The organism is Amphritea sp. 1_MG-2023 (assembly GCF_030547545.1).
GTDB lineage: Bacteria > Pseudomonadota > Gammaproteobacteria > Pseudomonadales > Balneatricaceae > Amphritea.
Genome location: NZ_JAUOQE010000011.1, coordinates 57,672 through 110,435, shown reverse-complemented (window position 1 = coordinate 110,435; position 52,764 = coordinate 57,672). Strand labels below are relative to the sequence as shown.

The 52,764-nt window shown below is 47.6% G+C and carries 48 protein-coding genes and 1 pseudogene (1 of these 49 cut by a window edge); 19 read left to right on the top strand and 30 right to left on the bottom strand.

The window, feature by feature from the left end; translation table 11 throughout:
* Nucleotides 1–224: 224 nt before the first annotated feature.
* Together Q4488_RS08330 and Q4488_RS08325 are read right to left on the bottom strand one after the other, a co-directional pair.
* The gene (locus tag Q4488_RS08330; RefSeq protein ID WP_303580016.1) at nucleotides 225–875 is read right to left on the bottom strand and encodes a TetR/AcrR family transcriptional regulator; all 651 of its coding nucleotides are present in this window, start codon (nucleotides 873–875) and stop codon (nucleotides 225–227) included.
* 113 nt (nucleotides 876–988) lie between these two features.
* Nucleotides 989–2,272 (bottom strand): FAD-binding oxidoreductase, encoded by a 1,284-nt coding sequence (locus Q4488_RS08325; protein ID WP_303580015.1) that lies wholly within the window; start codon nucleotides 2,270–2,272, stop codon nucleotides 989–991.
* A 373-nt stretch (nucleotides 2,273–2,645) separates the two neighbouring features.
* Here Q4488_RS08325 and Q4488_RS08320 point away from each other — a divergent pair, with 373 nt between their 5' ends.
* The 4 genes from Q4488_RS08320 (at nucleotide 2,646) to Q4488_RS08305 (ending at nucleotide 7,318) form a co-directional block, all read left to right on the top strand.
* Nucleotides 2,646–3,992 carry a glutamine synthetase family protein gene (locus tag Q4488_RS08320; protein ID WP_303580014.1) on the top strand — a complete coding sequence of 449 codons (1,347 nt, stop codon included), beginning with the start codon at nucleotides 2,646–2,648 and terminating at the stop codon, nucleotides 3,990–3,992.
* Nucleotides 3,993–4,086: 94 nt separating this feature from the next.
* Complete coding sequence (locus tag Q4488_RS08315) at nucleotides 4,087–5,208, top strand: polyamine ABC transporter substrate-binding protein (protein WP_303580013.1); 1,122 nt, start codon at nucleotides 4,087–4,089, stop codon at nucleotides 5,206–5,208.
* A 220-nt stretch (nucleotides 5,209–5,428) separates the two neighbouring features.
* On the top strand, nucleotides 5,429–6,895 hold the full coding sequence (locus tag Q4488_RS08310; protein WP_303580012.1) for a sensor domain-containing diguanylate cyclase: 1,467 nt from the start codon (nucleotides 5,429–5,431) through the stop codon (nucleotides 6,893–6,895).
* 216 nt (nucleotides 6,896–7,111) lie between these two features.
* The gene (locus Q4488_RS08305; protein WP_091353016.1) at nucleotides 7,112–7,318 is read left to right on the top strand and encodes a cold-shock protein; all 207 of its coding nucleotides are present in this window, start codon (nucleotides 7,112–7,114) and stop codon (nucleotides 7,316–7,318) included.
* A gap of 233 nt (nucleotides 7,319–7,551) precedes the next feature.
* Here the strand turns inward: Q4488_RS08305 and Q4488_RS08300 are convergent, their stop codons facing one another.
* From Q4488_RS08300 to Q4488_RS08270, 7 genes are all read right to left on the bottom strand, one after another.
* Nucleotides 7,552–8,256, bottom strand: coding sequence for a type 1 glutamine amidotransferase (locus Q4488_RS08300; RefSeq protein ID WP_303580011.1), 705 nt, complete (start codon nucleotides 8,254–8,256; stop codon nucleotides 7,552–7,554).
* Between the two features lie 57 nt (nucleotides 8,257–8,313).
* Nucleotides 8,314–9,027, bottom strand: a complete 714-nt coding sequence (locus Q4488_RS08295) for a glutamine amidotransferase (RefSeq protein ID WP_303580010.1) — start codon at nucleotides 9,025–9,027, stop codon at nucleotides 8,314–8,316.
* 139 nt (nucleotides 9,028–9,166) lie between these two features.
* Nucleotides 9,167–9,982, bottom strand: coding sequence for an ABC transporter permease subunit (locus Q4488_RS08290; RefSeq protein ID WP_303580009.1), 816 nt, complete (start codon nucleotides 9,980–9,982; stop codon nucleotides 9,167–9,169).
* Nucleotides 9,982–10,938: an ABC transporter permease subunit gene (locus tag Q4488_RS08285; RefSeq protein ID WP_303580008.1), complete on the bottom strand. Its 957-nt coding sequence runs from the start codon at nucleotides 10,936–10,938 to the stop codon at nucleotides 9,982–9,984. Before Q4488_RS08285 ends, Q4488_RS08290 begins: the two co-directional genes overlap by 1 nt.
* Nucleotides 10,935–12,116, bottom strand: coding sequence for an ABC transporter ATP-binding protein (gene potA, locus Q4488_RS08280; protein WP_303580007.1), 1,182 nt, complete (start codon nucleotides 12,114–12,116; stop codon nucleotides 10,935–10,937). The genes Q4488_RS08285 and potA overlap by 4 nt, the downstream gene beginning before the upstream one ends.
* 146 nt (nucleotides 12,117–12,262) lie before the next feature.
* Nucleotides 12,263–13,354, bottom strand: coding sequence for a polyamine ABC transporter substrate-binding protein (locus Q4488_RS08275; RefSeq protein ID WP_303580006.1), 1,092 nt, complete (start codon nucleotides 13,352–13,354; stop codon nucleotides 12,263–12,265).
* 273 nt (nucleotides 13,355–13,627) lie between these two features.
* Complete coding sequence (locus tag Q4488_RS08270) at nucleotides 13,628–14,968, bottom strand: glutamine synthetase family protein (protein WP_303580005.1); 1,341 nt, start codon at nucleotides 14,966–14,968, stop codon at nucleotides 13,628–13,630.
* 299 nt (nucleotides 14,969–15,267) lie between these two features.
* Between Q4488_RS08270 and Q4488_RS08265 the strand changes: the two genes are divergently transcribed.
* The 3 genes from Q4488_RS08265 to Q4488_RS08255 all read left to right on the top strand — a co-directional run bounded on the left by Q4488_RS08265 (nucleotide 15,268) and on the right by Q4488_RS08255 (nucleotide 18,559).
* Nucleotides 15,268–15,975 carry a GntR family transcriptional regulator gene (locus Q4488_RS08265; protein WP_303580004.1) on the top strand — a complete coding sequence of 236 codons (708 nt, stop codon included), beginning with the start codon at nucleotides 15,268–15,270 and terminating at the stop codon, nucleotides 15,973–15,975.
* A 215-nt stretch (nucleotides 15,976–16,190) separates the two neighbouring features.
* A complete protein-coding gene (locus Q4488_RS08260; RefSeq protein WP_303580003.1) occupies nucleotides 16,191–17,570 on the top strand; it encodes an aspartate aminotransferase family protein in 1,380 nt (459 codons plus the stop codon).
* Nucleotides 17,571–17,737: 167 nt separating this feature from the next.
* Complete coding sequence (locus tag Q4488_RS08255) at nucleotides 17,738–18,559, top strand: LuxR C-terminal-related transcriptional regulator (protein WP_303580002.1); 822 nt, start codon at nucleotides 17,738–17,740, stop codon at nucleotides 18,557–18,559.
* A 96-nt stretch (nucleotides 18,560–18,655) separates the two neighbouring features.
* Here Q4488_RS08255 and Q4488_RS08250 read toward each other — a convergent pair whose 3' ends face one another.
* From Q4488_RS08250 to Q4488_RS08210, 9 genes are all read right to left on the bottom strand, one after another.
* Complete coding sequence (locus Q4488_RS08250) at nucleotides 18,656–20,122, bottom strand: DASS family sodium-coupled anion symporter (protein WP_303580001.1); 1,467 nt, start codon at nucleotides 20,120–20,122, stop codon at nucleotides 18,656–18,658.
* 164 nt (nucleotides 20,123–20,286) lie between these two features.
* Nucleotides 20,287–20,622, bottom strand: a complete 336-nt coding sequence (locus Q4488_RS08245; RefSeq protein ID WP_303580000.1) for a 5-carboxymethyl-2-hydroxymuconate Delta-isomerase — start codon at nucleotides 20,620–20,622, stop codon at nucleotides 20,287–20,289.
* 114 nt (nucleotides 20,623–20,736) lie between these two features.
* The gene (locus Q4488_RS08240; RefSeq protein ID WP_303579999.1) at nucleotides 20,737–21,396 is read right to left on the bottom strand and encodes an NADPH-dependent FMN reductase; all 660 of its coding nucleotides are present in this window, start codon (nucleotides 21,394–21,396) and stop codon (nucleotides 20,737–20,739) included.
* Nucleotides 21,397–21,785: 389 nt separating this feature from the next.
* The gene (locus tag Q4488_RS08235; RefSeq protein WP_303579998.1) at nucleotides 21,786–22,559 is read right to left on the bottom strand and encodes a 3-hydroxybutyrate dehydrogenase; all 774 of its coding nucleotides are present in this window, start codon (nucleotides 22,557–22,559) and stop codon (nucleotides 21,786–21,788) included.
* A 34-nt stretch (nucleotides 22,560–22,593) separates the two neighbouring features.
* On the bottom strand, nucleotides 22,594–23,934 hold the full coding sequence (locus Q4488_RS08230; RefSeq protein WP_303579997.1) for a TRAP transporter large permease subunit: 1,341 nt from the start codon (nucleotides 23,932–23,934) through the stop codon (nucleotides 22,594–22,596).
* The gene (locus tag Q4488_RS08225) at nucleotides 23,924–24,535 is read right to left on the bottom strand and encodes a TRAP transporter small permease subunit (protein WP_303579996.1); all 612 of its coding nucleotides are present in this window, start codon (nucleotides 24,533–24,535) and stop codon (nucleotides 23,924–23,926) included. Before Q4488_RS08225 ends, Q4488_RS08230 begins: the two co-directional genes overlap by 11 nt.
* Nucleotides 24,535–25,575, bottom strand: a complete 1,041-nt coding sequence (locus Q4488_RS08220; protein ID WP_303579995.1) for a TRAP transporter substrate-binding protein — start codon at nucleotides 25,573–25,575, stop codon at nucleotides 24,535–24,537. Before Q4488_RS08220 ends, Q4488_RS08225 begins: the two co-directional genes overlap by 1 nt.
* A 575-nt stretch (nucleotides 25,576–26,150) precedes the next feature.
* Nucleotides 26,151–27,545: a sigma-54-dependent Fis family transcriptional regulator gene (locus Q4488_RS08215; protein ID WP_303579994.1), complete on the bottom strand. Its 1,395-nt coding sequence runs from the start codon at nucleotides 27,543–27,545 to the stop codon at nucleotides 26,151–26,153.
* Nucleotides 27,546–27,981: 436 nt separating this feature from the next.
* Nucleotides 27,982–29,466 carry an aldehyde dehydrogenase gene (locus tag Q4488_RS08210; RefSeq protein WP_303579993.1) on the bottom strand — a complete coding sequence of 495 codons (1,485 nt, stop codon included), beginning with the start codon at nucleotides 29,464–29,466 and terminating at the stop codon, nucleotides 27,982–27,984.
* A gap of 382 nt (nucleotides 29,467–29,848) precedes the next feature.
* Here Q4488_RS08210 and Q4488_RS08205 point away from each other — a divergent pair, with 382 nt between their 5' ends.
* Both Q4488_RS08205 and Q4488_RS08200 read left to right on the top strand, forming a co-directional pair.
* A complete protein-coding gene (locus Q4488_RS08205; RefSeq protein ID WP_303579992.1) occupies nucleotides 29,849–30,514 on the top strand; it encodes a TorF family putative porin in 666 nt (221 codons plus the stop codon).
* Between the two features lie 156 nt (nucleotides 30,515–30,670).
* A complete protein-coding gene (locus tag Q4488_RS08200) occupies nucleotides 30,671–31,291 on the top strand; it encodes a LysE family translocator (RefSeq protein ID WP_303579991.1) in 621 nt (206 codons plus the stop codon).
* Between the two features lie 109 nt (nucleotides 31,292–31,400).
* Here Q4488_RS08200 and Q4488_RS08195 read toward each other — a convergent pair whose 3' ends face one another.
* On the bottom strand, nucleotides 31,401–31,841 hold the full coding sequence (locus tag Q4488_RS08195; protein ID WP_303579990.1) for a hypothetical protein: 441 nt from the start codon (nucleotides 31,839–31,841) through the stop codon (nucleotides 31,401–31,403).
* A 147-nt stretch (nucleotides 31,842–31,988) separates the two neighbouring features.
* Between Q4488_RS08195 and Q4488_RS08190 the strand changes: the two genes are divergently transcribed.
* Nucleotides 31,989–32,594, top strand: coding sequence for an HD-GYP domain-containing protein (locus Q4488_RS08190; RefSeq protein WP_303579989.1), 606 nt, complete (start codon nucleotides 31,989–31,991; stop codon nucleotides 32,592–32,594).
* A 34-nt stretch (nucleotides 32,595–32,628) separates the two neighbouring features.
* On the opposite strand, the gene Q4488_RS08185 is transcribed toward Q4488_RS08190, so the two are convergent.
* The gene (locus Q4488_RS08185) at nucleotides 32,629–33,225 is read right to left on the bottom strand and encodes a pyridoxamine 5'-phosphate oxidase family protein (protein WP_303579988.1); all 597 of its coding nucleotides are present in this window, start codon (nucleotides 33,223–33,225) and stop codon (nucleotides 32,629–32,631) included.
* A 99-nt stretch (nucleotides 33,226–33,324) separates the two neighbouring features.
* On the opposite strand from Q4488_RS08185, the gene Q4488_RS08180 reads away from it, so the two are divergent.
* On the top strand, nucleotides 33,325–34,809 hold the full coding sequence (locus Q4488_RS08180; RefSeq protein ID WP_303579987.1) for a PLP-dependent aminotransferase family protein: 1,485 nt from the start codon (nucleotides 33,325–33,327) through the stop codon (nucleotides 34,807–34,809).
* A gap of 87 nt (nucleotides 34,810–34,896) precedes the next feature.
* Here Q4488_RS08180 and speB read toward each other — a convergent pair whose 3' ends face one another.
* On the bottom strand, nucleotides 34,897–35,838 hold the full coding sequence (gene speB, locus Q4488_RS08175) for an agmatinase (protein WP_303579986.1): 942 nt from the start codon (nucleotides 35,836–35,838) through the stop codon (nucleotides 34,897–34,899).
* A gap of 150 nt (nucleotides 35,839–35,988) precedes the next feature.
* Between speB and Q4488_RS08170 the strand changes: the two genes are divergently transcribed.
* Entirely contained in the window at nucleotides 35,989–36,891 is a 903-nt protein-coding gene (locus tag Q4488_RS08170) for a LysR family transcriptional regulator (protein WP_303579985.1), read from the top strand.
* Nucleotides 36,892–36,919: 28 nt separating this feature from the next.
* Here the strand turns inward: Q4488_RS08170 and Q4488_RS08165 are convergent, their stop codons facing one another.
* Together Q4488_RS08165 and Q4488_RS08160 are read right to left on the bottom strand one after the other, a co-directional pair.
* The gene (locus Q4488_RS08165; protein ID WP_303579984.1) at nucleotides 36,920–37,249 is read right to left on the bottom strand and encodes a multidrug efflux SMR transporter; all 330 of its coding nucleotides are present in this window, start codon (nucleotides 37,247–37,249) and stop codon (nucleotides 36,920–36,922) included.
* Nucleotides 37,250–37,552: 303 nt separating this feature from the next.
* Nucleotides 37,553–37,750, bottom strand: a pseudogene (locus Q4488_RS08160) (hydantoinase B/oxoprolinase family protein); the annotation flags it as partial.
* 234 nt (nucleotides 37,751–37,984) lie between these two features.
* Between Q4488_RS08160 and Q4488_RS08155 the strand changes: the two are divergent.
* Nucleotides 37,985–38,845, top strand: a complete 861-nt coding sequence (locus Q4488_RS08155) for a response regulator transcription factor (RefSeq protein WP_303579983.1) — start codon at nucleotides 37,985–37,987, stop codon at nucleotides 38,843–38,845.
* A gap of 334 nt (nucleotides 38,846–39,179) precedes the next feature.
* Nucleotides 39,180–39,575: a hypothetical protein gene (locus Q4488_RS08150; protein ID WP_303579982.1), complete on the top strand. Its 396-nt coding sequence runs from the start codon at nucleotides 39,180–39,182 to the stop codon at nucleotides 39,573–39,575.
* A 56-nt stretch (nucleotides 39,576–39,631) separates the two neighbouring features.
* On the opposite strand, the gene Q4488_RS08145 is transcribed toward Q4488_RS08150, so the two are convergent.
* The 3 genes from Q4488_RS08145 to dctP all read right to left on the bottom strand — a co-directional run bounded on the left by Q4488_RS08145 (nucleotide 39,632) and on the right by dctP (nucleotide 42,593).
* Nucleotides 39,632–40,957: a TRAP transporter large permease subunit gene (locus Q4488_RS08145; RefSeq protein WP_303579981.1), complete on the bottom strand. Its 1,326-nt coding sequence runs from the start codon at nucleotides 40,955–40,957 to the stop codon at nucleotides 39,632–39,634.
* A 98-nt stretch (nucleotides 40,958–41,055) separates the two neighbouring features.
* Nucleotides 41,056–41,577 carry a TRAP transporter small permease subunit gene (locus Q4488_RS08140; protein WP_303579980.1) on the bottom strand — a complete coding sequence of 174 codons (522 nt, stop codon included), beginning with the start codon at nucleotides 41,575–41,577 and terminating at the stop codon, nucleotides 41,056–41,058.
* Nucleotides 41,577–42,593 carry a TRAP transporter substrate-binding protein DctP gene (gene dctP, locus Q4488_RS08135; protein ID WP_303579979.1) on the bottom strand — a complete coding sequence of 339 codons (1,017 nt, stop codon included), beginning with the start codon at nucleotides 42,591–42,593 and terminating at the stop codon, nucleotides 41,577–41,579. The genes Q4488_RS08140 and dctP overlap by 1 nt, the downstream gene beginning before the upstream one ends.
* Nucleotides 42,594–43,489: 896 nt before the next feature.
* Here dctP and Q4488_RS08130 point away from each other — a divergent pair.
* The 4 genes from Q4488_RS08130 (at nucleotide 43,490) to Q4488_RS08115 (ending at nucleotide 48,418) form a co-directional block, all read left to right on the top strand.
* Entirely contained in the window at nucleotides 43,490–44,743 is a 1,254-nt protein-coding gene (locus Q4488_RS08130; RefSeq protein WP_303579978.1) for a YeeE/YedE family protein, read from the top strand.
* Between the two features lie 679 nt (nucleotides 44,744–45,422).
* Nucleotides 45,423–45,659 (top strand): hypothetical protein, encoded by a 237-nt coding sequence (locus tag Q4488_RS08125; RefSeq protein WP_303579977.1) that lies wholly within the window; start codon nucleotides 45,423–45,425, stop codon nucleotides 45,657–45,659.
* A 321-nt stretch (nucleotides 45,660–45,980) separates the two neighbouring features.
* Complete coding sequence (locus tag Q4488_RS08120) at nucleotides 45,981–46,955, top strand: DUF523 and DUF1722 domain-containing protein (RefSeq protein WP_303579976.1); 975 nt, start codon at nucleotides 45,981–45,983, stop codon at nucleotides 46,953–46,955.
* Nucleotides 46,956–46,966: 11 nt separating this feature from the next.
* Nucleotides 46,967–48,418: a deoxyribodipyrimidine photo-lyase gene (locus tag Q4488_RS08115; protein WP_303579975.1), complete on the top strand. Its 1,452-nt coding sequence runs from the start codon at nucleotides 46,967–46,969 to the stop codon at nucleotides 48,416–48,418.
* 151 nt (nucleotides 48,419–48,569) lie between these two features.
* On the opposite strand, the gene Q4488_RS08110 is transcribed toward Q4488_RS08115, so the two are convergent.
* From Q4488_RS08110 to Q4488_RS08095, 4 genes are all read right to left on the bottom strand, one after another.
* Nucleotides 48,570–49,949, bottom strand: a complete 1,380-nt coding sequence (locus tag Q4488_RS08110) for a short-chain fatty acid transporter (protein WP_303579974.1) — start codon at nucleotides 49,947–49,949, stop codon at nucleotides 48,570–48,572.
* Nucleotides 49,950–50,601: 652 nt separating this feature from the next.
* Nucleotides 50,602–50,817 (bottom strand): TIGR02450 family Trp-rich protein, encoded by a 216-nt coding sequence (locus tag Q4488_RS08105; protein ID WP_303579973.1) that lies wholly within the window; start codon nucleotides 50,815–50,817, stop codon nucleotides 50,602–50,604.
* A 36-nt stretch (nucleotides 50,818–50,853) separates the two neighbouring features.
* Nucleotides 50,854–51,516 (bottom strand): ChrR family anti-sigma-E factor, encoded by a 663-nt coding sequence (locus Q4488_RS08100; RefSeq protein ID WP_303579972.1) that lies wholly within the window; start codon nucleotides 51,514–51,516, stop codon nucleotides 50,854–50,856.
* Entirely contained in the window at nucleotides 51,506–52,111 is a 606-nt protein-coding gene (locus tag Q4488_RS08095) for a sigma-70 family RNA polymerase sigma factor (RefSeq protein ID WP_303579971.1), read from the bottom strand. Before Q4488_RS08095 ends, Q4488_RS08100 begins: the two co-directional genes overlap by 11 nt.
* A gap of 147 nt (nucleotides 52,112–52,258) precedes the next feature.
* Between Q4488_RS08095 and Q4488_RS08090 the strand changes: the two genes are divergently transcribed.
* Nucleotides 52,259–52,764 carry the beginning of an NAD(P)/FAD-dependent oxidoreductase gene (locus Q4488_RS08090; RefSeq protein ID WP_303579970.1) on the top strand. The gene runs 859 nt beyond the window's last position, so 506 of the gene's 1,365 nt are visible here — the first part of the coding sequence; the start codon lies at nucleotides 52,259–52,261; the stop codon falls past the right edge of the window.

Genomic DNA, 52,764 nt, shown 5'->3' with positions numbered 1-52,764 from the left:
TGCCTGTAACTGTTGCCTTGATCTCCAGCTTCTCTGTCAGCCAGAGGCGTAATTGACTTATTCGCACCTTCCTTAGCTCACAAGCAGAACTATTCTCGCTATTCTTAAATTCACTCGGCTGCTTAGAACAGGAACCCACCAAAGATCCCCTCGAGATATACATGAACAAGCCGCAAAAAGTGACTTAAATCAGCGTCAGCGCTAACATACCTCTCAGCCGTGCGTTAACGATCCTCTAGTAAATATTGCCCCAGCAAATTGCAGATAATCATATTTAAATCCGCCAACGTACGCTTGGCTCGCTGTCCTTTTTGATTCACTACCACGAGCATGACACTGTGCGTCACCTCAAGATAAAGGCGCCCTAACCGCTGCCGTTCTTTTAAATGCTTGTTAATTCCCATGCGCTTAAACACGGCAGCCATTCGGGAAATTTCTAGCTCGTCATGCTGTTCGTCTAATTCGCGCAGCTCAGGTACCGAAAACATCGCCTGTACTAACGTTAGAATAGCCTTCTGCTGTTGATAGGTTTTTAGCTTCAACGCCAGCACCTGTTCAACCAAAGTAGCCACCGATAAGTTTTCTACCGGCCAACGATCAATCTCATCTAAGGCTGCCGCAACCGTTTCAAGCCAACGTGACCCCATCGCATAGAGAATCGCATGCTTATTGGGGAAGTAATGATAGAGAGAACCCACAGAGATACCCACCTCTTTAGCGATGAGAATCGTGTTTAGATCATCCAGACCGACCCTTTCCAACAACTCTCCGGTGACATCGATAATCTGTTTCGATCGTATTTTAGAGCGACCCTGAACCGGCGCGTTGCGCGGGGCCAGATCCGATGCTGTTTTTACTCGACGCTTTTGTGTCAATTTCGTGCCCAATACTACTGATTCAACAACTCCAAGAGCGGCATTATAAACTGAATGATCGGCGTTCTGAAAATACCGATTTTATTGCCGCACCGTTGAGCACTCAGCCCCACTCAAAAAAAGCGATCACGCATCGAATAATAGAGCATGCCAGCCACTAAGCCTGGCCAACGCAACAAGGTACCACCCGGAAAAGAGGGGCTCGGCACACGGCTAAATAGATCAAACGTCTCCACCGAGCCACTGATGGCCTCGGCCATTAACTTTCCACCTAGGGTCGCGAGAGCAACACCATGACCAGAATACCCCTGAGCCACGAAGAGATTTTCCTCAAGCCGATCAAAATGCGGCATCCGGTTAAGCGTAATTGCCAACGTGCCTCCCCAACCATAGTCAATCTTGACATCACTCAGCTCTGGATAAAACTGCAACATATAGGGGCGAACAAAATTTGGAATATCTTTCGGGAAATGGCGACGGTAATTTTCACCGCCTCCCCAGAGCAACCGATTATCGCCGGATAATTTAAAATAATTGATCACAAAACGAGAGTCCGCCACCGCGATATCGTCACGGTTAATACGCCGACATAATTCATCACTGAGCGGCTCGGTGGCAATGATAAAATTATTGATCGGCATTATTTTCCCAGCAATACGCGGCTCTAACTTATCCAAATAACCATTACAGGCCAGTAAGATATATTTTGCTTTAACTACGCCATCCTGCGTGTGGACGGCCGCATGCTTACCTGCCTGATACTGGGTGACGCGACTATGCTCATGAATCTTTACTCCTGCTGCCGTGGCCGCCTTAGCCAGCCCTAAGGCATAATTAAGCGGATGCAGATGAACAGCGTCTTGCCAATATTCACCGCCATAATAGCGTTCGGTGCCTAGCATCGCTTGCACCTCAGCGTCGCTGACAAAGTCTATTTTGTCATACGCCAACACCTTTTGTTTATAGCTGACGCTATCACGTATGTCGGCCACATGGGCCGGTTTAGCGGCCACATGCATGACACCCTGTTTAAGGTCACAGTCAATTTGATACTCGGCAATCAGGTCTTTAACCAACTGAACCGACTCAAGCGAACTATGCCAGAGTGCATCAGCGGCTGCACGACCCACTTTCTTGCTTAACTCTGCATGACTCATATTATGGCCTGGACAAACTTGACCGCCATTACGGCCAGAGGCGCCCCATCCCACGGTCTCACTTTCTAACAAGGTCACCGCATAGCCTTTCTTGGCTAGGTGTAACGCTGCTGACAAGCCCGTATAGCCAGCGCCAATAACACAGATATCGGCCTGCTGCTCCCCGCTTAACGCAGCATAATCGACACAGTCATTAGCAGAATCAGCATAGTATGACGCTCGGCAGTTATTCTCATTCATAGATCGGGCTTCCATAAAAAAACATATAACACACTAAAAAAGACAATCAAAAAACCATAAACCGAATAATAATTCTATTTATTAGCAACGACAAGCCTATTAAATCGCATTAAAATAAAAATTAAAGTTGATTTTAAAAAAATCATGGAATAACCTAAAACCCGAATAATGTTTCGACTAACGAGTTTAAATAATGGTCATCAGCTGATTTCTTGCGATGATGTTTCGCTGATGATTAGTGCTGCGACACACAACAATCGTTAACACTATTCACGTTGCGATCGATACAAAAGCAACACACAAGCTAATGACCGTTAGCATCAACGTCGGTCAACAGATTAAAGCTCAGATTAACCATAGAGATAGGTGATTTATGGAGGCCGTGGAAAGGTTTCTCAAAGAAAACGGGATTACTGAGGTCGAATCGACCCTACCAGACATGACGGGAAACGCTCGGGGTAAATTTTACCCGACTAAAAAATATTTAGCCGAGAAAGGGGGGAAGATCCCTGAGAGTCTACTGGTACAAACCGTCACAGGCGAGTGGGCAGACAACCATAATGATATTGTTGATCCAACCGATCGAGATATGGAGCTAGTACCCGATTCAAACACGTTACGGCTAGTGCCTTGGACCGATGAACCAACGGCTCAAGTCATCAACGACTGCTACACCAGCGATGGTCAACTCCACCCGCTATCGAGCCGCTCAGTGTTACGGCGTGTACTCAAGCTATTTGCAGATGAAGGCCTACGACCGGTGATTGCCCCCGAAGTAGAGTTTTATCTAATTCAAAAAAACACAGACCCTGATTATGAACTCAAGCCTGCCACCGGGCGCTCAGGTCGTCGGGAAACCGCGCGTCAGTCGTACGGCATTGATGCGGTTAATGAATTTAATCCGGTCATCGATACCCTCTACAGCTATTGTGAAGCTCAAGGATTAGATGTCGATACACTGATCCATGAATCCGGTGCTGCGCAGATGGAGATTAACTTTCTTCATGGCGATGCGTTAGACCTTGCCGATCAGGTATTTGTCTTCAAACGCACTCTACGCGAGACGGCGATGAAGCATGATATGTATGCCACCTTTATGGCGAAACCGATGCAACACGAACCCGGCAGTGCCATGCATATCCATCAAAGCTTAATTGATATTGCAACCGGTGAGAATATCTTTGCGGGTGATGCGGATAATCAATTTTCTGAGCGCTTCTATCACTACTTAGGGGGGCTACAGAAATATACGCCACAAGCGATCTCGTTTTATGCCCCCAATGTCAACTCATACCGTCGTTTTGCGCCAGATATTGCCGCACCTATCAACTTTAAATGGGGTATTGATAATCGCACAACGGGCCTGCGAGTACCGATCGCACCCCTACCGGCAACCCGCATAGAAAACCGCTTTCCAGGCTCTGATTGCAATCCTTATTTAGCCATCGCCGCCAGTCTGGCGTGTGGTTACCTCGGATTGAAACAGCAGCTCAAAGCGACCAAGCCTGTGACGTCTCTCGGCGCCGATGAAGATGAAGTCGTCGAAGTCGCTCGCTCGCTGGGTGAAGGGCTTAGCTTGCTGGAAGAAAGTCCTGAATTATGTGAAATTATGGGCTCTGAGTTTGTTAAAGCCTATCTCGGCGTTAAACGGGCAGAGTTTGAAACCTTTCATGAGGTTATCAGCTCTTGGGAACGGGAATATCTCTTACTCACCGTGTAATGTTAGCCCTATCAGCCCTTAGAGCGGCTTTCCGGCTAAGGGCATTTCAACGTTACGACTAATCACCTACAACTGCGATACGAGGCACACCATCATGAACAAGACTGTACCTTATCTGATCAAAAAAGCATTACAGATATCGACGCTAGGCATAGCCGCGTCGGTGCCACTGACTCAAGCCCAGGAAGTACTCAACTTCTATAACTGGTCGGATTATATTGCAGAGGATACGTTAGCGAAATTTGAAGCCGAAACGGGCATCAAAGTCGTATATGACGTTTATGACAGTAACGAAACACTCGAAGCAAAGCTATTGGCTGGCCACTCGGGTTATGATTTAGTTGTGCCAAGCTCGCACTTTATGGAGCAACAAATAAAAGCGGGGATTTTTCAAACACTGCAAAAAGACAAACTCAGTAATCTGGCTAACTTAGATCCAAGCCTGATGAACTTGCTCGATCGCAAAGACCCCGGTAATCAATACGGTGTTCCCTATCTCTGGGGTACCACCGGTATCGGCTATAATGTGCAGCAAGTAAAAGCGGCCCTCGGTGAGGATGCCCCTGTTGATAGCTGGGAGTTGGTATTTAACCCGGAAAACATGAAAAAGCTGGCTGACTGCGGCGTCACCTTCTTAGACTCTCCCGATGAAATCTATCCGCTGGCATTGCTGTACACGGGGCAATCGTCAATCGATACCAGTAAAGCTGCCCACAAAGATAGCAATCCCGCGGCAAAGGCTCTCAAGGCGGTGCGACCGTATCTACGTCAATTCACCTCATCTCAGTATGTAAATGACTTAGCCAACGGTGATATTTGTGTGGCTATCGGTTACTCGGGGGATGTATTCCAATCACAAGCCCGCGCAGAAGAAGCTAATAATGGCAATGAAATAGGCTACAGCATTCCTAAAGAAGGAACTGAAATCTGGTTTGATATGCTGCTAATTCCAGCGGATGCAAAAAATGCCGACAATGCGCATAAGTTTATCAACTTCCTGCTACGGCCCGATATCATCGCCGACATTACCAACTATGTGTGGTATGCCAACCCGAATATCGCCTCAACCGATCAAGTCGATGCAGAAATCACATCGGATTCGGCAATTTATCCCGATATGAGTACCCGTGATCGTCTGTATATGCCTGCTACATTGCCCGCTAATGTAGCCCGAGTTCGCAGCCGTACTTGGTCAAATATCAAAACCGGTAAATGAACCTAAATTAGCCCGATAACACATCGATGCAACCGCCCTGTCGGGCGGTTTTCTTATCGGCGCATCATCTTGATGCATATACCGAGATGCAAGCACGCAATTTGAGCTTCTATTAGCGCGGTTTACAGGTGAGTAAGTCTATTGATTCTGATAATATTATTGTTTGATAGTTAGGCTATTGCTGACTGTCGAACAACTCAATATTAAGCGATGTAATGTTATGAGCCTAACTCACCTACGTAAGCCCTCTTTTATTCTCATCAGCGGCTTATTATTAACCATCGCTTTCTCTGCTATTAGCCTAATCAGCTATTATGTCGCCAATCGCACACTCAACCAGCACATCTCAACCAATACCCTACCTCTGACCAGTGATACGATCTACTCAGAAGTACAGCGTGATTTGCTGCAACCGATTTTAGTTTCCTCACTGATGGCTCAAGACACCTTTGTCCACGACTGGATCGCAGCAGGCGAACTCAACTCTGATCAAATACAACGCTATCTGTATTCGATACAACAACGTTACAACGCCTTTACGGCGTTCTTTGTCTCCGATTTCAGCAGAAACTATTACCACAGCAGCGGTGTCCTCAAGCAAGTGACAGAAACGGACTCGGCCGATCAATGGTATTTTGATAGTCGCCAATCCCCTAACGAATTCGATATAAACTTGGATTTCGATACCGCCGCCCCGTCAACGACAACACTCTTTGTCAACCATAAAGTAAAGGATGAACACGGTAAATTATTAGGTGTTATCGGTGTGGGTTTGGCATCCCAAACGATTAAAGAACTTATCGAGATGTATCAAAACCGTTACGGGCGTCAGATTTATTTTATCGATCCTCAGGGTAAGGTCACCATGCAAGGCAGCCAATACCAAGGTGCCAATGACATCCATACGGTAACCGGACTCAAAGAGCTCGCCCCGAGCATATTAAGTAGCCCTGGTGGCTCGTATCATTACGACAATGATCAGCAAACCTATCTCATCAAAACCCGCTACATACCTGAACTGAGCTGGTATCTGATCGTACAGCACACCGAACAAAGTGAAGCGCAAATTACCACCACACTCTGGATTAATTTGTCTTTCAGTTTCGTGGTTATACTGCTTGTTCTGCTGCTGCAACATTACACCCTTGGCGGCTATCAGCGCCGACTAGAACATATGGCCAACACCGACCCCCTAACCGGCGCTTCTAGCCGTCATGCCTTTGAACTGGTTTTTCAGCAGATTCTCAATTATGCCAAGCGTCAAAAGCATCCCGTTTCCACCATACTCGTCGATATTGACTACTTCAAAAGCTGTAATGATCGCTATGGCCATCTGCTGGGGGATACTATTTTGACCCGCGTGGCCGACGTGCTAACCCGCAATCTGCGACAAGCAGATACTTTGTGCCGCTGGGGTGGAGATGAATTCTTTATTGTTTTGCCTAACTGTCATCAAGAAGACGCACGTCTTATCGCTGAGAAGATGCGCCAAGAGATTGAAACATCGTTACACATCGTCGATGGCAAGACATTAAACGTCACCGCCAGCTTTGGTATCGCCGAATACACTACCGATGAAACCACCGCCAGCCTATTTAATCGCTCAGATTTAGCCCTCTACCGAGCTAAATCAAAGGCGCGAAATCAAGTTGAAGTGACCACCAACACACCGATTAATGACGCTTAAACACCGCTCAGTTTGCGAGAAACTTAAATAAAGAGTTGCTATAAAGACGCAAACTATATATATTAGATCCTGCTTGAAGATTCACCGTATTTTTATGCATCATTTCGAAGATCCTGTTTCAGCTTCTCGTCCTGTTTCCATAATGTATAGTAAAAATTCCTGCATCATCGGCCATCTTTGATGGCTAAACATTATTTATAAAATAGGATAACTAACATGGCTACTGTAACCGGTACTGTTAAATGGTTTAATGCTGACAAAGGCTTCGGTTTTATTGAGCAAGAAAACGGCCCTGACGTATTCGCACACTTCAGTGCAATCCAGAGCAATGGCTTCAAAACTCTTGAAGAAGGCCAGCAGGTACAGTTCTCTGTAACTCAAGGTCAACGTGGTCCACAGGCAGAAAACATCGTTGCCATCTAAGACCGCTTAAGCTAGCAGATCATTGATCTGTTGCTACCAGAGAAAGGCTTGATTTATATCAAGCCTTTTTTGTATCTGCGATTTAACCTCTTCTCCCCACCTAACCCCGCATCATTCAACACCATACGCACTAGCAAGCAAAACGCATCACAATATCAAGCTCCGCCCTTAAGCACTCTCTCCAAAAACTTCCTTTAAGCGCTATTTTTAACCACTACCGTTAAGAACTTCCTTTAATAGCTTCCTTTAAGCACCGCCATCATTTCACTAATCACCGGCTCCGCATCAGCCCGCTGATAAGCGAGAGAGCGTAACGCCTGCTCGGCTTCAACCTCGGTAATATACTTAGGTGTAATGGCGACTAACAATGCCTGCATATAGTCGAGACTAAATTCAGGATGTGCTTGCAGGGTGAGAATATGCTGACCATACCGTAACACGGCATTAGGACAAAACTCAGACCCCGCCAACACCTCTGCCGTTTCAGGCAACACGACTACTTGATCTTGATGAATCACATGCAGCTGCAGCGCCTCATCGCTGAAGTGCGGTACACCGGAGATCGTTGACAGATAGCAATCAACCCCCAATCCCCACCCTGCATCGGCTTTTGCCACTCGACCGCCGAGTGCCTGCGCAATAATTTGATGACCAAAACAGATACCAAGCAACGGCTGCTGACGCCGATCAATCTCCCGAATCAATTGCTCCAACGGTGCGATCCAAGCTAGATCGTCATAAACACTCACGGGCGAACCCGTAATCACCCAAGCATCACACTGCTCAGCCGCATCAGGAAACACGCCTAGGTGAACATCCCAGGTTACAAAACTAAAACCTGTCGATGCCAACATCTTTTCAGTCATCTGCGCAAACGAACCGAAACGCGCTAACAGCTCACCCTCGTTCGTGCCCGCGGCTAGAATACCGATCTTCATGACCCCTCCAAACGTAAAAAAACCGCCAGAATGGCGGTTTAAATTCATCATTGAATATTAGCGCAGTAAAAAATCTGCCATCCAACGAGCGACCTGCTTTGAATCCGTCGCCGCGCCTTCCGCTTGCAGCTCGGCCAACCCCTCATCGGCGACAGCATCAGGAATAACCTCGCCTTTGCGCAGCTGTACCAATGCCGTTTCATAGCTGAGATTAAACTCAGGATGCGCCTGCACGGTAAAAATACGATCACCATACACCAAGCCCGCGTATTGACAGAATTCAGACGTCGCAAAGGTACGGGCATTAGCGGGCTTCTCTATCACTTGATAGCGGTGCATCGCACTGATCGCAAAGTGATCAGCCGGCTCTTTAATAAAGTCGTTATCGCCAACCAACTGATAACGATGCAGGCCGACCCCCCATCCTCCTTGATAGGCATCGACCTTACCACCAAACGCTTCAGCAATAATCTGATGCCCAAAGCAGATACCCACTAGCGGACGATGACAAGCATCGATCTCTAGAATCAGCTTTTTCAGAGCGATCATCCAGTCCCGCTGCTCATCAACGTTATATTTTGAACCCGTAATCACCCAACCATCACACTGCTGAGCATTCTCAGGAAAAACGCCTTCTCGAACATCAAATACACGATATTCGAAATCCACGTCAAGCAACGCAAACAACTGCTCAACCATTCCCGCATAAGAGCCATATTGGCCCAGCAACTCATCAGGCGTAATACCGGCTGCCAAAATACCTATCTTCATCACTCGCTTCCACCTACTACTTATCAACCGAACATCTTCAGCACAATTGATGACTATATCGTCCGCAGAATCTATCAATCGTGCTGAGTCACTCAATATCGATCCACCATGTCTATACGAAAATGTTTAGACACCCTCTTTATGGCTGCTTCTCCAGCATCTTCGCCTGACGGCGCATCTGCCACATCGCCGCCGTCACGCCAATCGCCACAACCGCAATCATTAAGGTGGCCAACGCATTCACTTCTGGCGATACCCCTAAACGAACCTTGGAGAAGATGACCATCGGTAGAGTACTGTTACCCGGACCAGAGACAAAGCTAGCAATCACTAGATCATCCAATGACAATGTAAATGAGAGCAACCATCCCGAGATGATCGCCGGCATAATCAGCGGCAATGTCACCAGAAAAAACAGCGAGGAAGGCTTCGCGCCAAGATCCATCGCCGCTTCTTCCAAGGTTTCATCCATTTGCGACAAACGTGATTGTACAATCACGGCCACATACGCCATACAAAAAGTCACATGAGCAATAATAATCGTACTCGTGCCACGACCCGCCGGCCAACCAAAAGCGCTTTCCATCGCCACAAACAGCAACAGCAGTGAAAGCCCGGTAATCACTTCCGGCATCACCAAGGGGGCGCTAATCCAACCGGATAGCAGCATTTTGCCTCTAGATCGAGTAAAACGACTCAAGACAAAGCCCGCCATCGTCCCCAACACAACCGCCACACTGGCACTGATAAAGGCAATCTTAAAGCTGAGTAAAGCCGCATCGATAATCTGTTCGTTACGAAATAGTTCGCCATACCACTTCAACGACCAACCACCCCAGACAGTGACCAGCTTCGATTTGTTAAAGCTGTATACCACCAGCGCAATCATTGGCGCGTAAAGGAAAATAAACCCCATACTCGCGGTAGTATTTAAAAATAATGACCTGCGCTTCATTAGACGCTCTCCTCTTTACCCTGATTATTGCGGATCAACATGATGGGCAACACCAGTACGATCAACATCACGATGGCAACCGCTGAGGCCATCGGCCAGTCACGATTAAGAAAGAACTCATCCCATAACACCCGCCCAATCATGAGGGTATCTGAACCACCCAACAATGCCGGGATAACAAACTCACCCACCGCAGGGATAAACACCAGCACACAGCCAGCAATAATGCCCGGCACCGCCAATGGCACGGTAATCAAAAAGAAACTCGTCACAGGACGCGCGCCTAAATCTTCAGCCGCTTCCAGTAGCGTCATATCCATCTTTTCGAGGGCGCTATACAGCGGTAAAACCATGAACGGCAGATAGGTATAAACGATACCGATATAAACGGCGAAGTCAGTCTGGAGCATGATCAACGGCTGATCGATAATGCCGGCCCCCATGAGAAATTCATTCACTAAGCCGTTCTTTTTCAGAAACCCCATCCAGGCGTAAACCCGTAATAGAAAGGAGGTCCAAAAAGGCAGTATCACCAGTGACAACAACAGCGCACGAGTTGCAGGCTGACTACGCGCCATCTGATAAGCGATTGGAAAGGCGATCAACAAGGTGAAAAACGTCGAGACGGCCGCAATTTTAACTGAACTCAGGTAGGCATCGAGATAAAACGTGTCTTCAAATAAGAATAAATAGTTACCGAGATTTAACTTGAGGCTGATAAGTGCATCTTCAGCATTCCAATCGAGCAACGCCGTATAGGGCGGTATAGCAATAGCGGTCTCCGAGAGGGAGATTTTAAAGACCACCAAAAAGGGAATAAAGAAGAACACGGCTAACCACAGGGTCGGCACAGAGAAGACTGATACTCGCCCCCAGTTAACGCGTTTAAAAAAATTATACTTTGCCAGGCGTGAACCGGAGCCAGCCAGCCAGGCAGAACCTGTTGGAGTGCTCATGCCGTCAGTACCACGCTGCTATCAAAGTCCCAATAGAGGTAAACCTTATCCTTCCAAGTGAAACGCTCACTACTGGATCGCGACATATTCGGTTGCGTCACGCGGACTTCTTTACCACTCGCTAAACGGACGCGGTAGACTGTTAAGCCCCCCATATAAGCATACTCTTCGACCACACCACAAACGCAGTTTTCCTGCTGCTTTGGCTGCTCCCGACTAATACGCATCTTTTCCGGTCTCACCGCCATATGCACCTTTTGATTCGGCGCACAACTAATGCCATGGTTCACATAAAGCACCGCATCCGCTTCCGCCGAGCGAATCCTCACGAAATCTGATTGCTCTTCTATCACGCGCCCTTCGAACAGGTTAACAGAGCCCACAAACTCAGCAACAAAACGGCTGTTGGGATATTCGTAAACATCATGAGGTTCGGCCGTTTGCACGATCACACCATGATTCATTACACCGATTCGAGTGGCCAACGTCATCGCCTCCTCTTGGTCATGAGTCACTACCACAAAGGTAACGCCTAGCTCTTCCTGTATATTGATCAACTCAAACTGCGTCTCTTCTCGCAGCTTTTTATCTAACGCGCCTAACGGCTCATCCAGCAACAGTAATTTTGGCCGCTTAACCAGTGAACGCGCCAAGGCAACACGCTGCCGCTGACCACCCGATAACTGATGCGGCTTACGCTTACCGAGATGACCCAATTGCACCATATCAAGCATCTGATTAACCCGCTGCTTAACCTCGGCACGACCCAACCCTTCTCGCTTAAGACCAAAAGCAACATTCTCTTCAACCGATAGATGAGGAAACAGGGCATACGACTGAAACATCATATTCACCGGCCGCTTCCAAGGCTGGATACCCGCCATATCCACCCCGTCGATAATAATACGACCGCTGGTTGGCGCTTCAAAACCCGCCAACATCCGCAACAGGGTACTTTTGCCTGAACCTGAGCCACCTAATAAGCAAAATAGTTCGTTTTTATAAATATTCAGCGAGACATTATCGACCGCAGTAAACTCACCAAACTTTTTACTGACATTCTCAATGCGCAGAAAGGGCGTTGCGCCCTCTTGCTTCCATACCGATTGCTCAGAGAGTGACGCCGCTGGCACAGTGTCACTATCACTCAACGTTTCAATCATGCTTGTTGCACTCATAACTACACCCTAGTACTTCTTCATAAACCAAGCCCAAACACAAGCTCAGCGAATTAGTGTTCGAACCTTCGACTAGCACCCACCGTGATCATTTGATGTTGCTAAACCGAAAGTAAGCTAAATAACTTCACAGCTGCATGGCTAACTTAACGACCCGTTTTAATCCCGGTCCAAGTGCGCGTCAATAAGCGATCAAATTTAGCGGCATGAGCATTTTGAGTAAACAGATTAGCTTTAACAGCCTCCGATGGGTAAATACCCGGATTATTCGCTACCTCATCTAACAGCATCGGCTTAGCAGCATTGTTAGCCACTGCATAGTAGGCATAGTTTGAAATGGCGGCGGCACTTTCTCCTTGAAGGATATAATCAATTAACTGATAAGCGGCATCCTTGTGAGGCGCATCTGCAGGTATCGCTAACAGATCAAACCAAACCAAAGTCCCCTCTTTAGGAATAACGTAATCGATATTCACACCCTGACCGGCTTCTTCCGCGCGCCCTTGGGCTTGCAAGACATCGCCGTTATAGCCTAATGCCACACACACATCACCATTCGCTAAATCCGAGATATAGGCGGACGAGGAAAACTTACGATAGTTATCGCGTACCGAGCTTAACAGCGCTTTAGCTTTGGCGAGATCGGCTTTACTCTCTGAATTAGGATCTAAACCTAGATAGTTGAGCGCAATTGAAACCACTTCAGCCGGTGAATCAAGTACGCTAATACCGCAATCCTGTAACTTGGCCGCTAATTCAGGTTTAAAAATCAGATCCAGAGAGTCAATCGGCATATCGCCGAGTCGCTCTTTTACTAAATCAATATTGAAGCCTAAACCAATAGTACCCCACGCATAGGGCACATTGTGTTTATTGTCAGGATCATGACGCGCAATTTTATCCAGCATCACCGTATCAAGGTTGCCATAATTGCTCAATTTAGAGTGATCAATCTCAGCATAAATACCCGCCTGAGCCTGACGTTCAAGGAACGAACCTGTCGGCACAACCACATCATAGCCAGCCCCTCCAGACATCAACTTAGCTTCAAGTACCTCATTGGAATCGTAAACATCGTAATTAACTTTGATGCCGGTTTCTTTAGTGAAATTTTCGAGAATTTCTGGCGCGATGTAGTCAGACCAGTTATAAAAATTTACCACTGACTCTTCTGCAAAAGTCGTCGATGAAACCGTTAGCGCCAATGCAGCCGCAATACCAAGTTTCTTAGGATTCATTATTTCACTCCAATTTAAGCGCTTTAGATTTTCAGCATCCGCTGTGACATAATCCAAGCATTAACTCTTTAAGTGGCCGCGTTACGGCGCTCATCAGAGCCACACTTTTTTGTTGTTATTGTCATGGCCGCCTCCTCTGATCAAGAAAGCAGCTCTCAAGCTTCTCATTACTGTAGCAGTATTTTCTGCCACGCATAAAAATGTACTTCAACCTCCCTGTTGTCTATATACCCCCCAATGGGTATGAACAATCATTCCTTAATAATCAATTATTTACAGCAATCCAAGATAAGATTCATATTCTATATCAGAGATCTGCTCGCTTATTTTTCGCTGTTCTTGTCGCTTCGCAGCCGAGAAAACCCGAACAAACTCCTCGCCTAAGTACTCTTCAAGGACGCGACTCTCAGCAAACAGTTCCGTGGCCACATCCCACTTATTCGGCAATATCAATTCTTGATCGCCTTCAGTATAAGCATCCCCTTCAATCGGTGCCGGCGGCATCAGCTTATTCTCAATACCGTACAGCGCCCCTGCTAACACCGCCGCCAATACAAGGTAAGGGTTAGCGTCAGCGCCCGACACTCGATGTTCGATACGCCGTGCAACACAAGGGCTTTCAGGCACACGGATCGCCACGGTACGGTTTTCATAGCCCCAACTCGCAAAAGTCGGCGCATGAGCACCCGCCATAAAACGGCGATACGAATTTAAGTGCGGCGCAAAAATGAGCATACTGTCAGACATCGTATGCATCAGACCGGCGACTGCATTTTTAAGCATGTCAGTCCCTTCGTCGCCACCATTATCAAATATATTATTGCCCGCCTCGTCTAGCAGACTGAAATGCACATGGAAACCATTACCGCTCTTGTCGGTATAAGGCTTGGCCATGAAAGTTGATGAATAACCATGCTTACGTGAGATCCCTTTGATCAAGCGCTTAAACATGATGGCTTGATCACCCGCTAACAGCGGATCATTCACATGTATCAAATTAATCTCGAACTGACCCGGACCCAACTCAGAGATAATCGTATCCGCTGGCACACCCTGTATTTCGCACACCTCGCGCACTTCAGCAAAAAAGGCTGATAAACCATCCATTTCATCAATCGAGTAGCAATCCGTTTCGCTCAAACGACGACCATGTCCTTCAGATAAGATCGGTGGCCGGGGACGCTGCGTCTCTTCAGACTGCCCATCCATCAAATAGAATTCCAGCTCAGTCGCCATCACCGGCGTTAAACCAAGCGCTTTAAAACGTTTAACCACACCGGCCAACACCTGCCGCGGATCACAGCCAAACGGCGTACCATCAGGGTTAAACATCGTTGCCAGAATTTGATCGCGTGGCTCTTCAGCCCAAGGCACCGGAATAGCACTTTCACCCACCGGCATACAGATACCATCCATATCGCCGGTTTCAAACACTAAACCATTATCGAGAACATCATCACCCCAGAAATCAAAGCCTAACACCGAGCGAGGCAGCTTAACGCCTTCCTCAAACACTTTAGTGGCAGCGCTCGCAGGCAACCGCTTACCCCGCAAGTTACCGTTTAGGTCGGCTATAAACAGATCAAACTCTTTATCTTTTTCATTATTAAACATATGTAAGATTCTCTCTCGAAACCTTTAACCTCTGAATCAAAGGTCGTATCAGTGCTGCATAAAAAGCCAAACCGACTGATTATGTACTCCATACAGAGCGACAACGCAGCGTTGCAATCGGATGATTGCGTTTTATCTTTTGTGATCACAAACAATATATCAATGTGATCACATTTTTTTATAGCGGTCAATATCGACTTCTGTTAAAAGAGTCGTGTAACCTATTTAGTGATCTCATTAAAACAAGAGAACCTGTTTAGAGGTTCCCGACAGAAATAAGGCCAGAACCTGTTTTGATTATGGACAAGAAATCTCCGATTAAGATTACCTTAACTGAGCGCAATGACGCTGTAACTATCACTCAGTGGGTATACCAGACACTACGCGATGCCGTTATGTATGGTGAGATCCTGCCAGGCAGAGCGCTCACCATCCGCGAACTCGCCGGCATCATGGATGTCAGCCCCATGCCGGTGCGTGAAGCCTTGCGGCAACTGGCGGCGGAAAATGCCCTCGAAATTCAAGGTAATCGCCGGGTCATGGTGCCCAATATGACGGCCATGAAATTCAACGAACTGTGTGAGGCACGTATCGCCATTGAATCCCATGCCGCCGCCCGTGCACTCCCCTATATTGACAGCGACCTTCTCGATCAACTGCGTACCCTAGACAACCTAATTGACGCGGCACAAGAGGCCGGCAACCTCGAACAGATCAGCCTGCTCAATCAGAATTTTCACCGCGCGCTCTACACAGCCAACCCTCATCAAGTCACTCTTCCTCTGATCGAAAGCCTCTGGCTGCAACTCGGCCCCTTTATGCGCCTAGCCACTAACGAATTAGATGAACACTACCTCGTTGACCGACACAATGAAGCTATGGCCGCGATCGAGAAAAAAGATGCCTATGCTTTACAGGTCGCCATCTCTGCGGATATCCGCGAGGGCATCGCCTTTGCAGGCACCCCTGAAATGCTTCACGCATTCATTGAAAATGCAGGGCATTAAACCCGCTTTGACACTATCAATGCATAAATAGCCCGCGAATAGCCCCTCGCGCACAGACAGTTTTATCGCATGAACATTTTTTAATTGACTTTGTATTTTTGTGATCACAAAATAGTGATCACAAAATTGATTCGCACCATCATTGTGAATCGTATAAATATTTTAATCACCGGCATTACCTGTTGCTTAACAGGTAACGGATACGGAGAGAATCGATGCTCGATAATATTAATAACTCATCCATCACTGCAGATGTGCAGGCTCTCGATGCTGATCATCATATGCATCCTTTTACCAACACTGGCGCACTGAATAAAAAAGGCGCACGCGTTATCAGCCATGCCGATGGTGTCTACCTGTGGGATAGCGAAGGCAATAAGATTCTCGACGGCATGGCAGGGTTATGGTGTGTCAACATGGGCTATGGGCGTACTGAACTGATTGAAGCGGCCAACGAACAGATGCAGCAGCTGCCCTATTACAACACTTTCTTTCAGACCACTCATGCACCGGTCGCCCAACTCGCTAAAGAGATTGCCAGCGTTACGCCTGGTGATCTCAATCACATCTTCTTTGCCAATTCAGGTTCTGAAGCGATCGATACAATTATACGTATGGTGCGTCAATACTGGTCGATACAGGGCAAGTCCTACCGTAATATTATTATTGCCCGCGAGAATGCCTATCACGGTAGCACCATCGGCGGCACCAGCCTCGGCGGCATGAGCGGCATGCACAACCAAGGCGGCCCACTGGTACCAAACATAGCTCGTATCCGTCAGCCTTACTGGTATGGCGAAGCCGGTGATATGACCGAAAAGGAGTTTGGCATCGCTTGTGCCAACGCCTTAGAAGCGAAAATTCTCGAAGTCGGCCCTGATAATGTCGCCGCCTTTGTGGGTGAACCCATTCAAGGGGCTGGCGGTGTCATTGTGCCACCCGCTAACTACTGGAGTGAAATTCAAAAGATCTGTACCAAGTACGATATTTTGTTGGTTGCCGATGAAGTCATCTGTGGTTTTGGCCGCACCGGCAGTTGGTTCGGCTGTGAAACCTTAGGCTTTATGCCTGATATTATGTCGATGGCGAAAGGACTGTCGTCTGGTTATCTACCAATTGCCGCCGTCGCCGTTGGTGACCGCATATCCAACGCCTTTATCGAACACGATGATGACTTTAACCACGGTTTTACCTACTCTGGCCATCCGGTGGCTGCGGCTGTTGCGATTGCGAACATCCAACTGATGAAAAAAGACAATATCATCGATTATGTTGCTAAGGATATTGGCCCTTACTTCCAGCAAAAGCTGCGGGAAGCCATTGGCGAGCATCCACTGGTTGGCCATATCGAAGGGGTTGGCCTTGTGGCGGGTATCGCATTGGTAAAAGATAAAGCCACCAAGGAAGTATATAGTGATGATCTCGATATCGGCATGATTTGCCGTGAGCACTGCTTTAGCAATGGTCTTATTATGCGCGCTGTCGGTAACCGTATGGTGCTCTCACCACCGCTGATCATCAGCCATGCCGAAGTCGATGAGCTGTGCGATAAGATACGCCTATGCTTTGACTTAACACTTAAATCGGTGAGCTAAGCGGCAACTGATCGAGTGAGCCCATGCACCACCATGGGCCGTTAAACTTCTGATATCTGGCGGCCAAGCAGTGCCTATAAGCGGTATGAGTCTTCCCTTTCACGCAGCGGTTACTTATGCCGCCAGGTCTATTTACTTAACTTAACTATCACTCCATAAGGCAAGACATGCAAAGTTCCCGAGCAACACATACAGCTAGCGATAGCTGGCAAAAAGAGCTTGCTGCGCTAATCGATACGACGCGCTTACCCAGCTTCGGCGGCATGCTGGAAAAATTTCTCGCCACGCAGTGCCATTTCGATACCATGCTGCTCGTCACCTTCAAAAAGTCACTTAAACCGATCATTATTCACCCGACCGATCCCGCTCAACAGAGCCTGACACTGCACAACTACCTCAATCGAGCCTATATACTCGACCCACTGTTTAATGCGATTCAAAACGGTCATCTCGGTGAAGGTGTCAGCCGACTCACCGATATCGCTCCCGATAGCTTTGAAACGACCGAGTATTATCAAAGCTGCTACAAGGAGTTTGATCTCATTGATGAGATCAACATGGTGATCGAACTCGCCCCCAAAGTTAGCTGTACCCTCTCTCTAGGACGTCGAACCAATCGAGGCACGATTACACGTGCAGAACTCACCCGCCTCAACGACATTTATCCTGTCATTAAATCCATTGTGCGACAATTTTGGCTGTCACAATCACAAGAATTCGTCAAATATGAAAAATCTGAAGGCGCCATGAATCAGGCGATCGGTACCTTTGGTAGCGGTGTACTGACGCCGCGAGAGCAACAGATCGCCGGTCTGATTCTGCAGGGCCATTCATCGAAAGCCATCGCTAACCATCTCAACATCAGCCTAGGCACCGTCAAAGTGCATCGTAAAAACATCCATACACGGCTCAACACATCGACTCAATCCGATATTTTTACGCTGTTTCTTGCCCATCTAAAAGCACTCGACCCTGCCGCCAACTTTTAAACTTAGCACTCGATATCAATAGGCCAAAAGCACAATAAAAAGGGCAACTCCAGTGCTGCCCTATTGCTTCTTCACAACCGTGTATCAACAGCGCCGCTACCAATAACCGAGTACTTTCCACCACAGACCGCCAACAACACCCCAAACAATCAAGTTAACAATACTCATAATAAAGCCCATCACCCACCAGTTTTCCATCGATACATAACCAGAGCCAAAAATAATCGGTGAAGTACCCGTGGCATAATGGGTTAATGACATCATCAATGAAGAAGCACCGGCCAACAATAAACCCAAGTATAAGGGTGGCGCACCCAAAGCTAAGCCCGCGGCATAAAAAGCGGCAAACATCGCGGTGATATGTGCGGTTGTACTGGCAAAAAAGTAGTGCGCATAAAAATACACGATGACCAGAATGATAGTAGAGACAATCCAATCGAGTCCCAACTGAGCAATGTTGGTCTCAATCACACTCGAGAACCACGTAACTAAGCCTAATTTATTCAAAAAAGTGGCCATCATCACCAACGCCGAAAACCAAACAACCGTATCCCACGCCGACTTCTCTTTCAGCACATCTTCCCAGCTTAAGACGCGACTAACCAATAAAATAGACAAGCCTAAAAACGCCACCGCGGTCGTGTTAACCGCATAATCAGCACCTAATATCATGGCAGGCACACCCGCCCATAAAAATAGCAGCAGCGCAAATACGCTGATCATAACCTTCTCACCGTAGGACATAGGCCCCATTTCCATCAGCTTAGACTGAGCATAGGTTCTAGCATCGGGTGTGCTTTTGATTTCAGGTGGATAAACGAAATACACCACCAACGGCACCAGCGCGATACACACCAACCCAGGCAACAACGCCGCCAGCGCCCAAGTGCCCCAGGTGATACTGATATTCGCCCCCGTCGCGTCAGCAATCAGCTTAACGATTAAAGGATTCGGCGCGGTCGCAGTAATAAACATCGCCGAGGTAATCGGGTTGATATGGTAATTCACCAACGCCAAGTAATGGCCAATTTTGCGCGACGTTCCCGCTTCTGGCGATGAACCAAAACTGCTAGCGATAGACTTCATAATAGGATGAATAATACCACCACCTCGGGCCGTATTACTGGGAGTCACCGGCGCAATAACCAACTCGGATAGCGCCAGCGCATAGCCAATACCCACGGTTTTGCGACCAAATAAAGCGATGAAAAGATAACCTATACGACTGCCTAAGCCGGTTTTAGCCAAACCTCGGGAGATAATAATCGCCACACCAATCAACCAGATTAATGAATTCGAAAAGCCACTTAGAGCATCCTTAATCGCCCCAGAAGGGCTATCATTCGTTACGCCCGTGATGGCGACTGAGGTGATTGCCAACATAGCAATTGCACCAATAGGCATGGCTTTACCGATAATAGCAACCACCGTACCCACAAATAGAGCCAGTAACTGCCATGCATTTACAGACACCCCTTGTGGAGGCGAAACCACAAACCAAAGCAATAGAATGATGGCAATAGCGATCAGCCCAGGAATAACTCGAATTTCAGCGCCTTTCATTACAACTTCCTTACAATTAAAAAAACATCACGACATCAAAACGACCTCAACTTCATCATAACTGATAATAAGCATCAAGCTAATGACATCGAGCAGTTTTAAGCGCACTAACCTAAAACATTGTTACACTTGAAAAATATCAATAGAGCCCTCTCAATACTCGCTCAAGTCACGAGCTTTACATAACTATCACGATCCATATCGATCACCTCAACGGTGATAGAGCAAGCGGTTAAATTTAACCCACAGAGCTCTTCTAGCACCAGCAGCGACAATTTTTGTTTATCCGCTTCTTCTCGGCCTGATAGGATCTTCAATACCACATGAATAAAATCACTCGACGTATTACCCGTTTGATAAACGCGGTAGGCTTGCGCTCTCACTTTAATATCACGGCCATCAGCAGCAAATAGATTTGAATTCAAAGCCCCCTGAAACACCAATGGCAACAAATCCTCGCCATTTAATGAGGCAGAGTGCTCAACAATACAATGTGGCATATCCACTCCTAGTTATTACAACACCTCAATAGCCGCAGAGGATTGCGCCTACCTACCGGTATCGCTGGTTAATGTTAAAGCGCGATCGATTCCATCGGCGTGGCTAACATCACCCTATGGCGCGTTTCGCTCTGAAGGGCTGGTTTTGAAACTTTCGAGTATTTGATGCGGGTCAACGGCCTCTCGATGCACCGCTGCTGCCTGAGCCCACCAACCTAATTGCAACCAAGTACGATCGAAATAATCAAACCAAGCCGCCTGATCTTCTCCCGCTTGCACTGAGCCATCGGCTAAAAAAACCGTTTGCGCTTTCGCCACATGAATCATGGCCGACACCGGTAAACAACCTAATTCAGACAGGAACGTTCGCATGCCAACAGCCGCCCGCATACCACCCCATTGACCAGCAGAATAGGTCACGATAGCACTTGGTTTATAAGCAAACAGCGAGCTAGCAAAGTGATTTAATAAGTTAGCCAACGCCGGACTCATCGAATGATTATATTCAGGGCTAATCATGATAAAGCCATCAGCCGCCTCTATTTTCGCAGCCAATGCATTCAGCGCCGCGGGTGCTTTATGCTTTGCATACGCAAAGTGCGGCTTAAACACGCTGTCCAATGGATAATCCAACGCATCCACCAGTTCTATCTCATGCTCCGCATGACGATCCATCAGGCAGGCGAGACAAGCTTTAGCAACCCGCAACCCCAGGCGTGCAGGCCGAGGCGGTGTACTATCACGTACCGAACCTAGAAAAACCAGATACTTCATCGATATAACTCCATTGAGGTGAAATAGCTCAGCGCTAAGACTGATCAGATAAGATCAGTAGACTGACAATACGATAAGCCTAGCAATGCATCTAACTACCTATTAAATGATAGGCTAAATGAGGTTGATTATAGGCTATCCGACGGGCTTATTCGATTCAGCAATGCTGTTTAAGTGATGCGATGAAGTAATCAAAGCAGGCTTCGCTATACCCATGAAAACATGGCGCATCATAGCCGAGGAATGAGAGAAATCAGGTAGGGCTGTCAACGACGCGACGGAGACGCCATTGAATCAAACAGCAAGCGCGAGAGTACGCTAACAATGAGGCGAGTGCATACGCGACAGCCTGAAGATGCCGCGTATGCCATCGAGTGAATCGGCGATTATTACTGAGCCGTATACCCCCCATCAATCACCACCGCTTGACCGGTAATGCCACGACCGCGACCACTGGCGAGAAATAAGCAGTAGTCGGCCACTTCACGAGGTTCTAACAAACGCTTCTGAGGCACCAACGGATAGATAACCTCTTCTAACACTTTTTCCAACGGCACATTGCGCGACTTAGCCAGATCATTTAACTGACCCCGCACCATCTCGGTATTCACATAGCCTGGGCACAACGCATTAACGGTAATGCCATGCTCAGCCCCCTCTAAAGCCGCTACCTTGGTTAGACCGATGACGCCATGTTTTGCTGAGTTATAACCCGCCTTACCGGCAAACCCCACCAACCCATTAATAGAAGCGAGATTGATGATACGCCCCCCCTTCTGCTGCTTCATTACGGGGAAAATGTGTTTGATGATTAAGAAGGGTGCTACCAGCATGATATCTAACAATTTACGATAGCTATCGGAGGGGAAATCCTCTATCGGCGCAACATACTGCACGCCGGCATTATTGATTAAAACATCTAAGCCACCAAATTGCTCAATCACTTGATCAACGGCGCTATGCAAGGCGGCCTCATCGGTGACATCACAGGCCACGCCAAATCGATCAGGGCCAACCCCGCCAAGACGATCCAGTGCCTCGGCTAATCCTTGCTGATCATAGTCGAGAATGGCCACACGATCACCCTCCTCTAAAAACGCGCTCGCAACCTCAAAGCCAATTCCTTTAGCTGCTCCAGTAATAAGTACTCGCTTTCCAGCCATTTTCTTCACCTTTTTTAATACAGTATATTCACGTTCATAATAGACCCGGTAGCCAAAGAATAATGGCTGGAAAAACGATACAGAGTATGAGGCCCGTCACCTGTAACAGTACGTAAGGAATGATCGATCGATAAATCGTGGTTATTTTAACACTGCCATCGGTAACACCTTTTAAGTAAAACAGAGCATACCCAAAGGGCGGCGTTAAAAAGCTAGTCTGTAAGTTAATCGCCATCAGAATCGCAAACCACACTAAGGTGGCCTGAGATGACATACCAAAATCGAGCAAGCTGATCACCGGTAATAACAACGGCAAAACAACATAACTAATCTCTATCCATTCTAAGAAAAACCCGAGCACAAAAATCATTAGCATGATCGATAACAGCAAGCCATAAGGCCCCAAGCCGATTGAATCGACAAAATCCATGATCAAGTAGTCGCCGCCCAACTTTTTGAAAATGAGACTGAAGGTCGTTGCCGCAACGACAATAAAGACAATCATCGCGGTACTTTTAGCGGTGTCATAACAAACGTCCCGCAAGGTGACGTAATCCAACTTCCGCCCGAACAGCGCCAAGATGATAGCCCCCAAGGCACCGATTGCTGCCGCTTCTGTTGGGGTTGCAATACCACTCATGATAGAACCTAGTACAGCAACCATCAAAAACACTGGCCCTACGAGATCTCTCAACAACGCAATGGGTAACGGGGTTGTATCCACCTCTAAGCTATCCGAGTCGGCCAGCGGCATCCAGTTAGGCTTAAGCCAACCGGTTATCAGTATAAAGGCAATATACAGCACGCCGAGCATCAACCCAGGGATCAAGGCCGCCTTAAACAGATCGCCGACCGATACCTGCATGATAGAGCCCATGAGCACCAGCATAATCGAAGGCGGGATGAGAATGCCCAAGGTCCCCGAAGCCGCCACCACACCCAAGGCCATCTCTTCCTTGTAGTTTTGCTTCAGCATCACCGGCAGCGCTAACATGCCCAGCATAACAACGGAAGCACCGACGATGCCGGTACTTGCCGCCATGACCACCCCTAATAACGCAACCGAGATGGCGAGCCCCCCACGCACTTGACCAAACAGCCTTTGCAACGTCAGCAATAGACGGCTGGCAACACCTGACTTTTCGAGCATCAAACCCATAAAAACGAAAAGTGGAATAGCAATATACAACCAGTTTTCAACCACGCCACCAAAAATACGCGACCCCATCATACCGAGATACGGCAGCGGAACATCGGCGATGAGAGAAAAGATGATACTCAGACCACCCAGTACAAAGGCAACCGGATAACCGGTAAATATACCGATTAACAAACAGACCACCATGAGTATAGGCAGCATGTATTCAATGAACATGGAAAGGCTCCTTGGTTGCTCGTGTAGGATCCAAGACGATTGAAAGACTATAGAAAACTCGGCCCAGTGCATTTAAAGCCATAAAAGCCAAGGCAACCGATAACGCGCCTTTAATGATGTACCGGTCCGTTAAACCTCCAAAATTTGACTGCTCTCCAGAATTAAAGCTCATCATCACTTGTGGCCAGTAAAGGTAGGCAACCATAAGACAGAAAGGAATTAATAAAAACAGATGACCCAGCACATCCACTAGGTGCTGAACTCGAGGGGAAAAACGATGATATAACAGGTCAACCCTTACATGAGAGTTGGTATGTAGCGCGTAGGTTGATGAAAAAAGGACTAGAATCCCATAAAGGTACCACTGTAACTCGGTCGCTGAGTTGATGGTGAAAGCATTTTTAAACAGAAACACCTCACTCTCCCAACGCAACAGCTCATTCATACCCAACACATTCATGATGATTGTTGTCATGACCGCGGCGATGACAGCCAGCACCAGCCAGCTCGTCAACCGTCCCACCCAAACTCCCACCCCGATAAGGGGTTGAGAGATTTGATGTAGGACCGCCGCCACTTTTACGTGTGCGGCGTATTTCATTATTTTAGCTCCTGTAATTCGTACCAACCATCAATCAATTTGGCATGCGCCATCAATGATTCATAAGCCTCTTTAAAGCTTGGATTATTGATCATCTCTTCAGCGAGGACTTCATTCCAAGCACCTTCAAGCTCCGCTAATGTTGCATCATTGAAGCGTCGAACTTCGAAGCCTTCTTTCTTTTCCAGACGCGCAATCGCACGCATCTGCTCGGGTGGCGACGAGGTCATAGACCAGGCTAATGTAGACTGACAAGCCGTTTGGAATTGCTGCTGTTGCTGCTCACTATACTTAGCCCACACATCTTTATTGATGATCAGAGAGAACCAACTTGCAGACTGATGCCAGCCCGGGAAGTAGTAGTATTTAGTAATGTCATTAAAGCCCATTACTTCATCGACCTGCGGTACGGAAAATTCTGCACCATCGATACGACCACGTTCCAGTGCGAGGAATATTTCACCACCGGGCACTAACTGAGTCGAAGCGCCAAACTTGTTAAGCACTCGCGCACCTAACCCAGAGATACGGAAGCGTAGACCATCAAAATCGCTGGCGGAGTTAATCTCTTTGTTATAAAAGCCGCCGGTTTCTTGAGGTGAGACGAAGCAAGGCAAAACCTTAATATTGTAATCATCATAAGCCGCCTGAACGTATTTAGTACCGTCACCCGCCCACATCCACGAAGCAAAGGCCTCAGGGGTTGGACCAAACGGCAGTGCGCCATACAAGTTCAGTAGAGGAATGGTACCGGCCCAATAGCCCATCCAATCCCAGCCAGCATCGATGGCACCGGTGGATACCGCATTAAATACTTCAAAAGCCGGCACCAGATCACCCGGCTCATGGACGCGAAAGTTTATTTTTCCGTCAGAAGCGACCTTAATCTGCTTGCCCATATACTGAGCACCGGCACCTAAGAAATTGTTAGTCGCAAAGGTACTCGCCACATCAATACGCTTTGGGCCATCAGCGAAGGAGGTTGTCGATAGCGCGATAGTCGCAGCCGCTATTGCAGCAACGAATGGTTTTTTAATCATGATATCAATCCTAATTTTTATGATTATTCTAGGAATTGCTAACCCCTGTAGATGGGTAGCCGAGTAGCTAAAGCAACACCTAAGCCAAAAAAATAAAATCAATACAAATCAATAACTTAAAAGAAACCTCTATCATCTAGACTGAATCGTCCTAGCCGAAAAAGCTCGATAACGTCCTATTTTCCGGAATTAATAAGCGAACCAAGCTACAGCCCACCAAACACAGGCGTCCGAAAAACAGGAATGATTCCTAAAAACAGGAAATAATGAGGGTTACACCTTATTTGGATCACACAGCGTGGTGATTACAACCGCTTATCAAGCCGAGAACAGCCAACACCGCCGCTACTAAATCGCTCCCTCAAGGCTGCCCTAGCAGGCCATGAGACGCTATGACAGAGATAAACAATGAGGCGTCATGGAGTGACGAGATTAATGCATGAGATCAACGCTGAGCAGCCCAACTCAAGAGAATTTATCATTCAAGAGAGGCTTGAATGCCATGCTTAACTAACAGCCTCAATCTAACAGGCTTAGCTCACTAGGCTTCGCCACTGATCGCAGGCTAAACAAGATTAATTAGTAAATGATTCGCTGGCTAACTGATAGCGAACTAATTTGTCATAAATCGTTGTTTTACCTATCCCCAGCAGCTTAGCTGCCTGCTGTCGATTACCTTTACACGCCACCAACATCTGTTCAAGAATCTCTTTTTCGGCCAATGCTAAACGCTGCTTTAAGGTACCTTGATCGAAGCGAGTATCGGTTATCTCGATCCCTTCCGTTAAAGCAGCGGGTAATGCCTGTAATGAAATTTTATAGCCTTGACTAAGATAGAAGGCCGACTCAATAGCGTTTTCCATTTCACGTACATTACCGGGCCAAGCATATTCCAACATCCGCGTTAATGCATCGACCGTCAATTTAGGTGCGCGTCGTCCCGTACGGTTGGCTAAGCGAGTCAGAAAATGCTCCGCCAGTGCCGGAATATCTTCACGCCGATCTCTCAGAGGCGGCAGCGCGACGGAGACCACATTGATACGATAATATAAATCTTCACGAAACGCGTTAGATTCGACCCGCTTTTCTAATGGCTGATGTGTCGCCGTCACTAGACGCACATCGATTTTAACTAAGCGATTAGAACCGACCGCCTCGACTTCACGATCTTGCAATACCCGCAGTAACTTGGCTTGCATACTCAACGGCATATCCCCGATCTCATCGAGAAACAGCGTGCCTTTATCCGCTAATTGAAATTTTCCCTGCTTACCACCACGCTTAGCCCCAGTAAAAGCCCCCTCTGCATAACCAAATAGCTCCGATTCCAATAGATGTTCAGGAATAGCGGCACAGTTAATCTTAATGAAGGGGCCTTTGGAGCGTTCCGATAATAAGTGCAAGGCATGCGCATATAGCTCTTTACCGGTACCGGACTCTCCCCGAATCAACACAGAGGCATCGCCGCCCGCCACTTTTTTGATTTTTTCATTTACATTTTGAATCGCCGGGCTTCGTCCGATCAAATCATTAAGGTGATAATGAGCACCGGTTTGCTCTTTATTGAGGGCTCGACGGTAGTAATCTAAATCGGATACTAACGCCTTGATTTGCGTATTTATTTGTTGCCACTGATGCGTATCGTGATAGAGCACAAAGCCAATGGCACCGACGATGTTACCCGCTTGACGAATAGGATAGCGGTTAGCAATCATATGCCGTCCGCGTATCTCCTGTAATCTCGAAAGTTCTTCTTCACCACTTTCAAGCACACGATGCATACGCGTATTCTCAATCACATCGACGACGTAACGCCCATAAGCGTCTTCCCGCTTAAGACCAAGGAAGTGCGCATAAGGTTGATTAATAAATTGAATATTCGCCGCATGATCAACCACGACAACCCACTCATCTAACGCATCTAACGCTAGATTTAAACTGTTAAGGTCTCTGTTTAGCAGCATATTCATCAATTTAGCTCATTCAAAAATAAGAAGACTTAGCCACAGACGCACGCTTAAACAGCGTGAGTATCGGCATATCACGATTGCGCTCTACGGAGTGATAGCGAAATAACAGAGGGTTAAGTACTCGCTCCGATTATGATTAAAATCGGTCGAGTATTGAAGCCTTCACACCCGCGCTGTTCACCGTTTGACCACTGACGGCCCGGCAAATCAAACGATAATTCTAACCTACTCAAAAAAAGAAAACCTAGCATATTCAACGAAACAGTCCACATACTGCAAAAAGTTAATCTCTTAATGACTCATCATTGGCAATTAAAAAGACCAATAACGACATCAAAACCCAAAAAGGCCGATGCGTTAACATCGGCCCTTGTGAATTAAATTGCAGCTAACCATAAACTGATCAATGACACGTCATTACGCTTCAGACTGCTCGTTATAAGCGGATCAAAACATTCTTAATATCGGTGTATTTTTCTAACGCATGTAGTGACTTATCACGTCCATTACCCGAGGCCTTAACGCCACCAAATGGCACTGTAGAATCGCCCTCTCCCCAGGTGTTCACCCACACCATGCCGCTCTCGATTTTACGACTAACGCGATGAGCGCGGGACAGATTTTGTGTCCACACGGCCGCACCTAGGCCATAGACAGAATCATTCGCCAATGCGATCGCTTGTTCCTCTGAGTCAAACTCACAGACCGCTAACACCGGTCCAAAGATCTCCTCTTTAACAAAGGTCATATCGTTGTGAGCACCATCGACAATGGTCGGCTTAGCAAAGAATCCTTGACCCTCTTGATAGTCAGGCACGCCCCCCATAATAATCTGACCGCCCTCTTCTTGAGCGGAACGAATATAACGCGCTACCGTTGCCAACTGAGTGCCATCGACCATGGGTCCCATCGTGGTGGCTGGGTCAAGCGGATCACCCGGCTGAAACTGACTCGCCGCTTCCACCAAGGCCGCGACAAACTCATCTTTAATGCTTTTATCGACATACAAACGAGAACAGGCGATACACACCTCACCCTGATTACAGAAGATCGCTGCTGCCGAGGCCGCTGCTGCGGCTTTAATATCCGCATCGGCAAACACCAAGTTCGGCGATTTACCGCCGGCTTCCAACCACACTCGCTTCATATTGGATTCACCGGCATAACCCATCAACATACCCGCCACGTGGGTAGAGCCCGTAAATGCCAAAACATTAACATCCATATGTAACGCCAAGGCTTTACCTGCGGTATGACCAAAGCCCGGCAACACATTCAAAACACCCGCAGGAATGCCCGCTTCAACGGCCAGTTCTGCTAGACGCAGGGCACTTAACGGGGACTTCTCCGATGGTTTGAGTACCACCGAATTACCGGCGGCTAAGGCGGGTGCTATCTTCCAGCTCACCATCAATAGTGGATAGTTCCAAGGCGTGATAGCACCCACGACTCCCACTGGCTGATGATGAATCATGGCTAACGTATCATGACCTGTTGGCGCGATCTCACCATAGACTTTATCAATGCTTTCGGCTGTCCAACGAATACAATCAATCGCATCAGGCACATCAATATTCACCATCTCCGAGATCGACTTCCCCATATCTAAGGTGTCGAGTAAGGCAAACTCATCCTGATGCTGCTCAATCAGGTCGGCCCAGCGCAACATCGCTTGTTTACGCTCTCGCGGGTGCAGTTCAGACCAAGCGCCGCGACGAAACACGTCACGAGCGGCCTTCACGGCGAGATTTACATCGGCTTCATCACAACTCGCCACATTGACCAGCACGTTTTCAGTTGCCGGGTTAATACAGGGAAATGTTTCACCACTGACGGCAGACTGAAACTGACCATCAATATAAGCCTGATGATGCAATGTCAACGTTTTACTCAGCGCTTGCCATTCCGAATAGCTTTTCATTGGTTTTGTTCTCCACACTCTCTGTTCACGACAGCCGTCAACACGTCACTCTGTTATCGCCGGACGTTTATCCCGGCTCAGTTTTCAGGCTCTCAATCAGTACAAGCCCAACCTTTACTCAGCGCACAATGGTTTAAACAGCAACTTAATTCCAATCGATAAGAAGATGTATTAGCCGGTTAAACACAGCGCCTAAACTTAATATCCGTCAGTATAAGCAGCCAAGACTATTGGCGGCTATATGCCCTAGGGGGTAGCAATGCCGATATTCAAATTCGATACTCCCTATATACCTCGTAATAGGTATGCACTTAGGGGGATATCCTTTAACCGCTAATATTCCTGATAATCAAGGGCCATAAAAAAAGCACAGGTATTTCCGATGAAGAAGATTTTTACCGGCCTAGTCACCGCGATGACGCTAAGCACCGCGGTACAAGCGGCTGATGTATCAGGCACTGTGTCATTCACCAATGATTATCGTTTTCATGGTCTGTCACAAACAATGGGGGATCCTGCAGTACAAGGCAGCTTAGATGTTGGGTTTGATAACGGCGTTTATGCGGGTATTTGGGGCAGTAATGTTGATTTTGATGATGATGCCAACTTAGAGATCGATTACTATGTTGGTTACGGCAACGATATCAACGATGCTCTGTCTTATGATGTGATGGCCGCCTACTACACCTACTCCGGTTATAGCGGCGAAAGCTATGATTACCTAGAGTTAATCACTAGCCTGTACTATGGCGACTTCGCTTTCAGCTATGCATTTGCTGATGACTACGCCAATTCAGGTGACGAGTCTCACTACCTAGGCGTCGATTATAGCTATGGTATCAACGATGCTGTGTCGCTTGATCTGCACGCAGGCCACTCCTTTGGTGATGCCTACAGCAACGATTATGAAGATTACTCTATCGGTTTATCCGGCGACGCGGCGGGCCTTGATCTATCCGTGGCTTACCTGACAAACGATATCAAAGGGGCAAAAACCGATGATTACGACGATGATACGGTTGTCTTCACGGTTTCACGTACTTTCTAAGGTGTAAACCGACGAGTCAATCAGACTCACATGATTAGGCCTGATACCCTTCTCAAGTCTAATCATTAGGGCCATACAGTATCCCCTGTATGGCCCTTTTTTATTCGAGCAACAGCGGGTAGAATCTCGCCTTCACTCTTGCACGCAGAGGCACGGATGTCGGTTACTCTTCTATCGCTGTTTATACCTACGTTTTTCTTTGTGTCGATTACACCCGGTATGTGTATGACGCTGGCACTGAGCTTAGGGATGTCGATTGGCGTCCGGCGAAGCCTGCATATGATGTGGGGAGAGCTTATCGGTGTCGGCCTCGTTGCAGCGGCAGCCGCGGCCGGTGTCGCCGCGCTGATGCTACAGTTTCCTCAAGCGTTTATCTTCCTAAAGCTCGGTGGCGGCGCTTATCTCGGCTGGCTCGGTTGGCAAATGTGGCAATCCAAAGGCAAGCTGGTCATGCAAGAGCCCGGCGCAGCCATAAAACAACAGGGCAAACTACAACTGGCGCTCAACGGTTTTATTACTGCGATCGCCAACCCCAAAGGCTGGGCCTTTTTCGTCACCTTGTTGCCTCCTTTTTTAGATCAGCGTCAACCCCTGGCACCGCAACTCACCTTGTTAATAGCGGTGATTCTATTAATAGAGTTCAGCTGTCTACTCATCTATGCCAGCGGCGGTAAGGCGATGCGTCACCTGTTACTAAATCGCAGTAATGTAAAGTTGATGAATCGTATCGCTGGCTCATTGATGATCGCCGTCGGTATCTGGCTGGCCTTAGGTTAAGCTTTTTTAATCACCCGTTGATAACCTAAGGTGTAACATGCCTGTTGACTGAGCTCGTCAGCCCGCTGAATAGCGGCCGACGCTATAACGCTGATGTCAAGGCCGAGCCTTACTGATGGATTAAAAATCGACGAGCTTGTGGCGGGTGCTTCTGTATTGCCTGAATACCATTATCATCACCATAAAGCGTGTAATACTCCAGCGCCAGCACATCCCAAACCATATGCGTGGCAAACGTCGGCGGTAATCGGTATTGCTTCGCACTCAGTAGCTTCGGCTGATAATCCTTATCCGGCGGATTTAATAGCAACGCGGCCAGCTCGCTGGCTGTCCAGCTATAATATTGTTTCGGCATCGCAAAGGCGTTGGCGATCCACGCTTCGCGAAACGAGGGTTGAATCAATGATAAAGAACGACAGTCTGCGCGTCCTTCAATACAGTAACGCTGCCGCTCGAGATCCAGAATATAATTCTCTGAAGCAAACTTCGCCCCTGTCGATGCGCAACCACTGAGCCATAGTAAACTTAAAACCAACCATGCGCATCTCATTTGTAGCACGTCCTTTTGTTGCACTTTATTTACAAAGCGCGTTATTATCAGCGTCACGGAGTTAAAGCAACCCTGTCTCTCGATAGCACGGCTTTATCACTTTAAGTATAAACGCTCTTTTGACAGGGATCAGGGATAGGAGTCTGTATGAGCTCGTCTGACCAAGAAGTATTTCAAATCCTAGAACAGCGCACCAAAGCCCTCGCCATCGCGCTCGGCTTTCGTGATCCGTCCACACTGGAACACTCTACCCGTGTACAAACGCTAGCCGCCGAATTAGGTAAAGCAGTTGGCTTAAACGTGAAACAACTGGCCGCACTGAGAATCAGTGCTAAATTCCACGATATCGGTAAAATCGGCATTCCCGATCATATACTCATGAAGCCGACCAAACTCGATCACCAAGATTGGACAGTCATGGTACGTCACCCAGAGATCGGCGAACAAATTGTACGCTCTACGGAATTAGAAGGCGCAGCAGAAACCGGCCAGATTATTCGCCATCACCATGAACACTATGATGGTCAAGGCTATCCCGATCGAATCGCCGGTGAAGCGATACCGATTGGTGCACGTATTATCAGTATCGTTGATAGTTATGATGCTATGGCCTTCACTCGCCCCTATCATCGAGGCCGGAGTCATGCGGATATCATCACGCAGATCCAGCGTGAGTCTGGCGCTAAGCATGACCCTTACTTACTCAAACACTTCTGCCGTATCATTAACACCAGCAAGCATCGGGTTGCCTAAATCCAATTATCGCCTGCCCTGGCTATAATCGATATTAGTCAGCAATCAACTCACCCACCTCGATGCTGACAGGCTTCACTCCGGCCCACACATCTAACGCACGATCTTCTGGCTCTTCATTCGGGCCACCTGTACGGATCTTGGCAGACACCTCTTCAATTGGAAAGGCAAATACCGCCGTGACTTTCATTTCGGTGTCGTTGGCTGGCCGCGCTTCCGATGAACGCCCCAGGCTATATTTCTCTAACATCGTATTCAGCGCCGCGCGCTTCTCGTTCGGCGCTTCAACCAATCGCCCTTTGCCATACAACACCACCGAGCGGAAGTTGACAGAGTGATGATAGGCCGAACGCGCAAACACTAAGCCATCCAAAATGCAGAGCGAAATACAAGCCGTTTGTCCCTTGAGTACCTGTTGAAACAAGGCATTTTTTACTGATCCGTGAATAAATAATTCATCGCCTATGCGCCAATGCGAGGTCGGTTGCACTATCGCTTCATCGGCAACGCTAACACCGATATGACAAACCCACGCTTCATCAAGAATATGATAGATAGTCTCACGGTCATAGCTGGCTATTTTTCGGCCACGCCGGACACGGCTCCGTTCGGTTACTGCAACGTCACTCATGATTAATCCTTAGACTCATTTAAGTATGTTAAGCGATAAGCATAATCGCTATAGTGGGCCTTAATAAGATCCAATTTATAACATTTATTAAGACCCAATATGCACAGATCGCCCTCATCTAATCTGTTTACCCCTTTTCTGCAGCAAGCCCCGTTACAACGGCCTCGCTATCGAGCCCTATTTAACTATCTGCAGCAGCGTATCCTCAGTGGCGAACTAGCAGTCGACAGCCGATTACCGTCAACCCGAGAGCTGGCGGAGTGGCTAAGCCTCTCGCGTAATACCGTTAAACAAGTTTATGAAATGCTGCAAGCCGAGGGCTATATCGAAACTCGCCAAGGGGACGGCAGCTATATTTCAGCGCAATTAACCCCTCACCGCCGTCAGCAACACAGTCGTCAGCAGCCCTCAAGACAACCCATACGGCTATCGACTAAGAGCACTCAGCTACAACAGATTCGCCCGCTGTATCAGCACAACAGAGAACACTTATTGTTGCCGGGCATCCCCGCACTGGATCAGTTTCCTTGGCCGGCTTGGCAACGTTCGGTTAGCCATGCCGGACGACAGATGAAATTTAGCCAAGCGCAACATTTAATGGGCGAACCCGCCCTGCGCAATGAGATTGCGGGTTACCTCAGCGCCACCCGAGGGGTTCACTGCAGCATGGAACAGATCATGATCTGTTCTGGCTCTCAACAAGGGATGCAACTGGCTTTTGCCATGCTGATTAATAGCGGCGATAAAGTATTGGTCGAAGACCCAGGCTTCCCCGGAATCGACGGGGCTATTAGCAACGCTGGCGGTATTAAAGTCTCGATGCCGATCGATCGACAGGGTTGCAGAAGCGATCTAATGCTCACTGATCAACGGGATGCTCGGCTCGCGTTTATCACTCCATCACGTAATTTTCCACTGGGCTACACTCTCAGCATCGAGCGACGCCTACAACTATTACAATGGGCCACCGATCACGGTAGCTGTATTATTGAAGATGATTACGATAGTGAGTTCCGCTTTGATGGCCCCCCCTTGACCGCATTACAAGGGCTATCCGATGGACATTCGGTCATCTACTCAGGCACCTTTAGCCGCATTCTGCATCCGGCTATTCGACTCGCTTATCTGGTGCTGCCTGTCACGCTCGTCGAGCCCTTTAAACAGATGCGAGGCTTCCTTGACGGCGGCTTAGCGTCACTCCCTCAACTGGCGCTGGCCGACTTTATGTCCCGTGGATACTTTGCCAGTCATCTACGCCGAATGCGTAAACTCTATCAGGCCCGCCGTACCTATCTACGTCAACGCGTCGCCCAGTGCTTGCCAGATCAGCTGCAATGGGAACCCAGTGATGGCGGCATGCACAGCGTTTTCTTACTGCCGCAAGGCAGTGATGATCAAGCTATCGTCGAACACGCCATGAAACTCGGACTGGGTATCCGCCCACTCTCCTATTATTACGATCAACAAGCGCCTCTTGCAGGCTTAGTGATCGGTTTCGCCGGATACGATGAAGCACAAATAAATCAAGGAATCGAGCGACTCACAACGACGATGGCACGATACCATTCACCTAACACAGCCTGACACCGTGTTTGCGCGCAGTACACAGGCCATAACATCGAGGCGACCAATACCCGAGCAGCCTCGTGTCATTAACCATCAATAAGGTACTTACTGCCCTTGCATTTTATTACTCGCCAGCACGTAGAGGTACTCTAATGCTAACGTAGCCCCCGCTAATGAGGTAATTTCGGCGTGATCATAAGCCGGCGCCACTTCAACCACATCCATCCCCACGAGGTTTAATCCCTGCAGACCACGAATCACTTTCAAAGCGCAATCCATCGTCATACCCCCGGATACCGGCGTACCGGTGCCTGGCGCATAGGCCGGATCAAGTCCATCAATATCAAAACTCACATAGGCCTTCTTATCTGCAACCCGTGCATGAATACGTTCCAGTATGGCTTGTGGGCCATGATCACCAACCCACGCGGCATCTAATACCTCAAACGGATGACCCGCAACATCATAGGCGGTACGAATACCGATCTGAATCGAATGTTCCGTATCCACCAACCCCTCTTCCACTGCATGGTGAAACAACGTGCCATGGTCATACTTGGTACCACCAGAATAGGTATCGGTATGGGCATCAAAATGGATTAACGCCAACGGTCCATGCTGCTGAGCATAAGCCCGCAAGACCGGCAGGGTAATAAAGTGATCGCCACCAAACGTCAGGGATGACTTACCGGCCGCCAAAATAGCACCGATATGCTGCTGCAGATTATCCACCATCGTTTGTGGCTCACCATGCTTAAACAGCACATTACCGGAATCCGCCACCGACAGATGATCATCCAGTGCGAACGACCACGGCCAACGCGCGCCCTCCCAAATCAGCTGAGCAGATGCCTGACGTACACCGCTGGGCCCGAAACGCGCCCCCGAGCGCCCTGATGTCGCCATATCGAATGGCACTCCGGCGACCACGACTTCCGCATCACTGCGATGCAGATCACTCACTACGGGAAATTCCATAAACGTCATACCCAACGAACCATAGATTGGCAGGTCGGCATTCGCCACGTTATTCGGTATATCAGACATCGTTCACCTCGACAGACAATTGAGTTTCCAGCTATTGATCACAGCGTACTCTGCTGCTTATAATTATTGAAATGCATAGTTATAATAATAGTATGCATATAAATAATAACTAAACATCCATCATTAGCCCTCGGCCCTTAGAGCGTCAATATGAAATCTCTGCGTCAGTTTGATCTCAATCTATTGCTGCTACTTGAGGCACTCTTGAGCGAATGCCATGTCAGTCGCGCGGCAGAACGGATGTGCCTCAGTCAGTCGGCCATGAGTCACGCTCTCAACCGACTGCGGCAACAACTGGATGACCCTCTCTTAGTGCGGGCGGGTAACGGCCTGAAGCTCACTCCCCGTGCCACATCGATGCTGCCGGATATCCGTCAAGCCATCCGAATGATTGAGCAGAGTCTGAGCCCACCGGAGCCTTTTGACCCCGCCCATTCAGAACGCTGCTTTACCATTGCCAGTACCGACTATTTTGAGGCGATCACCCTGCCTCCTCTGATGCAGACACTACAGCAATCGGCCCCCGGCATTCGTATTCAGATTGAAATGATCGGTAAAGGAGGTAATTTTAAGCAGTTGGAAAACCGACAGATAGATCTCATCGCAGGGCTGGATAATCGGCAACAAATTAATCCGCAGCTCATCCGTAGACCATGGCATATCGAACCCTTTGCCTGCCTAGTTGCCGAGCAAAACACATTAGTCGAGCAGCAGTTTTCATTACAACAATACTGTCAGTTAAATCATGTACTGTTCTCTGACTTGGCTGGCGTCACCGCCGATCACATAGATCATTGGCTGGCAACACAACAACAGCAACGTCAGCCGATCGCGCGCACCGTCAACTATATGGCCGGTGCACGTATCGTTGCCGTCACCGATGCGGTGATGACACTCCCCCGAGAGATGGCCTTACTTTTTGCACAGATGCTACCGGTAAGGTTGATCTCGCCCCCCAAGGGGATGCCTCATATTGAGATGATCACCCTACATCATCCGCTGTACGCGAATGATTCAGGACTGCAATGGCTGTTACAGCAGTTGCATCAATAGCACTTAAACCTAAGTCGACTGATGGCCGTTAATGCGCCGCCGTTTTAGAAAAGACATTCATAATAACAACCCCCACAATAATGAAGAGCATGCCAATAATAGCGGGCATATCGGGTATCTCCCGATAAATGACGGCACCGATGGAAGCGATGAGTACGATCCCCATTCCCGCCCAAATTGCATAAGCCACCCCCACCGGCACGGTTTTCAGCACCAGCGAGAGAAAATAAAACGCCGTCAGATAACCGACAACACACAGCGTACTAGCAAGCGGCCGAGTAAACTCCTGTGACGCTTTTAAGGCTAACGTCCCCAACACTTCTGCGCTAATCGCAATCGCTAAAAACCAGTAACCCATATACCCTCGTTAAAACACATTTAAGCTATTGATCCACCTAAATAAGGGATCGGATGCTCTATTTCATGCGATTCAAATCAATACTGCAACCCCTTTAAGGCTATACCTCCAACGGAATAACTCCTTGCCCAACCAAGCTGTCATTAAGCAATCGACATAAGATCGAAAAAGGGCTTACCGAAGTAAGCCTGACACCACTCTAGTTTATTGCCGCATAAATCAAAGTCTATCCAACCCCACTAAATTGAAATAACCGACTGAAATATGAATCAAACGAGTTATTGTCAAATCGGCTGTACGGAATCAGGTGGCATTCCTATCTGATTGATCCCGTATTTGTTCTCCATCCTCGGCATAAATCTCTTTCGCATCCGGGTTATAGCCTGCAGGTACTGGACCACCAATATCGGTAAGATGGCCTTTACAGACGGTCCAAAAGACTAGCTCCCCCTGATAGAAAACCGGCTTGTACATACAACAATCCATGCTATGGCACCCCTTATAAGCCGGATCGAATACATATTGATAGGCGGTGACTTATTCTTTGCACCTCAGGGAACTCAGTCTTGAAAACCACACTATTCAGCGTGAACAATAAGCCTCTGCGACTTGCTTTAAGTAACACGGATCACAAAAATCATCATCCTAGCCCCTTCAGGTATATAATCGGTTGTCTCCACACAAAAAGCAGGCTTTAATTAGCCTTTTCCAACACCGCTAAGTAAGGTTTCTGATTTGTCGCAGTTTCACCGTGTCGCTAAACAACCTCTGATGCTCTGGCATGATGCCATTGCCGGTATTATTACTCATGGCGTAAATGATGATGCCGTGGATAATCTGATGGACTCACTGCGCCGCATCGTGGATGCCGATGGCAGCACTCTGATTGTTTACCCAGAAGGTAGTCAACCCTACTGCCCATCACGTAAGCGTCGCCGCGGTGAAGACCCTCGCATTCATATCGATCAATACCTCGAAAGTGCGTATCTATTGGATCCCTTTTACCGTTTAGCCGCTGACGGCCCTGCAGAAGGTGTTCATTGTCTATCAGACGTGGCGCCGAACGGCTTTAAACACAGCGAATTCTATCGGGTTTATTACCGTCTGGTGAATTTTGGCGATGAGATCTGTCTCATCATCCCTACGGAAAATGCCAGTATTCAAGTATCCATTAGCCGTCAAGATAATAAACCGAAGTTTAATAGCGCTCAGCAAGATCTCATTCAGCGGGTCTTCTCAACCGTCAAAGCGATCTTGTTAAAGTGGTGGAATAATTCCAAGCACGCGCAGCAAGAGACTTTTCTCGAATCTCACTTAGAGTGCGCTCTGAGTAACTTTGGCCGTTCGATCCTGACCCAGCGGGAAACCCAGATTCTGCAGCTGGTACTCAGAGGCTATGCGGTAAAATATATCGCACAGAAACTCGAGATCAGTCCTGAAACCATCAAACACCATCGTAAAAACATCTACTCAAAACTGGATATCAACTCACAAGCCGAGATGTTTCATCTATTTATTGATTCGCTCCGCATGGTGACACCGGATTCCCCCCCAGACCCGTTGACTAACTATCTCAAGCCCCCCAGCCAGCGATGAAGCATGTCGGTCTCTATTCGGCTTAATCTGACGCGAATAGAACGCTGACGTGTCTCATACCCGAGGTTAAAGTTTGATTACCTATTAATCAAACAAACAAGCATCGGCTAAACCTTGTTGATGTTATGCCAAGCAGAGTCCCACGGCGCCCCTTGTTAGCAACGCTTCGCTTTATCGGTCCCATCAATGACACATTCGTCGTCGTAACGCTCGAGAAGCCAACGGTGTTGATGTGAGAGACTGGTTTTTACTGATAATAAATGATATTCATTATCATTCTTAAAAACGGTATGATTTAATTCATGCATTAACACTATGCACGGAGAAGTGAACAATGCCCTATCAGTATGCCATCACAGAGTGCGAAGACTATCTTCGTATTGAGGTCAAAGGAACCCGAACCAAGGCTGACGTCATACAAGATTCATTATCCATGTGGCAAGATGTCGCTAAGCATTGTCGGACGAAAGGATTTAATCTAATACTCGCCATCTTTCACCTGCAAGGCACGCGCTCTATTTCGGACACCTTTAATATCGTCGCTGGCGTGCAGGAATGGATCTGGCCTGAACTCACTATCGCCTATGTCGATACCAATCCAGCCAACCTCAAAAACAATATCCTCACGGAAAAATCGGCGATGATTCATGGCATCAATTTTCGAACATTTCTGAGCGAAGAGGATGGCGTCGCTTGGCTTCAAGCCATGCACTCGACCTCTCGTTATTAACGTACACAAGGCAATAAAAAACCGCTCAGTGAGCGGCTTTTAAAATCATGAAACAGTTATGATCCAAAGATTTGATTAGGTAACCACAGCGCGATCTGCGGGAAGGCAACCACCAACGCTAAACCAATAATCTGCAGTATAATAAACGGAATCACCGCTTTATAAAGGTCGTAAATGGTAATCGAGGGTGGCGCGACCGAGCGCATATAAAAGAGATTATAACCAAACGGTGGTGTTAGATACGCCGTTTGCATACTGATAATAAACAGCACCGCAAACCAAACGGTATCAAAGCCGAGCTCCTGTACAATCGGCACAAACAGTGGCACCGTGATAAAGACAATCGCAAAATCATCCAGAAACATACCGAGAATGAAATAAGTCGCTAGCATCGCCACAATCACCAAATACGGTGATAGATTGGAATCTTGTACTAATTCAGTAATCAACATACCCGCTCCCAAGCCGATATAAATTTTACTGAAGAATACCGCCGCAATCGTGATCCATAACAACATCCCCATTAGCTGCGTGGTGCTCATCAGCACCTCTTTGAGCATCTTTAGGTTTAACGTCCGATAGATCGCCGCACACACCAACGATCCCGCCGCGCCAACAGCCGACGCTTCAGAAGGAGAGGTAACACCGCCGATAATAAAGCCCAGCACCGTGGTAATCAGCGCACCAGGAAGCACCAACGCTTTGAGTGCCTTGACCTTATCCAACCCACTCAGACGTTCAGATAGCGCGATAGACGGCGCTTTATCGGGATTTTTTACCGCAAACAGGAAGATATACAGCATATAGATACAGGCTAACATCAATCCCGGCATCATCCCGGCGGCAAACAGCTTACCCACCGATTCCCGTGCCAAGAATGCATAGACAATCATCAGCACGCTGGGCGGAATCAGAAAGCCTAAGGCGCCACCGGCCATAATGGTACCGGTCACGAGTTTTTTATCATATCCACGACTGAGCATCGAGGGTAACGCGATAATACCCAGACTCACCGTTGCCGCACCGGAAACACCCGCCATCGCGGCAATAATCGCACAGATAATCACCGTGCCCATCCCTAGGCCACCGGGTATACCACCCATTAACTTATTGATCATATCAAACAGATCATCGGTGATACCGGATCGCTGCAACATTAGGCCCATAAAAATAAACATCGGCAAGGCCACCAGCAGGAAGTTATCCATCGCCGAAAACGCACTGGTTGCCAACAGCTCAAGCCCCGCTGGGCCCCAGAGAAAATAAGCCGAACCCACGCCCACAGTGAGCAACGCCCAGGTCAACGGCGCACCGATTGCCAGCAAAATCAGCATCGAGAAAAACATGCCGAAGGTAACCACTAAGGGATCTAGATCTAACACACATACACCTTTGTTTTATTGAAGGTCTGAGCGCAGGAAAAGTAACGATTGACTGCGCCAGACAGAGAGTGACTGCACCTTCTCGGATCAACCTCACATTAGACTTGAGGTTCGGGCTGTATACCGAAAACAATCATGACACTGCGAATCAAGGCCGCGATGCTCTGCAACATCATCAGCCCAATCGCCAATGGCAGCACCGATTTGAAAGGATACACAACCGGCCCCCAGGTGCTTTTCGATGAGACCTCCTTAATCGCCCAAGAATCGGCCGCGAAATGAAAGGCGATATAAAAAAACACAGCAAACACCACCAAACCGATCACTCCCGTGATCACATCCAGTACTGCCCGCCCCCGCTCAGGAAATAGGTTGTAGATCACTTCACTGCGAACATGACCATGATGCTTATGGGTATAAACCCCCGCCAAAATACAAAAAGTACCGTATAACATGGTGGTCGATTCATGTGCCCACGAGGTCGGGCTGTTAAATAAATAACGCGCCGCCACCTCGTAGCAAAGCCCTGCAATCATAGCCAGACACAACCAACAGAAGGTCCGGCCGACCCACTCAGATACCCTGTCTTGAAACGCAAGATATTGAGAAAGTGTTGACATCAGATTCTCCCTGTTGCCTTCGCTGTGGCCGTAATCGCATCAATTGCTTTAGCGTTACGCGGTGACTTAGTCGCCTCTTCTTTCCAGACATCCATCGCGGCCGTGGTCAAGGCTTTAGAATCGGCTTCTGGCAAAGATGAGAATTCGAAAATACCTTCAGCGTTAACATCCAGACAGCCATTCACATTCCAAGCATGCATATTGACTGCGTGCTTAGCCGTAGCCAACTCAATTGCCTTTTGCTGATCGGCAGACAGCGATTCCCATTTCTTCAGGTTGATCAACATACCGTCGGCATAACCGGGATTGATCATATTCAGATAGGTGTAGTATTTAGCCGACTCATGTAGCTTAAGCGCCTTATATTCGAGAGAGCCACCATAAATGACGCCATCAATCGCCCCCGTAGACAGCGCTACGTAAAGCTCCTGACTTGGCAGATAAACCGTAGGGATATCAAATTTTTCGAGAATACCCGCGACCGTTGCAGTGGCCCGAATTTTTAGCTTTTTCAAATCTTCCAAGCTATTGACCGGTTTAGTGGTCAACAGATCATAAGGCCCACCAAACACCGGTCCTAGATATTTCACGCCTTTATCAGCATAGGCTTCTTCTAGCAGCGCTGTGAGGCCCTTCGCTTGATGCAAGTAGATCGCTTCATCATAGCTTGCCCAAGCACCGGGAATGCCCGATTCAATTTTACCGATATCGAGTTGACCCGCCCAATAACCCGCATACCCTTGACACATATCTAAAGTGCCTTTAGATACGGCATCTAACATCTGATCATTAGGCACCAATTCAGAACCACGAAAACGCTGAATACGAACACTCTTATTCGATACGGCTTTCACATCATTGGTGAATGCTTTGTATAGATCATCCGTTTCGGTGCCATACAGCGTCTGCATCCGCAAACGAACGTTATCGCCAGCATGGGCTGAGGTAGAGGAAAGGGCCAACGGTGCAGCTGCAATACCGGTTGCAGCGGCTTTAAGCAAATCTCTTCTTTTCACTTGTATCTTCCTATTTTTATAAATTATCACAGCACAGGTAAAGGTATTAACTCACTAACGATCTGTGCTGCACATATAAATGTGCGTTATTTTTAACACTCACAATTAAAAATAGAAAGAGCACTGAATGACAGCGTTCAAAAAACGGCAACCTTTACGCTATCAAAAAGTCAGCTATGTCGATGCTAAATAAAGCCCTTCAAGCCTTAACAATAATCATTAACTTATTGTTTTAATAGAATAAATCACTAATAAAATCCTTTATAAACTAGTGTAAAATGAGCTCAATTATTAAGCATTGTCTTAACCTACCCCTATCAGGGGATAGCCTCTGTTTAATATTCAGAACACTAATCAACAAAGTGAAATCAATAGCAAATAGCTATACAAGGACTTTTCGTTTGATATATTGTAAGTTAAATGAGTGAACCTGAGCGCGCCTTTTAGGCCGTTTGTTTCTGCCTATGCTTTACCCCGATGACTGCCTGCCCCTTATGTCATGTCCCTTATGCTAAAAAATATCTAAATTTATAATGCACATTGAGCTAATCGGCGTTACTTGAGAGGCAATAGATGAAGTCTAAGGAAGGTGCGAATAAGTCCGTTATGTTCTCCCTTCGGGGCTTTCAGAGAAGCAGGATCTCAGCGTTAACATTTTTCGACGTACAACCAGTATGCCTGTAACTGTTGCCTTGATCTCCAGCTTCTCTGTCAGCCAGAGACGTAATTGACTTATTCGCACCTTCCCTAAATAGCCTACCTAAGCTCATGAAAGTATTAACTTATTCCTATTCATTCTTAACCACTCCTTGCGGTTTGTTATGACATGATTACAATTTCGCGGCTATTTCAATGCACTGTTGACCGGTGTCTCTTCTTATCTCTCGGAATGAATCATGAATACTAAAGAATACCTCAGTGGCTTCGCCTTATTGGTGGCAGCTATTGTGTTAGGGGCTATTGCGTTAGAGCCTATTATATTTTTTCGCTTAGTGATTGGTTTGGGTTTAGGTTACGCCCTAACACGTTCTGCGCTGGGTTTTGCGGGTAGTGTAAATAGAGCCTTCAAAACGGGCTCTACCCGTTTAATGCGCGCGCTGATGCTGATGTTTGTCGCCACAGCGATTACCTCCATGGCCTTTTTGTATACTCAGGATCCAAACGACACCGTGTTATGGGTTAACCCGATTAATGCTGGTTTGTTAATTGGCGGCTTGCTGTTTGGTTTTGGTATGTCCTTTGCCAGTTGCTGTGCCTCTGGCGTCTTAACCTATTTTTCAAGTAGCTTAGCGCGTCCTGCCTTGGTCTTGTTTAGCTTTGGTATGGGGGTGTTTCTTGGTTTTCCTTTGCAAGCCCAAGAAAGCTGGATTCGAGAGAGTTGGATCTCTTCAGCGAGCTATCAAGGGGCTGGGGTGTATTTACCTGATTTGTTTAGTGCGACCCCGTTAGACGGCTATTTAGGGGCCGTGTTACTGACTGTTTTATTTGCCAGCATCGTCGCTTGGCTGGCCCACCGTTATGAATATCGCCGCCGTCAAAATGATACCTATATTGGCGCCGCGTCTGAACAGGAACCATTGCAGCGCCTGCCACATGATTTTGCCGCCCATGCTTTCTTCAGCCGTGAAACCTATGAAGCCTTATTTGTAAGGCGCTGGTCGATGATGACGGGGGTCGCTATGATCGTCGTGTTGTTTACGCTTCTCATGGGCGTGACGGGACAAGGCTGGGGAGCCTCTACGCCGTTTGGCTTGTGGTTTGGCCGCTTGTTGATTCTAGTCGGCGTCGACCCGATGAGTATTGCTGAGTTTACGCATCGTCCGGTACAAGCTTTTACCATGCCATTCTTTAACCATCCAGTTAATGTGCAAAACATAGGTATCATGCTGGGTTCCGTTATTTCACTCTTATTAGCGGGACGTTTCTCAAGCGGCATATCACGCATGCGTTTAAGTGGGCGTGAAGCGTCTATGTTGGTTATCGCGGGCTTGGCCATGGGCTTTGGAACACGCTTGGCGAACGGCTGTAATGTTGGTGCGCTGTATACACCGATTGCTAACTTTTCCCTGTCTGGCTGGATCTTTCTAGTCGTCATGGTGTTAGGTGCTATTTTTGGTAATCAGCTGGCAAAGAAAGTTCAGTATGCTTAATGCTTAGATTCAATATGCTTAGATCCAGTATACTTAGCCTCATACTTTAATAGCTTCGATGCAACAAAATAAGCCGACTTTCTTATGTTAGAAAGTCGGCTTAATGAGATGGTTCCCCTCGCTTTTAATCAGCTATGCTGTAAAGGTGACGAAACCAGCAAGGATAACAATTCCATGTATATGAACGTCCTTGGAATCGATTTAGGCAAGTCTTCTTTTCATTTAATGGGTCGTGACGCCCAAGATCAGCAAGTCTGCAGAAAGAAACTCCCTCGTCAAAAACCCGTTACGTTTATCGCTCAACGCCCACCATGTCTCATTGCATTTGAGGCCTGCAGTGGTGCTCATTGATTAGGTCGTCTCTGCTTGGATTATGCTCATGACGTTCGGTTAATCCCACCTCAATACGTTAAACCTTTCGTTAAGGGCGACAAAAATGATTTTAGCGATGCATTGGCAATTACTGAGGCGGCCCGTCGTCCTAATATGCGCTTTGTCGCCGTTAAGTCGATTGAGTCACAAAGTCAGCTCATCGTACACCGAGTAGGTGAAGGTTTTGTCGCCGATCGTACCGCCTGTATATCGCGTATAGGTGCGTATAGCTGCGTTATTATTAGAGTTTGAATTATCTTTCCCGTGTGGCCACTCGGCCATGAAAAGGCTGTTTTCATGGTTAGGTATGCAAAAAGTATCACTATGCCCAGCCATCATTGGTGAGCTTCAGGTGATGCATGATCACTACTGTTATTTAAATGAAAAAATCGCCCCACCGGACGCAAAAATCATTAAACAGGTTAAGGAAAGTAGTCGTTGTCAGCTATTAAAAACGGTTCCAGCCATTGGTGACATGACGGCAAGCCAGCAAAACGCGCTAAGCTGTACTCAAAAGATAAAAAAAGGGCCGCTTATTGATTAGCGGCCCCAAAAAGAGGGCAATTCAAATCCTAAATCAACGGATGAATAAATTGACCACAGCAGTTGAACATCATCGGATAGCAAGAATGGAATACAATAACTAAGTGCATAACTGAATGAGAGGAGCAGTTATGCACAACAGTAGACTTAATACCCGAGTCAATTACTAGGTCATTATAGTTATCCCACTAATTCAGTCAAGAATTATATTGACTGTTTTTTAACCAAGCTTGAAACAACGCTATATTTATTTCAACATGATGATCTACACCTACGCGATTGACGTAACAGATCGCTATAAGCTGATAGCCAAGGAGTGAGCATGCAACCTATATCCACAACAACCGATATACCGGTCGGTATCAGTGCCTGTGTGATGGGCGAAGAAGTGCGCTTTAACGGCGGCCATAGTCAGTCGAGAATCTGCCGAGATCAATTCACTAGCCACTTTAAATTTCAGACGTTCTGCCCAGAGGTGGCTGCGGGTTTTGGTATACCTCGGCCGACCATGCGGTTAATCGGCGATCCAAATGATCCCACACTGATATTCTCTAAAACGACTAACGAAACGGAAGAAAACCTCAATCAACGACTCATTGATGCTTGTCAGCCCATGCTGCAACGCTGCCGTGATTTAGATGGTTATATACTCAAAAAGGATTCTCCTAGCTGCGGCATGGAGCGAGTCAAAATTTATCAACCGTCTGGTCATCCACATGAACAACGAGGGGCAGGCTTATTTGCTCGCGCACTGATGGCGCAGTATCCCAACCTGCCGATAGAGGAAGATGGCCGTCTAAACGACCCTCAGTTGCGTGAAAACTTTGTCATGCGCGTCTTCGCTCATCATCATTTCCGTAAAGAAGTGGTCGAACAACCTAGCTTCCACAACTTGTTACAATTTCATAGTAGCTACAAATACTTGTTGATGGCTCACCATCAGATCGCCTATCGGAATTTAGGAAAAATGCTGGCTGTCGCCCATAACGAACCGCTTGACCCCCTCATCACCACGTATTTTGATCAGTTTATGGCCGCCATCGAACAACCAGCGTCGCGTGGCGCTCACTGCAATGTAATGCAACATATCATGGGTTACCTGAAACAAAGCGTTGATAGCACCGCGCGGCAAGCCATTCTAACGGTGTTTGAACAATACCGCCTCGGTGAAGTGAATCTGATCACGCCCATGACCCTACTGTCACACTATATTAATCAAAACGGTAGCGACTATATTCGTGCTCAGCGTTATCTCGAACCCTACCCTGCGCACCTTGGGCTTCGCAATCAAGTATAAGGAGAACCCCGTTGAAGTCACCCGTCATTGTCTGGCTGCGTCACGATCTTAGACTCGCGGATAACCCCGCACTTTACTATGCGGCCCAAAGCGGCCGTGTTATTCCCGTGTTTATCGATGATACCACCACCGCCGATCACTGCAATCTAGGCGCCGCCAGTCGCTGCTGGCTACACCACAGCTTGGCTCACTTAAACGATCAGTTAAGCGATCAGCTACGCATCTTCCAAGGCGACCCCTTGGCTATTTTACTGGCACTCATTCAACATACCGGTGCACAAACAATACATTGGAATCGCTGTTACACTCCCCATGCCATCACCCGCGACAGTCAAATAAAACAGGCACTCAAAAGTACAGGCACAACCGTACACAGCTACAACGGCTCACTATTATGGGAACCTTGGACAATCACTAAAGCCGACGGCACACCTTATAAAGTCTTCACTCCCTATTATCGTAAAGGTTGTATCAGTGCGCCCCCACCATCAGAGCCCCTCCCTAGACCGACACTTGAGCTATATTCTGATGATCTCACTACCCAACTCGCAGCGAATGATGTTCAGCCGTGCGACTTAACTGAACTCAACTTACTGCCCAATCATCCTTGGCATCATCGCCTCACTGATCACTGGGAAATAACCGAAGCCGCCGCTTGGCAACGATTACAACGCTTTACCAATGAACGCTTAGAAAATTATCCGCAAGGTCGTGATTATCCCGCCCTAGAGGCAACATCCACTCTATCGCCTTACCTGCAGTGGGGACAGATCTCGCCGCGACAAATTTGGTATTACAGTCAACAACAGGGCAGTCATCCAGGCTTAGAAGAACAACTGGATACTTTTTTGAAAGAACTCGCTTGGCGTGAGTTTTCGTATTATCAGCTCTATCACAACCCCAACATCACCACAGAAAATCTCAATCCACGCTTCAATCGTTTCCCCTGGAAAAACCAACCAGAACAATGCCATCAGTGGCAACAGGGTATGACAGGTTTCCCCATTATCGATGCCGGTATGCGCGAATTATGGCAAACGGGTTATATGCATAACCGAGTACGCATGCTGGTCGCTTCGTTCTTAGTCAAGAATCAATGTCAACACTGGCATCTTGGCGCAACATGGTTTTGGGATACGCTAGTCGATGCTGATCTAGCGTCCAATAGCGCAAGCTGGCAGTGGGTTGCCGGATGCGGCAGCGATGCCGCCCCCTATTTTAGAATTTTCAATCCGGTACTGCAGGGACAAAAGTTTGATGCTGAGGGTGACTATATTCGCCGTTTTATCCCCGAACTCAGCGCCTTACCGAGTCGCTATATTCACACCCCGTGGGAGGCCTCAGCGGCGGTGCTCGCAGAAGCGGGTGTCCAACTGGGCACAACCTATCCAAAACCGATGCTTGATCTCAAAGCCTCGCGTCAGGCAGCATTAGACGCTTTTGCAAGTCTAAAACAACAGTAATAATACAATCTCAGCGATTAAGCCCAGCGCACCGAGACTCGATTGAATCGTTTAATGCGAAGCGTAACGACGAGAAAATGACAATTGGCAGGGCTAATAAAAAAACCAGCATTATCGCTGGTTTTTACGTTGATCAATAACCTGTGGTTGCTTAGAAAATCAATAACCCAAGCGAAATAATCACACCAGAACCTAGCAACGCCATGATGCAATAACCCATCACGTCTTTAGCACCCAAACCAGCAATCGCCAACGCAGGTAGTGCCCAGAAAGGCTGAATCATATTGGTCCAAGCATCACCCCAAGCGATCGCCATCGCCGTTTTAGCCGCATCAACACCTAAGGCGGCCCCCGCAGGCATCATAATCGGCGCTTGAACAGCCCATTGACCACCGCCAGAAGGCACGAAGAAGTTAACAATACCGGCGCTGAGGAAGGTAAATAATGGGAAAGTTGTTTCATTAGAAATAGACACAAAAGCTTCGGAAATAATCCCCGCCAATGATACTCCCGAATCGCCGGTAGCTGTCATCATCCCCATAATACCGGCATAAAACGGAAACTGTAGCAGTATGCCTGCACAGTTTTTAGCCCCCTGAGACACTGAATTAAGCAGGCTCTTGGGTGTACCGTGTAATAAAATAGCCGAAAACAGGAATGTGAAGTTGACGATATTCAAGTTAAGTGCGAAACCATTATTAATAAAATAATAGATAATATAAGCAAAGCCCATCACCCCTAATAACAACGATAATACGCGACTATTCTCGAGTCGTTCCGCTGGAGACATATCGGCTTTATTGGGTAACTCTTCTGTAGCGGCGGTTTCTGCCAGTAAAGTGGCATCAATAACCATCGTATCCTGTGGTGCCGGATGCATCAGTCGATTCAATAACGGAATCGTCACAAACATGACCGCCAAAATCACTAAGTTCATGGTCGAAAAAAGTGTTTCTGAAGTGGGTATGGCCGCTAATACCGCACCGTTTGTCACGGTTTCAATTTTAGTACCACTGGCAATCGCCAAAGGAATCGAACCGGATAAACCCGCATGCCAAAATAGAAAACCACTGTAAGCCGAGGCGATTAACAAACGATAATCGACACCTTTAACTCTAGCGGCAATTTCACGTGCAAAAATAGCACCGACGACTAAACCAAAGCCCCAGTTTACCCAACAAGCGGCGGCACTGATCATGGTCACCAAAACAATCGCTTGGCCAGGTGTTTTAGCGATACCTGCTAATAGCGCCAACTTGCTTTTAAACGCCGGAGCGCTGGCCATTGCATGGCCCGTTACCACCACCATCGCCATCTGCATAGCAAAGGTTAATAACTTCCAAAAACCACCGGCCCAAGCATCAACAACCTGCATCGGTCCTTGACTTGTCGCTGGCATAACCAACACAAAGACTAATAAGGTTAACACGATAGCAAAGATAAACGGGTCGGGTAGATAACGTTGCAACAGGACAACGAAAAACTTACTTAATCGTTGCAACAGAGTTAATTGCACAGCATTCGTATTCATAAGTATTCCTATTATTATAGATATTTTTATATCGCCTCGATAAAGGCCATTTATTTACGCTTTTGACGTATATTCCGAGCATGACAGGTGATCACTCTCGAAAGCGCCGATTCTATCCTGAATTTAGGGAAGGTGCGAATAAGTCAATTACGCCTCTGGCTTTCGCGTATCTGGCCATTCTAATGTCCGCAGAGAACATAACGGACTTATTCGCACCTTCCTTAGCGTGCAATATAGTAATTGCGATTGTTTACCCACCTCAGCCGCCCTAAAAAGTTTCGAGACATAGGCTATCCACGACAGACGTTATCTCAAAAAATGATATTATTAATATCGAAACTATATATATCATTAGCCGTTCGGCGTTAAGTTCTTACCCATCTTTATACCTCACGCTTGATAAAATAGGGTTTAACCGACACTCAATCACTAACCCACCGAGAAAAAGACGAACAAAAGCGAAAATTAATCTTCCGTTGTGATATCCAAACAGCAAAAAGCCGACACAGAGGTCGGCTTTTAGGTAAGGAAGGTACGAATAAGTCAATTACGCCTCTGGCTTTCGCGTATCTGGCCATTCTGATGGCCGCAGGGAACATAACGGACTTATTCGCACCTTCCGTAAATTATTTAGTGGTTATATCAATGCCTTTCAGCGCCAGCCTTGCAGCCAACGCTGACTATCTTGAAGTTGTTGCCAATCGATTGTTTGTTCTCGATGAGTCAACACCGCCTCTAAAATACATTGTTGCACCACCCCAGCCTCATCTCTAATTAAGGTCGTGACGAGGAAGTGCTTTTCTCTATTTTGCGGCTCTATGGCGGTCCATTTACTGAGATTCAGCTTATTAGGATTCAATTGATGCATGCGACATACCTATACAAAAAACGGATCAAGAGTGAATCAAAAGCCAGTCATGGGCTGCACTAATTTACCAAACAGCGTGGTAAATCTTAACGGCGCATCGGTGGCAATGAGACAGATACAGTCTTCTTGACTGTCGACTAACGGCTGATGCTCGATTTGATCATCGAGATCGGCAATATCACCGACCTGAAAGCGCCCGACTTCATCGGAGAAAGAGCCACGCAGCACTAAGGTAAGTTCATTGCCATGATGGGTATGCGTCAACATCGATTTGCCTGGTGCAATGCGCAATAACCGAGACACGCCGCGCCCCTCCCAAGGCATATCGTAGTACGCTACGCCTGGTACAATGCGCTTCCATGGCAATTGATCTAAAGAGCCATCCACATACTCGCGTAAAGGCGCTGGAATCTCTGGATCGATAAAGCTCGGCGGGGTTCTGACCGGCTGTTGGTCGGCGAGATCCGGCGGCGATTGATCCAGCTGAGACAAGATTGACGCGAGCATATCATCAGCCACGCTCTGCTCCTCTAGCGATTCGAGCAGCACACCACCGACGGCGTCACTCAGGCGTGCCCGTTCACGACACTCTGAGCAATAAGACAGATGCGCCGCCACCACCAGCGCCATTCCCTGAGACAAACTGCCTGCGGAATAGCTCATCAGCGTTGCCTCGTCGAGGTGATGATTAATGTTCATAGGCATCACCTCCCCAACTCTGCTTTAGCTTTTCTGATGCTAATCTAATTCTGGATTTGACACTCCCCAAAGGGATATCGAGACGGCTAGCGATATCAGCATGAGATCGCCCTTCGAAATAAGACATATAGATAACCTGTGCCTGATTTTCTGGCAGTAATTTAATCGCGTTGGCCACCCGATCCGATAACACGCTTTGCTCCCCTTGGCCAGGTTCGGAGGCGGTTTCGCTCCATTCATCGAGACTGTATTGGGGATACTTCTGCTTACGCATCCAATCAATACTCTGGTTTCGGGCAAGGGTAAAAATCCATGTGCTGGCGGCGGCTTTTTCTGGATGATACAGATGGGCTTTACGCCATACCGATAACATCACCTCTTGAGTCAGCTCTTCCGCCGTTGCTAGGGCAACGCCCAGACGAACAATATAAGCCTTCACCTTGGGGGCGAAGTGATTGAACAGTCGGGCATAGACACTCTTATCAGGCTTGCTGGCCAAACGTCCAAGCAGTGCGCTCCAATCAGCGCTGGCCATCTCAGCGTGCTTCAGTTGTATGATGTTGTCCACATCGTCTCCCGGTGGCTTGCTTTTCATAACCCCCCTATACGTACTCATCTAGTGATCTGGATCATATGGTGGCGAAAACAGTGAGCCGCATCATAATTGATGTTGCCCTCAGTGATCTTATTTCGATTACCACACGTAACGCTCAGCAAACAGATTACAGTATGGACTGCACAGATGAATATTACTGCCATCCGCCCCAAAAAGATTGCCGTTATCGGCTCAGGGATTTCAGGCCTAAGCTGCGCTTGGCTATTGAATAAAGCCCATCAAGTCACTCTATATGAAAAAGATGATCGGCTAGGGGGGCATTCGAATACGGTAAGCTTTGATCTTGTCGGCACCAGCGTCGATGTCGATACCGGTTTTATAGTCTTTAACCCACAAAACTACCCGAATTTGGTTAAGTTTTTCGAGCACATTGATGTCGCCACTTGCCCTACCGATATGTCATTTGCGGTTTCCATCAATGCTGGTCAACTGGAATACAACGGCTCGGGATTAGCAGGACTGTTTGCTCAGCCTCGCAATATTATTAGTCCCACTTTTTGGTCGATGATTAAAGATTTGATGCGTTTCTATCGTCAAGCCGATGCGCTAATGCTTGATCCATCGCTGGCAGACATTAGTCTCGGTGAATTATTAAACCGTCATGGTTACGGCGAACGCTTTATTTACGATCA

Coding starts and splice junctions, on each gene's coding strand:
- Q4488_RS08325 (WP_303580015.1), bottom strand. CDS start 2,272: ATGAATGAGAATAACTGCCGAGCGTCATACTATGCTGATTCTGCTAAT.
- Q4488_RS08320 (WP_303580014.1), top strand. CDS start 2,646: ATGGAGGCCGTGGAAAGGTTTCTCAAAGAAAACGGGATTACTGAGGTC.
- Q4488_RS08315 (WP_303580013.1), top strand. CDS start 4,087: ATGAACAAGACTGTACCTTATCTGATCAAAAAAGCATTACAGATATCG.
- Q4488_RS08310 (WP_303580012.1), top strand. CDS start 5,429: ATGAGCCTAACTCACCTACGTAAGCCCTCTTTTATTCTCATCAGCGGC.
- Q4488_RS08305 (WP_091353016.1), top strand. CDS start 7,112: ATGGCTACTGTAACCGGTACTGTTAAATGGTTTAATGCTGACAAAGGC.
- Q4488_RS08300 (WP_303580011.1), bottom strand. CDS start 8,256: ATGAAGATCGGTATTCTAGCCGCGGGCACGAACGAGGGTGAGCTGTTA.
- Q4488_RS08295 (WP_303580010.1), bottom strand. CDS start 9,027: ATGAAGATAGGTATTTTGGCAGCCGGTATTACGCCTGATGAGTTGCTG.
- Q4488_RS08290 (WP_303580009.1), bottom strand. CDS start 9,982: ATGAAGCGCAGGTCATTATTTTTAAATACTACCGCGAGTATGGGGTTT.
- Q4488_RS08285 (WP_303580008.1), bottom strand. CDS start 10,938: ATGAGCACTCCAACAGGTTCTGCCTGGCTGGCTGGCTCCGGTTCACGC.
- potA (WP_303580007.1), bottom strand. CDS start 12,116: ATGAGTGCAACAAGCATGATTGAAACGTTGAGTGATAGTGACACTGTG.
- Q4488_RS08275 (WP_303580006.1), bottom strand. CDS start 13,354: ATGAATCCTAAGAAACTTGGTATTGCGGCTGCATTGGCGCTAACGGTT.
- Q4488_RS08270 (WP_303580005.1), bottom strand. CDS start 14,968: ATGTTTAATAATGAAAAAGATAAAGAGTTTGATCTGTTTATAGCCGAC.
- Q4488_RS08265 (WP_303580004.1), top strand. CDS start 15,268: ATGGACAAGAAATCTCCGATTAAGATTACCTTAACTGAGCGCAATGAC.
- Q4488_RS08260 (WP_303580003.1), top strand. CDS start 16,191: ATGCTCGATAATATTAATAACTCATCCATCACTGCAGATGTGCAGGCT.
- Q4488_RS08255 (WP_303580002.1), top strand. CDS start 17,738: ATGCAAAGTTCCCGAGCAACACATACAGCTAGCGATAGCTGGCAAAAA.
- Q4488_RS08250 (WP_303580001.1), bottom strand. CDS start 20,122: ATGAAAGGCGCTGAAATTCGAGTTATTCCTGGGCTGATCGCTATTGCC.
- Q4488_RS08245 (WP_303580000.1), bottom strand. CDS start 20,622: ATGCCACATTGTATTGTTGAGCACTCTGCCTCATTAAATGGCGAGGAT.
- Q4488_RS08240 (WP_303579999.1), bottom strand. CDS start 21,396: ATGAAGTATCTGGTTTTTCTAGGTTCGGTACGTGATAGTACACCGCCT.
- Q4488_RS08235 (WP_303579998.1), bottom strand. CDS start 22,559: ATGGCTGGAAAGCGAGTACTTATTACTGGAGCAGCTAAAGGAATTGGC.
- Q4488_RS08230 (WP_303579997.1), bottom strand. CDS start 23,934: ATGTTCATTGAATACATGCTGCCTATACTCATGGTGGTCTGTTTGTTA.
- Q4488_RS08225 (WP_303579996.1), bottom strand. CDS start 24,535: ATGAAATACGCCGCACACGTAAAAGTGGCGGCGGTCCTACATCAAATC.
- Q4488_RS08220 (WP_303579995.1), bottom strand. CDS start 25,575: ATGATTAAAAAACCATTCGTTGCTGCAATAGCGGCTGCGACTATCGCG.
- Q4488_RS08215 (WP_303579994.1), bottom strand. CDS start 27,545: ATGAATATGCTGCTAAACAGAGACCTTAACAGTTTAAATCTAGCGTTA.
- Q4488_RS08210 (WP_303579993.1), bottom strand. CDS start 29,466: ATGAAAAGCTATTCGGAATGGCAAGCGCTGAGTAAAACGTTGACATTG.
- Q4488_RS08205 (WP_303579992.1), top strand. CDS start 29,849: ATGAAGAAGATTTTTACCGGCCTAGTCACCGCGATGACGCTAAGCACC.
- Q4488_RS08200 (WP_303579991.1), top strand. CDS start 30,671: ATGTCGGTTACTCTTCTATCGCTGTTTATACCTACGTTTTTCTTTGTG.
- Q4488_RS08195 (WP_303579990.1), bottom strand. CDS start 31,841: ATGAGATGCGCATGGTTGGTTTTAAGTTTACTATGGCTCAGTGGTTGC.
- Q4488_RS08190 (WP_303579989.1), top strand. CDS start 31,989: ATGAGCTCGTCTGACCAAGAAGTATTTCAAATCCTAGAACAGCGCACC.
- Q4488_RS08185 (WP_303579988.1), bottom strand. CDS start 33,225: ATGAGTGACGTTGCAGTAACCGAACGGAGCCGTGTCCGGCGTGGCCGA.
- Q4488_RS08180 (WP_303579987.1), top strand. CDS start 33,325: ATGCACAGATCGCCCTCATCTAATCTGTTTACCCCTTTTCTGCAGCAA.
- speB (WP_303579986.1), bottom strand. CDS start 35,838: ATGTCTGATATACCGAATAACGTGGCGAATGCCGACCTGCCAATCTAT.
- Q4488_RS08170 (WP_303579985.1), top strand. CDS start 35,989: ATGAAATCTCTGCGTCAGTTTGATCTCAATCTATTGCTGCTACTTGAG.
- Q4488_RS08165 (WP_303579984.1), bottom strand. CDS start 37,249: ATGGGTTACTGGTTTTTAGCGATTGCGATTAGCGCAGAAGTGTTGGGG.
- Q4488_RS08150 (WP_303579982.1), top strand. CDS start 39,180: ATGCCCTATCAGTATGCCATCACAGAGTGCGAAGACTATCTTCGTATT.
- Q4488_RS08140 (WP_303579980.1), bottom strand. CDS start 41,577: ATGTCAACACTTTCTCAATATCTTGCGTTTCAAGACAGGGTATCTGAG.
- Q4488_RS08130 (WP_303579978.1), top strand. CDS start 43,490: ATGAATACTAAAGAATACCTCAGTGGCTTCGCCTTATTGGTGGCAGCT.
- Q4488_RS08125 (WP_303579977.1), top strand. CDS start 45,423: ATGCAAAAAGTATCACTATGCCCAGCCATCATTGGTGAGCTTCAGGTG.
- Q4488_RS08120 (WP_303579976.1), top strand. CDS start 45,981: ATGCAACCTATATCCACAACAACCGATATACCGGTCGGTATCAGTGCC.
- Q4488_RS08110 (WP_303579974.1), bottom strand. CDS start 49,949: ATGAATACGAATGCTGTGCAATTAACTCTGTTGCAACGATTAAGTAAG.
- Q4488_RS08105 (WP_303579973.1), bottom strand. CDS start 50,817: ATGCATCAATTGAATCCTAATAAGCTGAATCTCAGTAAATGGACCGCC.
- Q4488_RS08100 (WP_303579972.1), bottom strand. CDS start 51,516: ATGAACATTAATCATCACCTCGACGAGGCAACGCTGATGAGCTATTCC.
- Q4488_RS08095 (WP_303579971.1), bottom strand. CDS start 52,111: ATGAAAAGCAAGCCACCGGGAGACGATGTGGACAACATCATACAACTG.